This window comes from Catenuloplanes sp. NPDC051500, assembly GCF_044454585.1.
Lineage (GTDB): Bacteria > Actinomycetota > Actinomycetes > Mycobacteriales > Micromonosporaceae > Catenuloplanes.
Genome location: NZ_JBITDX010000020.1, coordinates 58,170 through 112,308, shown reverse-complemented (window position 1 = coordinate 112,308; position 54,139 = coordinate 58,170). Strand labels below are relative to the sequence as shown.

Sequence of the window (54,139 nt, the reverse complement as noted above, 5' to 3'; positions counted from 1 at the left end):
AACAACATCGAGAGCATCGAGGGTACGACCGCCGCCTGCTGCACCCGATGCTCCTCCGCCAGCCGCAACCAGGTCGGCGCGTCGAAGAAGCGCAGCAGCGCGGTCGATTCCGGCTCCGGGATCTGCTGCGTCCCGACCGTCACAAGCATCCCGTAGGAGTGGGACAGCGGCAGCGCGGTGACCGACCGCGAGATGCCCGGCACGAAGCTGACCTGCCGGGACGCGCTCGACGCCGCGTCGATGTTCGCGTGGGTGAGCGCCACGCCCTTGCTGCGCCCGGTCGTCCCGCCGGTGTAGAGCAACGCGGCCAGCGCGTCCTCACCACGGTCGACGAGCGTGCCGGGCTCGATCTCCAGCGGCGCGAAGTCCACGATCACCGGGATGTTCAGCCCGGCCACCGCGGCCTGCACCTTCGGCACCAGCTCGGCCGTGGTGAGCACGGCGACCGCACCGGAGTCGTCGATCATGTGGCGCAGCTCGGCCGGCGTGACCAGGAAGACGATAGGCGTCACCACCGCCCCGGCGCGCCAGATCGCGTGATAGCTGATCACGACCTCGGGACAGTTCGCCATGAAGACCACGACTCGGTCGCCGGGCTTGACGCCTATCGACCGCAGCCCGGCGCTGAACCGCACGGCCCGGTCGAACAGCTCCCCGGACGAGTGCCAGACGCCCTCCGCACAGACGGCCGGGTAATCCCCGTGCTTCTCACGGGCGTTCTCGAAGAGGCGCGCGAGGTTCATCCTGTCTCCTTGGTTCGTGACCGCACTCACTGTGACCAACGGGCCAGTTCTCGGCGGGCCAGGCCGCGGCGATGGACCTCGTCGGGGCCGTCGGCGAGGCGCAGGGACCGCGCACCTACCCACAGCTGGGCCAGTGGCGTGTCCTGGCTGACGCCGCCCGCGCCGTGCGCCTGCACCGCCTTGTCCAGAATCCACTCCACGGTGGACGGTACGGCGATCTTGATGGCCTGGATCTCGGTGTGCGCGCCGCGGTTGCCGACCGTGTCCATCAGCCAGGCGGTCTTCAGCACCAGCAGGCGCAGTTGCTCGATCCGGATCCGCGACTCCGCGATCCAGTCCTGGACGACGCCCTGGTCCGCGAGCGGCCTGCCGAACGCGACGCGGGACGTGACCCTGCGGCACATCAGCTCGATCGCCCGCTCGGCCATCCCGATCAGCCGCATGCAGTGGTGGATCCGCCCCGGGCCGAGGCGCGCCTGCGAGATAGCGAAACCATCGCCTTCGGCGCCGATCAGATTCTCCGCGGGTACGCGTACCCCGTCGAAATTGATCTCCGCGTGCCCACCGTGGTCCGCGTCGTCGTAGCCGAACGTCCGCATGCCGCGCACGATCGTCACGCCGGGCGTGTCGCGGGGCACCAGGATCTGGCTCTGCTGGCGGTGCCGTTCCGCTGCGGGGTCGGTCTTGCCCATCACGATCAGGATCGCGCAGGCCGGGTTCATCGCGCCGGTGATGAACCACTTCCGCCCGTTGATCACGTAGTCGTCGCCGTCGCGCACGATGCTCGTGGTGATGTTCGTGGCGTCCGACGAGGCCACGTCCGGCTCGGTCATCGCGAACGCGGACCTGATCCGGCCGTCGAGCAGCGGTTCCAGCCACTCCTTCTGCTGCGCCGCGGTGCCGAACTCGGCGAGCAGCTCCATGTTTCCGGTGTCCGGGGCGGCGCAGTTCAGCGCGGCCGGCGCGAGCGCGGGACTTCGCCCGGTCAGCTCGGCCAGCGGTGCGTACTGCAGGTTCGTCAGGCCGGCGCCGCGTTCCCCGGGGAGGAACAGGTTCCACAGCCCGCGCGCCCGGGCCTCGGCCTGCAACCCGGCGAGCACCGCCGGCGGCCCCCAGTTCCCGGGCTCGTGGTGCGCGAGCGAGGCCTCGGCCGGGTAGACGTGCGAGTCCAGGAAGTCCGTCAGCCGGGCCTGGTAGTCCCGGGTCGTCTCGTCGTACGCGAAGTCCATGGTCAGCCCTTCTCCAGCGCGGCGAGCCCGGCGTCGACAAGCGGCAGGACGCGCGCGCCGATCGTGTCGAAGCCCGCCCCGACCGTCTTGCCCTGGGTGTAGCGGAAGTGGACGCCCTCGAGGATCACGGCGAGCTTGAACGCGGACATCGCCGTGTACCAGCGCAGATTCCCAACGTCCCGCCCGGATTTTTCGGCATATCTGTGGATCACTTCGTCCACAGCGGGGTGGCCGGGCACCGTGGTGATCACGTCGAGCGCGCCGTGCGCGGCCGGCATCGGCGTGGCCAGGTAGACCGCGAACAGGCCGACGTCCGCGAGCGGGTCGCCGAGCGTGGACATCTCCCAGTCGAGCACCGCAGCGATCCGGTCACCCCGGCCGGTATCCACGACCGTGTTGTCAAGCCGGAAGTCGCCGTGCACGACTGTCGCGGCGGACAGCCCGGGTGCGGCCGCGGCCAGTCGCTCGTGCAGCGCGTCGATGCCCGGCAGGTCGCGGCTGCGCGAGCCGTCGAGCTGCCGTTTCCACCGGGACACCTGCCGCGCGTTGAACCCGTCCGGCCGCCCGAAGTCGGCCAGCCCGGCCTGCTCCGGGTCGATGGCGTGCAGGTCCGCGAGCGTGTCGGCCAGGCGGAACGTCAGCGCCCGGACCCGGTCCGGCCCGAGCGCGGCAAGTGACGCCGGGTCCCGCAGCACCGCGCCCTCGACGTGCTCCATCAGGTAGAACGGCGCACCGATCACGTCCGGATCGGCACAGAAGTGAAGCATCGCGGGTACGGGCACGGCCGTCCCCCGCAGCGCCGCCATCACCCGGTGCTCGCGGCCCATGTCGTGCGCGGTGGCAAGCACGTGCCCGAGCGGCGGCCGCCGTACCACCCAGGTGGTCGCGCCGTCGGTGACCGTGTAGGTCAGGTTGGACCGCCCACCCGCGATCACCGCCCCGTCCAGCGGCCCGGTGACCAGCCCCGGCAGCGCCGCGTCGAGGTGTGTGCGAAGCGCCTCCAGATCGAGGCCCGGCGGACTCGGCACGGTGTCGCCGCCGCGTGCTCCCGCCCCGCCGGCTGGCCGCGGCGCCGTTTCGGCAGCGCTCACGAGGCCGCCTCCGCCTTCTGCTGCAGCCGGTTCATCGAGCCCAGCCAGCGTTCCGGCTCGGCCGCGCGGCGGGCGTAGAACTCCGCGACCTCCGGGTGCGGCAGGATCAGGAAGCGGTCGTCGGTGAGCGCCTCACACACCCGTTCCGCGACCTCGTCCGCGCCTATCGCGCCGGGACCGAGGAGCAGGTCGCCGACCGGCCCGGTGCCGGCAAGCATCGGCGTGCGCACCCCCTGCGGGCAGAGCGCCTGGACCACTATGCCGCGGTGTGCGTAGGTGGCGCGCATCCACTCCGCGAACCCGACCGCCGCATGCTTCGTCACCGAGTACGGCGCGGAGCCGAGCATGGTGAGCAGCCCGGCCGCGGACGCGGTCACCAGGAACCGCCCGCTCCCCCGTTCCAGCCAGCGCGGCAGCGCCGCCTTGGCCGCGTGCACGTGGGCCAGCACGTTCACCCGCCAGGCCAGGTCCCAGTCCTCGGCCGGCGCGGCCTCGGTGCCGGTCGTGGGCACACCCGCGTTCGCACAGAACAGGTCCAGCCCGCCGAGCGACGCCCAGGCGAACGCCACAAGCCGCTCCACGAACTCCGGATCTGCGGCGTCCCCGGCGAACGCGCGGCCGCCCACCTCGTGCGCGACGTGGTGCGCCGCGACCGGGTCCAGGTCGTTGACCACGACCACGGCGCCGCCGGCCGCGAACCGGCGGGCCATGGCCGCCCCGATCCCGGAGCCCCCGCCGGTCACCACGACCACGGCGCCGGTCAACTCCATCGCGGTCATGCCGGCCTCCCCACCCTGCTGCGACCCTGGCGCTCGGGGGCGTTCGCACGCCGGTGGATCGGCCGAGCTGTCGATTCGAAACCGCTCACGGCACGATCACCACCCGTCCGGTCGTGTCGCCTGCCGCAAGCGCGGTCAGCCCTTCCACCGCCCGGTCCAGCGGCAGCACCCGCGAGACGTAGGGGTCGATCGCGCCCTTCGCGGCAAGCTCCGCGAGCGCGGCAGCGGCCTCGTGCACCACCGCGGGGCGGCGGCTGCGGTAGAGCCCCCAGTGCAGGCCGACCACGCTGTAGTTCTTCACGAGCGCGTGGTTCGTGGCCGCCTTCGGGATGTCGCCGGACGCGAAACCGACGATCACGATCCGCCCCTCGAACGCGACGACCTTCGTGGACGCCGCGAACGCGCTGCCGCCGACCGGGTCGTAGATCACGTCAGCGCCGCCCGGGCCGCACGCCTCCTTGAGCGCGCCGACCAGGTCGTCCCCGGCCGCGACCCGGTCCACCACCTCGTCCGCGCCCAGCTCACGCGCGATGCGGGCCTTCTCCGCACCGCCGGCCACGCCGACCACGCGGGCGCCCGCGGCCTTGCCGAGCTGGATCGCGGCCGAGCCGACGCCGCCGGCCGCCGCGTGCACGAGCAGCGTCTCGCCGGGTCGCAGGTGGGCGCGGGTGTGCAGGCCGACCCAGCCGGTCTGGTAGCCGACGAAGAACGCGGCGGCCTTGGTGTCGTCAAGTTCCGGTGGGGCCGGGTAGAGGAAGCGGGCGTCCGCGAGTGCGTAGTCGGCGAGCGCGCCGTGTGGGAGCGCGGCGCCGCCGATCACCCGGTCCCCGGCGCGCAGGCCGGTGGTGCCGGGGTCCACGACCTCGCCGCACAGCTCGATGCCGGGCGTGAACGGCAGCGGCGGACGCTCCTGGTAGAGACCCTGGACGAGCAGCGCGTCCGGGAAGTTGAGCGCGCACGCGCGTACCCTCAGCAGGGTTTGATGGTCGTGGGGGATCGGCTTTTCCAGGTCTGTGCCGAGTTGCAGCGCCGTCTCCGGCGCGCCCGTCCGGTGCACCTGCCAGGCCCTCATGCGACGCTCCCGCCCATCAGCGACAGGCCGCCGTCGAGCACAAGCGTCTGGCCGGTCAGCCAGGCGGCGTCGTCGGAGGCGAGGAACGCGACCGCGCCGGCCACGTCCTCCGGCACACCAAGTCTCTTCAGCGGGTACGACGCCGCGACCGCCTCCTCGCGCCCCTGGTAGAGCGGCGTGGCGAAGCGCGTCTTGACCACCGCGGGGGCGACCGCGTTCACCCGGATGCCCGGCCCCAGCTCGACCGCGAGGCACGCGGTGAGGTGGCTGAGCGCGGCCTTGCTGACGCCGTAGAACGCGATGCCCGGCGACGGCGTGACGCCCGCGACCGAGCAAATGTTGATCACTGAGCCGGTGGTCAGGCCGCCGTCCTTGATCGCGCGCTGGGTCCAGCCGAGCGCGCCCAGCAGGTTGACCTCCAGGATCTTGCGGGCCGCGCCCAGGTCCAGGTCGGCGAGCGGCCCGGCGACCGGGTTGATGCCCGCGTTGTTGACCAGGATGTCGACGCCGCCGAACGCCGCCACGGCCGCGGCGATCGTCTCGGCGCGGTGCTCGTCGTCGTCCGCCTTGCCGGCCACGCCGCGTGCCTGCGGGCCGAGCTCCTCCACCGCCTCCCGCAGCGTCTCCGCCTTGCGGGCGGTGATCACCACGTTCGCGCCCTGGTCGATCAGGCGGCGGGCGATGCCGAGCCCGATGCCGCGGGACGCACCGGTCACGACCGCCGTCCGTCCACTGAGGCTTCGCTTGTCTCCGGTCACTGCGCCTCCAGATTTGTGCACCACGCCTCCAGATTTGTGCACCGCCGATGCAGATATTAGGCGATGGCTTTATACATTTCTAGTGCATAAACTTAACCGTCCTTAGGATGGATTCTGCCCCATCACGACGCCCCTCGGAGGTACCCGCGCAATGAGAGTCTTCGATGACCCGGCGAAGCTGGCGGCCGCCGCCGGCGAACATCTCGGCTACAGCGACTGGACCACAGTCGATCAGGCCCGGATCGACGCGTTCGCCACCGCGACCGGCGACGACCAGTGGATCCACGTGGACCCGGCGCGCGCGGCCGCCGGCCCGTTCGGCGCCACGATCGCGCACGGTTTCCTGACGCTTTCGCTGATCCCCGCGCTCTCCTGGCAGGTCTACAGGATCGAGGGGGTACGGATGGGCATCAACTACGGCCTCGACCGCGTCCGCTTCCCCGCGCCGCTGGTGTCCGGCTCCCGCGTCCGGGCCGGCGTGCTGCTGCTCTCCGTCACCCCGGCCGCCGGCGACGCGCTCCAGATCGCGGCCGAGGTCACGCTCGAACGCGAGGGCGGCGAGAAGCCTGTCTGCGTCGCCCAGACGCTGTCCAGGGTGTACCCCTGACTCACGGCCCGACGCGGACCCACGGGTTGCAGCGGCTGGTACTGAAGATCGCGTCGGACGCGTCGACAGTGACTGTCGGCGCGCCCTTGGCGATGCCGTTGGTGATGATCGTGTCGATGGCGCCGTCGGCCGAGCTGGACCGCTGCCAGTAACAGGCCGACGTGTTGCCGACGGTGCGGTAGGTGCCGGGCACGAAATCCGCCCCGACCAGGTAGACGCCGTCGCCGGGCAGCGTGGTGCGGGTGGAGACCCTCTGCAGCCCCGAGTCGAAGATGCGCCGCCACCGGCTGCACCCGCTGGTCCGGAACACCCGGTCGGACGGGCGGATGTAGACGATGCGCTGCCCGCTGCCGATGTCGTTCGCGAGGATGCTTGCCGGCCGGCCGCTCGCGTTCCGCGCCCGGTGCCAGTAGCAGGCGGTCGCGCCGGTCGCGCGGTAGACGCCGGGCTGGAAGTCGCGGCCCACCCGGTAGGTGCCGGCCCCGCCGAACGAGTTGGGCGGGGCGGCCCCGGCCGGCGAGGCCGCCGTCAGGATCAGCAGAGTCAGCGCCACACACCAGAGGAAACGCGCCATGACCTGCAGATTCTAACGGCGGACACACCGTGCCGAGGCCGGAACGTCAAGCCGCGGGAATCCCGTTCGCCGGTGGGGCCGGCGGGGCGACCTGATACTCGGTGACCGGGCCGCTCTCCGAGTCCGTCTCGTAGGCCGGGCCGAAGTAGTCCTGCGTCGTGCCGGTCACCCTGGTCATCCGCAGCCCGCCGTACCCGGAGTGGTCGTCCTTGGAGAAGCGCAGCGGGGCGAGCCCCGGTCCGGTGAATCCGCCCTTCTGCACCGCGTCCAGCAGCGACTCACGCGTCAGGTCCTTCCCTGCCGCCTGCAGCACCTGCACGAACAGGTACCCGACCGACATGCCGTAGATCGTGTTCCCGTCGAACGGCGCGCCCGCGTTGTACTGCGTATTGATCTTCTGGAACAGCTGCACCCACGGGTCGGACGCGGCCGACGCGGCGGGCAGGTAATTCGCCCCGACCAGGCCCTCCAGCAGCGGCTTCGCATCGCCGAGCGACTTGGCGAGCGTGTTGTAGTCGCCGCCGACGTTCGAGACCAGCCACTGCGGCCGGAAGCCCTGCCGCGCGGCCGCGCCGATGGTCAGCGCCGTGAAGCCCGGCACGGTGGCCAGCACCACGACCTCGCAGCCGCCGGCCTTGAACGCGTCCACCTGCGGGCCCACGTTTGTGACACTCGTCGTGTAGGTCTGTTTGACCGTCACGCCGGCATCCCCGACCACGCCGGTCACGCCGAGCAGGCTGTCCCGGCCGAAGTCGTCGTCCTGCCCGAGGAAGCAGAGCTTCTTACCCGCGAAGTTCTTCTGCGCGTAGGTAGCCAGGATCTTCCCCTCGACCGTGTAGTCCGGGTTGAAGCCGAACGTGCCCGGATACTTCGCCGGCTGGTCCCAGCTGCGGCTGCCGGACGCCACGAACAGGTCCGGGACACGCTGGCTGTTGAGGAAGTCGAGCACGCCGGTGTGGGTGGGCGTGCCGAGCCCGTTCAGGATCGCGAAGACCTTGTCCTGCAACACCAGCTCACGTACCACCTGCTGGGTGTTGGCGGGGTTGTAGCCGTCGTCCTTGACCTTGAGCGTGATCTTTCGCCCGTTCACCCCACCGGCCGCGTTGACATAGTCGAAGTAGGCCTTGGTGGCGGGCGCGATCTGCGAGTACCCGGCCGAGGCCGGTCCGGTGAGCGGCATGTGGGTGCCGACGACGATCTCGGAGTCGGACACCCCGGGCACCGAGGCGCCGGAACCCGAATCGGACCCGGAGGAGCAACCGGCGACGACCAGGAGCAGGGCGAGCGACAGCACGGCTTTGCGCATTATCGACCTCGATTCAAGAGAAGAGAATCATCAGCGGGTACGCCGCGGCGCCACCCGTCGTGCCAATCCTTGAATGCCGCCCGGTGCCGCGATCATCACCACGATGAGCGTGATGCCGAAGATCGCGAGCGGCAGATTTCCCTCAAGCCGCTGCGCCAGACCGGGCGACAGCGGCACCACCTCGGTGATCCGGGCGGTCAGGTCCGGAAGCGCGACAAGCAGGATCGCGCCCCAGACCGCGCCGGCCAGGCTGCCGAGCCCGCCGACCACGATCGCCATCACCAGGAACAGCGACAGCGTCAGCGAGAACGCGCCCGGCGACACGCTCAACGCGAGCACCGCGAGCACGCCACCACCGAGTCCGGCCCCGGCCGCGCTGACCACGAACGCCAGGATCTGGGTGCGGGCCACGTGGAGACCGGAGAGCTGGGCCGCGATCTCGTCGTCGCGGACCGCGCGGAACGCCCGGCCGTACCGGCTGGCGGCCAGGTTCCCGAGCAGCAGCATGGTGAGAAGCGCCGCGGCCAGCGCGATCCACGCCTGCCAGCGCTCGAACGGGAAGTCGTAGCCGAACGGCGGCGGCGCCAGATAGAACGTGAGCCCCTGATCGCCACCGAGCACGTCGTGGAACATGGTGGCGATGCCGGGCACCACCACCGCGACCGCGAGCGTGACCCCGGCCAGGTAGGGACCGCGCAACCGGGCCGCCGCAAGCCCGATGACCGCGCCGGCGAGCGTGGTGGTCAACACCCCCGCGGCAAGCGACAACGGCAGACTGCCAAAAGCCTCCTGCATGAGCGCCACGGTGTACGCCCCGGTCGCCATCAGCGCGCCGTGGCCGAGCGACAGCTGCCCGCACAGTCCGGTGAGGACGGTCAGGCCCGCGGTCGCGCACAGGTAGGCCGCGACCGTGGCAAGTTGATAATTCTGAAAGCTCGGCAGCAGATAGGTGAGACCGAGCAGCGCCACCGCGGACACGATCGTCCAGATATATCGCTTCATATCCGCCTCGCCGCCTGCTTCGCGAACAAACCGTCCGGGCGGATCAGCAGCACCGCGAGCAACAACACGATGATCGCCAGCGGCGTGACCTGATCGCCCAGATATCCGCCCACGAACGACAGCACCAGCCCGACCGCGAGCCCGCCGATCACCGCGCCGGCCGGGCTATCCAGGCCGCCGACCACGGCCGCGGTGAACGCGACCACGAACGACCGGTCCATCGCGTTCGGGTGCAGGCCGAACTCGGTCGGGATGATCAACATCCCGGCCAGCGCGCCGACGCCGGCCGCGAGCACCCAGCCGAGCAGCAGCATGCCGCTCACGTTCACGCCCAGCAGCCGGGACACCTCAGGCGCGAACGCGGACGCCCGCAACCGCAGCCCCGCCTTCGTCCGGGTGAACAACAACGCCAGCGCACCGACCGTGACCCCGACCGCCGCGAAGACGAAGACGTCATAGGGCGAGAGCCCCGCGAACCCCGCCGTCCTGTCGAACGCGGGCGGCGCCGGCCGGAACTCGTTGCCGTACACGATGCCCAGCACCGCCGTGATCAGCAGCACCAGGCCGAGCGCCACAATCACCGCGTTCAGCGGCCGGTCATGCCCGACGTGCCGCATGACCAGCCGCTCCACCAGCCAGCCCAGCGCCAGCCCACCGGCCAGCGCGGCCACGAACCCGAGCCAGAACGAGCCGGTCGCGGCCGTGACGCTGTGCCCGGCATAGGCCGCCGCGACCGCCATCGCGCCCTGCGCAAAGTTGACGATCCGGGCGCCGCGCCAGATCAGCACCAGCGCGAGCGCCATCGCGGCGTAGACCGCGCCCCGGGACAGCCCGTCCACAGTGAGGAATGCGATTCGATCCATCAGAACCCCAGGTAGGCGTGCCGGAGAGCGTCGTCGTCCCGGAGCAGCGCGGCCTCCGCCTCACGCACCACCCGGCCCAGCGACATGACCACGCCCCGGTCCGCGACCGAGAGCGCACTGCGCACGTTCTGCTCGACAAGCAGCACGGCCAGGCCGGTGTCGTCACGCAACCGCGCCAGCAGGCCCATCAGCTGCGCGGTGACCCGGGGCGCGAGCCCGAGCGACGGCTCGTCGAGAAGCAGCAGACGCGGGCGGCCGACAAGCGCGCGGCCGATCGCAAGCATCTGCCGCTCACCGCCGGACAACTGGTGGCCGGCGTGCCCACGACGTCTTGCCAGCGGTGCGAAGAGCTCGTACACCTCGTTCAGCGCGCGCCGCGCGTCCCGCCGGTCGGTGCGGAACAGGCCGCCCAGCCGCAGATTCTCGTCCACGGTCAGCTCCGCGACCACGCCCCGCCCCTCCGGAACGTGCGCCATACCGCGGCGCACCCGATGCTCGACCGGAACCCGCGCGAGCTCCTCACCCGCAAGCAGCACCCCGCCACCGGACGGCCGGAGCAGGCCGGAAACGGTACGCAGCAACGTGGTCTTGCCGGCGCCGTTCGCGCCGAGGACCGCCACGATGGTCCGCTCCAGCACGCTGAACGTGACCTCGTGCAGGACCGGCGCGGCCCCGTACCCCGCGGTGATGCTGTTGATCGCCAGCAACGGCACGCTCACCGGGCCACCGTCCCCACCCCGCCCGGCGGCAACTCCGACGCCGGTCCGCGGGTCACATCCGGGTCCGCCGCCGGGTGGGCGGTCACATCCGCGTCCGCCGCCGGGCCGCCGGTACCGTCGGCTTCCTCTGGGCCGCGGCGCACATCCGCGTCGGCCGCCGGGTGGGCGGCCACATCGGCGTCCGCCGCCGGGCCGCGGGGCACGCCCGGGTCCGCCGCCGAACCGCCGGTACCGTCGGCTTCCGCCGGGCCGCGGCGCACATCCGCATCCGCCGCCGGGCGGGCGGCCACATCGGCGTCCGCCGCCGGCCTGCGGGGCACGCCCGGGTCCGCCGCCGGGTGGGCGTCGGTGATCGCGTCCGTGCCCAGGTAGGCGGCTGCGACCGCGGGGTCGCCGCGCACCTGGTCCGGCGTGCCGGTGGCGACGACCTTTCCGAAGTCCAGCACCACGATCTCGTCGCAGACCGACATCACCAGGTCCATGTGGTGCTCGACAAGCAGCACCGCCGTGCCCGCGGTCTCCGGCAGCTCCCGGATCAGCACCGCCAGCTCCTCGATCTCCTCGGCGCCCAGCCCGCCCGCCGGCTCGTCGAGCAGCAGCAGCCGGGGCCCGGCCGCGAGCGCGCGGGCAAGCCCCGCCTTCTTCTGGATCGCGTAGGGCAACGTGGCCGGCAGCGCATCCGCATGCTTCCCGATGCCGAGCGCGTCCAGCTGCCGGACCGCCTCGTCCCGCAACCGCGTCTCCTCCCGGGTGGACCTCGGCAGCGCGAGCAGCGAGGAGAGAAACCCCGCCCTGGCGGTCACTGTTGCGCCGGCCATCACGTTCTCCGCGAGCGTGAGCCCGGCGAACAGCCCGACCCCCTGCAACGTCCGGGCGATCCCCCTCCGCACCAGGCGATGCGGCTTCGGCCGCAGTGGCTCGCCGTCAAGCGCGATCGTGCCGGTATGCGGCGCCACAAACCCGCAGACCACGTTGAAGACCGTGGTCTTACCGGCCCCGTTCGGCCCGATCACGCCGACGATCCGCCCCGGCGGCACCCGCAGCGACACGTCGTCAAGCGCGGTCAGCCCGCCGAACCGCACGCCGATCCCGTCCAGCGTGAGGCCTTTGTCGTTTGATTCTCCGTGCGGTAGTGGTGCGCCCATGGTCACCTCGCCCATCACCCGGCGGCTGCGCGATCGCCCCGTCTCAGGTAATTACACTGGGAGTGTATATTCAAGAAACGCCACGTCAATACCAACGACATAACGACGAATCATCGATATCTTCCCATCTCACCCGCACCCCGCCCAGACATTCCACCCTGGACACCCCGCGGCCTTCCCCCCAGCCGGCCACAAAGACCAGCCCTCCCACCGCCGCGCCACAGCCCTCACACCCCATGCCGCAGCCCTCCACACCCCGCGCCGCTGCCCTCCGAACCGCCGCAGCCCTCCGCGCCGCCGCAACCCGCGCACACCGCCTTGGGCTTCCTAGGAGGCTAGCTCTATTCGCTCCCGAGGTGACCTGCGAGCCTGTGTGATCAATCAGTGGAGCAAAAGATAGGTCATCTTCGCTATTTGATCTACTTTTCGCTCCACTGATTGATCACACAGGCCCAGCTCAGACCGACGATGCGGGGCAAGGTGGTGCGGAAGGCGAGTTGGAGCGAACCGCCGCCGAAAGCAGCCTAGGAGGCTGATCCATATCCTCTTTACGCGACTCGGGACGGCTCGCAGCGCGTCCCCTCATGCCGGCACAGCTCACCGCTAACGCAGCCACACACACCGCAGCACACACGCGAGCACAGCACGGGCCGCCGCCGCAGCACGGGCCGCAGCCGCAGCACGGGCGGCGGCGCAGCACGGGCGGCGGCGCCGGAGGGCGGGGGTCAGGGGAGGGCGGGGCCGACTACTGAGGTGACGAGGCGGGTGACGTCTTGGGGGGCGGTGTCGCGGCGGCCGGCGGCGAGGAGGTGGCTGGAGCCGAGGAGGGTGAGGGCCAGCATCTGCGGGTCGGCGTCGGGAAGCAGGCGGCCGGCGTCGCGTTCCAGCGTGAGGTAGTCGGCGACCATCGCGGCTGCGTCGGACAGCAGCGGTACGCCGCCGGGGTAGGCGGTGCGAAGGCGTACCCGCAGATCGTCCCTGAAGATCATGAGCCCGATCAGGGCGGTCGCGACCGAGCCGAAGAGGTCGAGGAGCACGTCGGTCAGGTTGCCGATGACGGTGCCGGAACCGGCGTCGGCGCGGAGAACTGCGGCGCGGTCCGCGAGCCGGGCGATGCGGTCGTCGATCAGCGCGGCGAGGAAACCGTCGAAGTCGGCGAAGTGCCGGTGCAGCACGCCCTTGGCCACGCCCGCCTCGGTGGTGACGGCGCGGCTTGTCAACCCCTGTGCGCCGTCGCGGAGCAGGACCCGCTCGGCGGCGCCGAACAGGTGCTCGCGGACGTCGCGGATGGCCACCCCGGTCGGCACGTGTGCGCTCCTCTGCTCGGTGCGAACTCTAGCCGGTCGCTAAGTGGGCACGCGCCCACTAGAGTGGGCACATGCCCACTAACCCGGAAACGCACACGTATCGTCAAGTTGCCGAGTCGTTCGGCGTGGACGCGGCACGCTACGACCGGACCCGCCCGCGCTATCCGGACGAGATGATCCGGACCATCCTGGCGGCCACCACTCCGCACCGCGACGTGCTCGACGTCGGTTGCGGCACCGGCATCTCGTCCCAGCCGTTCCTGGACGCCGGCTGCGCCGTGCTGGGCGTCGAGCCCGACCCGCGGATGGCCGGCGTCGCCCGCCTGAGGGGCGTCGAGGTGGAGGAGTCAACGTTCGAGGCGTGGGATCCGGGCGGACGCACGTTCGACCTGGTCGTGGCCGGTCAGACCTGGCACTGGGTGGACCCGGTCGTGGGCGCCCGCCGCGCCGCCGAGGTCCTGCGCCCGCACGGCCGCCTCGCCGTGTTCTGGAACGGGATGCAGCCCGAGCCCGCGCTCGCCGAGGCGTTCGCGGCGATCACCGCGCGCCTGCTACCGGAGGCGCCGGTCCTGTCGAGCGCGGCCGGCGCCTACGAGACCATGAGCGGCACCGCGGCCTCCGGCATGATCACAGCAGGTGGCTTCGACGAGCCCGAGACGTGGCAGTTCGCGTGGGAGCGCCGCTACACGCGCGACGAGTGGCTGGACCAGCTGCCTACGTTCGGCTTTCACACGCGCCTCCCGGCCGAGCGCCTGCAGCCGATCCTGGAGGCGAACGGCGCGGCGGTCGACGAGGCCGGCGGCGCGTTCACCATGCAGTTCACCGCCATCGCGGTCAGCGCCCGGCGGCGTTGACACCCGGTGCTCGACGCCGGAGGTTCAGTAGGCCGCGTCGAGGTCGAGCAGCGACGCCAGCTCCCGCCGATGCGCTGGCGCCGCTCCCAGCGCGATCGACGTCGTCTTCGCCCGCTTCAGGTAGAGGTGGGCCGGATGCTCCCAGGTGAAGCCGATGCCGCCGTGCAGCTGGACGCACTCCTCCGCCGCCCGCACCGCCGCCGGCCCGCAGTGCGCCTGCGCAAGCGCCGCCGCCAGCCGTGGTTCCGTACCCCCGAGATCGTCCTCGTCGGAGACCGTGCCGGCGGCGTAGCGCGCCACCGCCCGGGACTGTGTGACCGACACCCACACGTCCGCCAGCCGGTGCTTGACCGCCTGGAACGAGCCGATCGGGCGTCCGAACTGCAGTCGCGTCTTCGCGTACTCCACAGTGGTGTCGAGGCACCACTCGGCCACGCCGAGCTGCTCGGAGGCGAGCACCGCCGCACCGGCCGTGAACGCGGCCGCGACCGCCGGTCCCGCCGGCCCGATCAACCGCCCGGGCGCGCCGGTCAGCTCCAGGTCCACAAGCGGCCGGGTCACATCCAAGGACACCACGGGGGTACGGCTGACGCCGGGCCCGTCCGCCGCCACCTCGTACAGCCCACCGTCGGCCGGCACCAGCAGCACGTCCGCGACCAGCGCGTCCGCCACCGACTCCACCCGGCCGGTCAGCTCACCGCCGGCCACCGTGATCGACGGCAGCGGACCGGCGAACGGCACCGCAAGCGCCACACACGCGGAGCCGTCCGCGATCCGGGGCAGGACCGACGTGTCACCCGCGACCCGGAGCGCGACAGGAGCCAGGACCGCGCACCCGAGGTACGGCACCGGGACCAGGAAGCGGCCCAGCTCCTCCAGGACCAGCGCCGTCTCCCGCAGTGACGCGCCCGCGCCGCCAAGCTTCTCCGGCACGACAAGCCCTGTCACGCCCACCTCCGTGGTCAGCAGCCGCCACACGTCCGCGTCGAAGCCGTCGTCCGCCGACCAGGATCGGGAACGGAGCAGGCCGCGCAGCGAGTCCCGAAGCGATTCCTCGTCCGCGCTGTAGAGCAGGTTCATCGGGGCAGCTCCCGCCAGGGGACGGTGGTGTCGGTGCGCGGCTCGGCGGGCAGGCCGAGCACGCGTTCGGCGATGATGTTGTGCAGGATCTCGGAGGTGCCGCCCTCGATCGAGGTGCCCTTGGCGCGCAGCCACCGGTACGTCGGCGACCGCCCCTCGAAGTCGACGAGCTCGCCGCGCCGCATGGTCCAGTCGTCGTGCCGCAGCCCGTCGGCGCCGCGCAGCTCCAGCTCCAGCCCGGTGATCCGCTGGGCGAGTTCCGCGAACGCCAGCTTGACCGCGGACCCCTCCGGACCCGGTTCCCCGGCGGCGAGCTGCTGCCGGACGCGCGCGCCGGTGAGCCGTGCCGCCTCGGCCGCCACCCACAGCCGGATCATCTCGTCCTGCGCGGCTGCGGACCGTACCCCCGGATCGCTCTTCCAGAGGTCTGTCAGGATGCCGATCAGGCCACCGCCGCGCGGCAGGGCGCCGCCGCCGATCGAGACGCGCTCGTTCATCAGCGTGGTGCGCGCGACCGACCAGCCCTCGCCGACCTCGCCGAGCCTCAGGTCGTCCGGGAGGAACACATCGGTCAGGAAGACCTCGTTGAACTCGGCCTCGCCGGTGAGCTGGCGCAGCGGCCGCACCTCGACGCCGGGCGCGGTCATGTCGCAGACGAAGTACGTCAGGCCCCGGTGTTTCGGCAGGCCGGGGTCGGTACGGGCGAGCAGGATCGCCCAGCGTGCCCGGTGTGCCAGCGAGGTCCAGACCTTCTGCCCGGTGATCCGCCAGCCGTCGCCGTCGCGGACCGCGCGGGTGGCGAGCCCGGCCAGGTCGGAGCCGGCGCCGGGCTCGCTGAACAGCTGGCACCACAGCTCCTCGCCGGTCCACAGCGGGCGCAGGAACCGCTCTCGCTGCGCGGGCGTGCCGTGCTTGAGGAGGGTGGGCGCGGCCATGCCGAGGCCGATGCCGATCCGGCGCGGATCGTTCGACGGCGTGCCGGCCAGTTCCTCGTCGACGATCGCCTGCTGGTCGCGGGGCGCGCCGAGCCCGCCGAGCCCTTCCGGGTAGTGCACCCAGGCCAGGCCCGCGTCGAACCGGGCGCGCAGGAACGCCTGGGGGTCGTCGGTCGCCGTCGAGGATCGGAATGCCCGTGCCAACGCCCGGACATCAGGCACGCGGCCCACCTGCCACGTAGATGACCTGCCCGGAGACGAATCCGGCGCCCTCGGAGACGAGGAACGAGATGGTGTGCGCGACGTCGTCCGGGCGGCCGACCCGGCGTACCGGGATCTGCTCCGCGGCCTTCTCCTGGTAGACGTCGAACGGCACGTTGACGCGCGCGGCGGTCGCGGCCGTCATGTCGGTGACGATGAAGCCGGGCGCGACCGCGTTCGCCGTCACGCCGAACGGGCCGAGCTCGAACGCAAGCGTCTTGGTGAGGCCCTGCATGCCGGCCTTCGCGGCCGCGTAGTTCGCCTGGCCCCGGTTGCCGAGCGCGGACGTGCTCGACAGGTTGACGATCCGGCCCCACTTCGCGGCCGTCATGTGTGCCTGCGCGGCCCGGCTCATCAGGAACGCGCCGCGCAGGTGGACGGTGAGCACGGTGTCCCAGTCGCTCTCGGTCATCTTGAAGAGCAGGTTGTCGCGGATGACGCCGGCGTTGTTGACGAGCACCACCGGCGGGCCAAGCTCCGCAGCGATCCGGTCCACCGCGGCGGTGACCTGTGCGGCGTCCGCGACGTCCGCGCCGACCGCGAGCGAGCGCCCGCCGGCGGCCGCGATCGCGTCCGCGGTGATCTTCGCATCCGTCTCGGCCAGGTCCAGGACCGCGACGGCGAACCCGTCCGCGGCCAGGCGCACGGCCGTGGCCGCCCCGATCCCGCGTGCTGCCCCGGTCACGATCGCCACGCGCTGCTGCTCCGCCATTCGGCCCACTCCTCCGCAGTTTTTGCACCTTCAGTGCACAATAAACCAGCGTTCAGGACCCACGCTAGTACGTACGCGGAGGAATGGACCGTCGTCTTTCTACGCCGAGACCCTCTCCCGGATCGCCCCGACCTTCGACCGGCCCCACTCCACGCTGCGATCGAGGAACGCGCGGCTCATCACCCACAGGCAGACACCCGCGTTGATGAACGAGCCGACCACGTCGCTCGGGTGGTGCATGCCGCGGTACATCCGGGTCAGCGCGACGCCGAGCGGGATCGAGATCAGCAGCGCCAGCCACGCCCACTTCGTCCGCCTGCGCACCGCGTGGAACGCCAGCACCAAGCCGAGCGCGACGTAGAGCGCGGTCGCTGCGGAGGTGTGCCCGGACGGGAAGCTCGACGTCGGCGGCGACGCGTCCATGTGCACGACCGCCGGGCGCGACCTGTCGATCGCAAGCGTGGTCAGCACGAAGATGATCGACTGGGCCAGCACGGCGCCGATCACGAACGCCGGCTCCCGCCAACTGCGCAGCCACAGGTACAGCCCCAGCGCGACCACGGCGGTCACACCGATGACCACAGACGTGCTGGCGATCGTGCTGTAGACAAGCGAGATCACGTCCGGCGTGCCGCCGCGCTCCCGCTCCAGCTGACGGTTGACCTCGTCCTCAAGCGTGAGCGGCCAGACGTCATTGAGCACGCGCGTGATGAGCAGGCCGAGCCCGACCATGAAGGCGTACAGGAGAACAAGTGGCAGCACCAGACGTATGGCGGCCTGCCGTATCACGGCCCAGGTTCCGGCGAGAGACATGGCGAAGTCCATACCCTGCCGTTGCGCGCGACCAAACCCCACGTGACAGTTCCTCACCTCTAAACCTTGGTAGAGGTGTAGGTAGGATGCCGGCCATGCCGAGAGCACGCACCACATTCCACGAGATGACGGTCGGGCAGGTGGCCGAGCGCAGCGGGGTCGCGGTGTCGGCGCTGCACTTCTACGAGCGCAGCGGGCTGATCCGCAGCACCCGGACGTCGAGCAACCAGCGCCGGTTCAGCCGGGACACGCTGCGCCGGGTCGCGTTCATCAGGGCGTCGCAGTACGTCGGCATCCCGCTCGCCACCATCCGGGCCGCGCTTGACCGGCTGCCCAGCGAGCGCACGCCGACCCGGGACGACTGGGCCGAGCTCTCCGCCACCTGGCGTACCGATCTGGACGCGCGGATCACCCAGCTCCAGGCGCTGCGCGACGACCTCACCGACTGCATCGGCTGCGGCTGCCTGTCGCTCAAGTCCTGCCACCTGACCAACCCACGCGACGTGCTCGGCGGCCAGGGCCCGGGCGCACACCGGCTCCCGCCGGTGCGCTGAGCGTTCGGTGCGCTGAGCGTCAGGCCTCGTCGAGGCCCTCGGTGACCGGCCGGTGCGAGGCGCCGCGCCAGGTCTCGAACGCGGCAGTGGTCGCCGCCACCACCGCGATGCCGATGATCCAGCCGCCAAGCACGTCGCTCATCCAGTGCACGCCGAGCGCGATCCGGCTCAGCCCGGTACCGACCGCGATCGCGAGCGCAAGCGCCCACATCAGGCCACGGAACACGCCACGGTACGGCAGCCCGTCCGTCAGCGGCAGCAGCATGAGCAGCAGCACCGCGGCGGCAACGATCGCGGTCATCGAGTGCCCGGACGGGAACGAGTAGCCCGGGGCGGACGACACCGGGTCCAGGAAGTCCGGCCGGTCGCGCCCGAACAGCAGCTTGAGCAGGAAGCCGAGCAGGCCGCCCGCGGTGATCGTGGTGACCGCCCAGAGCGCCACCCGCCGTGAGCCGCGCAGGAACAGCAGCACGGCGGCCACCACGACCGCGATGCGCAGCGGGCCGGGGCCGAACACGTCGGTCCACGTCTGCACCGCGTCCACCCAGCCGGGACGGCTCACCGCGAACGAGTGAAGCGAGTGCGCGAGGCGCTCGTCGACGCTTCGCAGCGGCCACCAGGCGGAGATCACCAGCATGGCGATCACCGAGAACGGGATGAGGATCAGGGCCGCCGCCGAGGCCGCGAGCGTGAGCCGGAGGCCCAGCGAGCTCTGCGGGTCGAGCCGCCGCGCCCACCAGGTCCGAGGTGCTTCGGTGAGGAGAGGCATCCACCTCTCTTACCCCGGTTGCCTGGGAAGAATCTGCCGGTCCGCGGACCGATACCTCAAGCGGTGTTCACCCGACGGCGTCGCGGAGGTCGGTGAGCGCGCGCTCCATGAAGCCGGCCAGGTCCGCGGCCGGGGTGGCGATCCAGTCCGCGGCGGCGAGCGCGAAGACGGCAAGCGCGGCCTCGGCGGCGAACCCGGCGGTGCGCTCCGAGGCGCCGCGCCGGACCAGCTCGCCTGCCATCGCGCGGGCCAGCCGGTCCGACTTGACCAGGTCGCGTTCGCGCAGCTCGGGGGTTACCGCGAGGACCGCGTTCCGCGCCTTGGCGTATTCGTAGTAGGGCGCCAGCTTGAGCCCGGCCCGGGTGACCGCACGTACGGCCGCGTCGATCGGCCTCAGCGCCGGGTCCGCGCCGGCCAGCTCGGCGAGCACGTCCTCCTCGAACATCTGCGCGTTCGCGAAGAACACCTCGCGCTTGTCCGCGAAGTGGTTGAAGAACGTCCGTTTGGTCAGCCCGGCCCGCTCGGCTATCTCGGCCACCGTCACGTCGGCGTACCCCCGGTCGCGGAACAGCTCCATGGCCGCCTGCTGCAGACGCCCGCGCGCGTCCGGTTCCCACCGTGCCATGCGCAGATCCTACCCGCGATTGCACTCGGTGCATTCACGTGCCATGCTTCGGACTGCACCGAGTGCAATCACGAGGAGAGTGTGCCGCAATGCCCACGAACACCGCCGCCTGGATCCCCGCCCGCAACCGCCCGCTGGAGGTCGGCCCCGCGCCGTACACCGCCCCCGGCCCGGACGAGATCGTCGTCCGCACCCACGCCGTCGCCATCAACCCGCTGGACTGGGTGATCCAGGTTGCCGGCCGGGTCGCCTACTCCTGGCTCGCCTACCCTTTCGTGCTCGGTGCGGACCTGGCCGGCGAGGTGGTCGAGGTCGGCACGGCAGTGACCCGCTTCAGGCCCGGCGACCGGGTGCTCGCCCTGTCCGCCGGCACCGACCGGGACGCGAACAGCGCCGCCCAGGGCGCGTTCCAGCAGTACACGGTCGCGCTTGAGCGGCTGGCCAGCCCGATTCCGGCGGACCTGCCGTACACGGACGCGGCAGTGCTTCCGCTCGGCCTCTCCACCGCCGCGTGCGCGCTGTTCCAGACCGGCCATCTCGGGCTGCGGCATCCGGCCGCCGACAGCGCGCCGACCGGCGAGACCGTGCTGGTCTGGGGCGGCGCCACGAGCGTCGGCAGCAACGCGGTGCAGCTCGCCGTGGCCGCCGGCTACGAGGTGGTCACCACCGCGTCGCCGCACAACGCCGGCTGGCTCACCGAGCTCGGCGCGTCCCACGTGCTCGACTACCGCAGCCCCACAGCGGAGAAGGACATGATCGAGATCCTCCGCGGCCGTACGCTCGCCGGCGCGCTCGCGATCGGTCCCGGCTCGGCGCGGGCGTGCATCCGGATCGCCGGCGCGTCACGTGGCAACCGTGTCGTCTCGGCCGCCACCGCGCCCGTCACGTTCGAGAACGGCTTCTCCCTGCCACGCACCGTGGCCGGGATGCTCGGCGGCGGCGCCGGGATGGTCGCGGCCGCGCTGCGCCACGGCGTGCGCGTCAAGTTCGTCATCGGGTCGGACCTGAAGAAGAACGAGGTCGGCCCCGCGATCTTCCGCGACTTCCTGCCGGCCGCGCTTGCCGAGGGCCGCTACCGCGCACTGCCGGCCGCGTCAGTCGTCGGCAGCTCCCTCTCGGACATCCAGCACGCGATGGACCTGCAGCGCAAGGGCGTCTCGGCCGCCAAGCTGGTGGTCACGCTCTGAACCGCGTCGATGAACAGCTGTGAACACCTGGTGAACTGGGAGGCGGACCACCGGCGGACCTACGCTCGCGGCGGCCCGGCACGCGACGAGCATGCCGGGGCGTACCCACACGGCGTATGGGAACGTTCACACAGAGCGGCACAACCGGAGGCACAACGACGTGGCCGGGATTTCAGCGGAGCACGGGACGACACCGGCCGGCGATGCCGAGCGCGCCGATTACGCGGCGGACCGGGCGCATGCGCTGCGCACGATGTTCCCCCGGCGGGTGGCCGCGGTCGAGGAGCCGCCGCTGAGCCCGGAAACGCCGCCGGCCCCGGCTGAGGACACGGCAGCGGCCGGGGAAGCACCTTTCGTACCCCCGCCGCGTTTGTCAAGGAAGCGGGCGTGGGTGATCGTCGGGGCCGGTGTGGCGCTGATTCTGGCCGCGTCAGCGGCGGTTCTCCTCACCGCGACGGCGGCGCCGGAGCCGGCCGACCGGGAGGAGCAGCAGGCCGGCGTGGTGGTGCCGGCGTTGACCCCGCCCGCCGAGCCGACCCCCACGCCGTCTCGTTCGCCGTCTCCCTCGCCGTCTCCTTCCGCGAGCCCCGCCCCGCCGGCCCTCAGCGCGAGCGCGCCGGAGCCGGCACCACCGCAGGCCCAGCCGAACCCGGGCGGGACGAACCTGGCGCTCGGCCGCCGGGTAAGCGTGTCCGGCGTGGAGGGCGACCCGTGGAAGGCGTCGAACGCGGTCGACGGCGACGTGACCACCCGCTGGAGCAGCGCGTTCACCGACACGGGTTGGCTGATCGTGGACCTCGGCGAGAGCCGGGCGATCAGCGAGATCGACATCGTGTGGGAGCACGCGTTCGCCCTCACCTACCGCGTCGAGACGTCCACCGACGCGAAGAAATGGTCACCGATCTTCAGCACGACCGCGGGCGCCGGCGGGACCGTCACCGTCCGCAAACCCGCGACGGCCCGCTACGTGCGGCTGTTCTGCACCAAGCGCAACGGCCAGTACGGCTACTCGGTGCTGGAATTCCGGGTGCGCTGACCGTCCTCGATCAACTCGCGCACGATGTCCAGGTGCCCCGCGTGCCGCGCGTACTCCTGCAGCACGTGGAAGAGCACCGCCACCACGCTCGGCGGCTCCTCCCTGCCCTTCGGAAAACGCCCGCCCGCCGCCGACGCCGCATCGAGCGCCCGCGCCCCGACGATCCGCCGCGTGGCCGCCCCGCTCCCCCGCAACGCCGCAAGCAGCTCCGCCACCGACTCGTCCGGCCCGACGGTCCAGCGCTCGTCCACGCTGTCCCCCCACGGTTCGGTCACCGCCGCGCCCGCGATGCCCCAGACCACCCACCGGCGCTCCATGAAGGTCAGATGCTTGACCAGTTCGATCGGCGCCCAGCCGGACGGCAGCCGGAACTCCCGCGCCCGCTCCTCCCCCAACGCCTCCACGGTGTCCGCGACGGACTCCCGGTAGTGGTCGAGGTAGGTGAGGAACAGTTCGCGCACATCTGTGGTCGGCCCGGGTTCCGGCAGGAGCGTCGTCATCCCGTCCGTCTTACCCCGCGAGCAACGCCGCTACCAACGTCTCCGCCGAGATCTCCGCTGGCCGATCGCTGACCTGCCCGTCGCCCAGCTCGACCACGCGCCACTCCCCGTCCTCCCGCAACGCGAGATCGACAGTGACGAACGGCAGCCCCAACGCCGCGACAAGCGGGGTCACCGCGGTCAGATCGGGCACGCAGACAGCTCCAGGCGTGTCCGGATGCGCCCCGGTCAGCCGGCACTCGCCCGCCACCCACCAGGTCCGCACCTCGGTCCCGGTCAGCCGCTCGAACCGGCGCACCACGAACCCACCCGCGAAGTCCCCGCCGCGCAGCTCCCGCAGTCGGCTCGCGACCCGCCAGGCCGCCTCACCGTCGGTCAGATCCGGCACATACGCCGCCTCGTGCCAGTGGTGTTTCGCGCTCTTCGTGTAATCACGCAGTACCGCCGCGCCGCCGCCGAGCCGTTCGCACGCCCGGTCGAAGTCCTCCCGCGCGTCGCCGGCCGTCCACACCGTCTCCGGCGTGACGCTCTCCAACGCCGCGTACCACCCGGGAAGCTCATGCGCGGTCCGATAGTCGTCCGCGCCGGTGCGCAGGCTGACCTCGCGCCGGCCCAGCGCGGCCGCCATCGCCCCGTACCCGGCAGCCGGCAACATCCACCCCCGGTAGACCGCGTCAGTGCTCGCCGGAACCCGCGCCACCGCCTGATCCGGATCCCCACCACCCGCCAGCGCATCGTGGTCGATCACCGCGACCTCCACGCCGGCCTCCCGCGCGGCCGCCGCCTCCGCCGCAAAGTGCTCATCGGCCCGCCGGGGCCGCATCGGATCCGCCGGCACAATCAACAGCATCCCCCGAGGGTACGGTGACCGCACGCCCGGTGCTTTCGGGTTGCCCCGCTCCCTCGGAGACCCGCCACGACCTCAGGCCAGAAGCGCCTTCTGCACCTTCCCCATATGGTTCCGTGGCAGCCCCTCCACGAACCGGACCTCCCTCGGCCTCTTGTGCACCGACAGCACCCGCGCAACGAAGTCGATCAGCTCCGCGGCCGACACTCCCTCCGCGACCACATACGCCACCACCCGCTCCCCCAGATCCGCATCCGGTGCCCCGATCACGGCCGCCTCGGAAACGCCCGGATGGTCGAGCAGTGCCGCTTCGACCTCTCCGGCCCCGATCCGGTACCCGCCGGATTTGATCAGATCCGTCGACTTCCGGCCGACGATCTTGAACCATCCGTCCCGGTCCACCACCGCGACGTCTCCCGTGTCGAACCAGCCGTCGTCAGTGAAGCCGGCGCCCGCGCGCCCCAGATACCCCGTGAACACCGTCTCCCCGCGAACCTGCAGGTCACCGGGGGTCTCGCCGTCCGCGTCCGCGTTCACCCGCGCCGAGACCCCAGCGATCGGGGTTCCCACCCAGCCGACCCGCCGCTCCGCACGGGCGTCGGCCGCGATCGTGATAAGCGTTTCCGTCATGCCGTACCGCTCCACCGGCACCAGGCCGGTCAGGGCGGCCAGGTCGCGTGCCACTCCGCCGGGCAGCGCGGCGCTCCCGGAGACGAGGAGCCGCGCCGACCGCAGCGCCTTCGCCGAGTCCGGATCGCCGGCCACCCGCGACCACACGGTCGGGACGCCGAAGTAGAGCGTTCCCGCCGCGGCGGCGTATAGCGCGGGTTGTGGCCGGACCGTGTGGATCAGGCGCCCGCCGACCCGCAGCGGGCCGAGCACGCCCAGCACCAGGCCGTGCACGTGATACAGCGGCAGCCCGTGGACAAGCACATCGTCCGGGTCCCAGGCCCACCGCTCGGCCAGCCCGTCCAGGCAGGTGGCGATCGCCCGGCGGCTGACCGGCACCCCTTTCGGGAGACCTGTCGTGCCTGACGTGTAGAGGATCAGGGCGGTCTCGTCCGGGCCCGGCTCCGGGCCGGTCCAGGCACCACGAGAGGCAAGGTCGACGTGTTCCAGCAGCGTGGCCCCGGAGTCTCCCAGCACGTGCGACAACTCCTTCGGGCCCGAGTCCGGCGCCAGTGGCACGACCGGGACTCCGGCGAGCAGGCAGCCGACCACTGCGACCACCGTCTCGGCGGTGGCCTCCGCCCGGACCGCGATCGCGGGCGCGCCCTGCACCCGCGCGGCCACGGCGGACGCCGCCCCGTGCAGCGCGTCGAACGGCAGCGTCCGGTCCCCGACCGTCACCTCGGCCGTGGCCAGTGGAAACAGCTGCATCCGTACCCCCTCTAAAGGTTTGTGAAGATCGTGCGGAAGGCGCGGACCGCGGCGGTCTCAGGTGATCGCCACACCAGGGCGAGCACCACCGCCTCCGGAACTCCGGTGATGATCACGCCGTCGGCCATGGATTCGCTGAGCACGCCGACGCCGAGTCCGCGCGCGGCCAAGTCGAGGATCGCGCCGGGCGCGGTGGCCTGCATCGGCTGCGGTGGTGCATCTCCGGCGGCACGGTCGAGCACCGTGCGGATGCCGGTGCCGGGCGGAAGGCAGATCAGGGGGTACGTCAGCAGCTCGGCGAGCGTCACCTCGGCGCGGCCGGCGAGCGCGTGGCCCGGCGGCGGGATCGCTATCAGCCGCTCGCGCACCAGCTCGTGGCGGCCGAGGTCGGCTGGCGGCGGACCTGCGGTGCCGACAAGCGCCCGCGTTCGAGGAGCCGCTGCCCACGCTGATCGCCGGCGATCTGGCGTTGACCGCGACCGCGGCGAAGGACGGGAAGGGGGCGCGTGCCCAGGTGGCCCGCCGGCAGCCGGACGGATCCTGGCTGCGCGTGCTCGACCACCCGGAGCTCACCCCAGCTTCTGCGTCGTGAGCGGATCCGCCGCGCCGTCGAAGTAGGCGGCCAGGACGTCCGCGAAGAGCGTCTCGTCCGGTCCGGCCGCGCGGGCGAAGAGCGTCATCGAGGAGCGGAGCTTGACCGCGTCGATGCCGCCGAAGATCTGCTCGGCGGAGCGCGGCGCGGCGTCGAGCACCGCGCGTGTGCACTCGCGCAGCCGGGCGCCGAGGACCGGGTGGTCCAGGTAGGCGCGCGCCTCGTCCAGCGAGGAGATCGCGTACCGCTGCGCCATCTCGCTCCGGCCCAGGCCGGCGAGCTGCGGGAAGACGAACCACATCCAGTGGCTGCGCTTCTCGCCGGCCCGGAGCTCCGCGAGCGCGCGGTCGTGGACGTCCTCCTGGGCGTCCACGAACCGCTGCAGATCGGCCATGCTCAGAAGCCCGGGAAGACGCGGCGAAGATCGTCCAGGCTCAGCGGGCCGGTGATCTCGACCGCGTCCACGCCGTAGGGCGGCTTGAGCCGGCCGAAGATCAGCCGGATCAGCGACTCGGACGTCAGCGTGAGGGTGCCGTCCGGCGTCTCCGGCGCGTCGGTCTTGGCGATCTGCTCGCCCAGCTGCAGGCCGAGCGTGCGGTCCAGGTCGGTGAGTCGCACGGCAAGCGTGTACTCCTTGCCGTTCAGCGACTCGGGCTTGCTGAGCCAGGACGCCATCCCGCCGACCTGGTCGATCAGTTCCGGCACGGCGGGGGCCATGATCTGCGCGCCGGTGTCGAACGTGGCCTCGACGTCCCAGCGGTGGAAGGCGAACTCGCTCAGCCGCAGGCGGGCGGCGGTGGCCACGTCGACCGGCGCGGGCATCCAGCCGAGCTCGACCCGCAGGCCGGCACGCTGCGACGCGTCCAGCGCCTCGAGCGCGGAGACGAGCCGCTCGTTCGCCTCGGGGAACGCGGCCGCCTGCTCCTGCGGCGTCATCGCGTCCCACCGCGCCCAGATGCCCGGGTTGGCGTCCGAGCCCGGCTCCGGCGTGCTGTCCCGCGCCGCCGCCAGCTGGCCCAGCGCGATCTCGGCGCCGCTGCCCAGGTGGCTCAGCACCTGCGCGACGGTCCACTCGTCGGCCGCGGACGTCCTGGTCAGGTCGTCAGGGCCAAGCTTTCCCACGAACGCTGTCAGCTCATCGTGCCCGGTCCGCAGCACGGCGATCACATTGTCTGCGTCTGTGCTCATCCTGCATCCTGCCCATCGGAGTCGTCGACTTGTCAGACCATTGGTCCGGCAAACCACATCATGCCCCACCATCTGATGCAGCGGTGTGTGGGAATGGTTTGTGGAGGCCGGCCTACCCGCTGACCGGCGCGGCCCGCGATCGCGGAGGTCAGGGACGCGGGCCGAGCAGGTCCCAGCGGTTTCCGGCGAGATCCCTGAAGACGACCACCGTGCCGTACTCCTCGGTCCGCGGTGCCCCGACGATCTCCGCGCCGTAGGCCTGCAGACGCGCGAATACGGCCTCGAAGTCGTCGACCCGCAGGAAGAACCCGACCCGCCCGCCGGTCTGGTTGCCGACCACGGCCGCCTGGGTGTCGCCGTCCGCCTTCGCGAGCAGCAGCCCGGTGCCGCCGGTGGGCGGGCGCACCACGACCCACCGCTTCGGCCGCCCGTCGTTGGTCGTCGACGGCGAGTCCTCGGTCAGCGCGAAGCCCAGCACCTCGACGAAGAAGCGGATCGCCTCGTCATAGTCGTCCACCACGATCGCCACAAGATCAAGATTCACGATCAGGAGCTTACGGGGGTACGGTCCGGCGCGGGCGAACCGTACCACCGCGGCTGGCCCTGGATTATGTTCCTTTGTCGACCCCGCCCCCAGCAAATCATGATTTACCGGCATGATGGCGCGATGATCGAGGCCATAGAGCTGACGAAGTGGTACGGGGGGTCAGCAGCCGTCAACGGCGCGACCTTCACGGCCGCACCCGGCAGGGTGACCGGCTTTCTCGGGTTGAACGGGTCCGGCAAGACCACCACGCTGCGCATGCTGCTCGGGCTGGCCCGGCCGTCGAGCGGGCAGGCGCTGATCAACGGCGTGCCGTACCGGAGGTTGACCCGCCCCGCGCAGACCGTCGGCGCGGTCGTCGAGCAGGGCATCGCGAACCCGGGTCAGACCGCCCGCGCGCACCTGCGCACCCAGGCGCTCCTGTCCGGCGGCTCCACCCGCCGCATCGACGAGGTGCTGGAGACGGTGGGCCTCGCGGACGACGCGTCGCAGCACACGGCCGGGTTCTCGCTCGGTATGCGGCAGCGCCTGGCGATCGCCACCGCGCTGCTCACCGAGCCGCCGATCCTGATCCTGGACGAGCCGGCGAACGGTCTCGATCCCGAGGGCATCGCCTGGATGCGCGGGCTGCTGCGCAAGCACGCGAACAACGGCGGCACGGTGCTGATCTCCAGTCACCTGCTTGCCGAGCTGGCTCAGCTGGTCGACGACGTAGTGGTGATCGCGGCCGGGAAGATCGTCAGCGCCGGGCCGCTCGCGGAGTTCACGGCCGGTGCGGAGGCGCACGTGCGCGTCCGGAGCCGCGACCCGCAGACACTGTGGGAGGCGCTGGCGGCGGCCGGGGCCGCGCTGGAGTCGAGGGACGGCGAGGCGCTCGACGTGTACGGGCTGGGCGCCGAGCAGATCGGCGAGTTGGCGTTCGAGGCGGCGGTCCCGCTCTGGGAGCTGACACCGCACGTGCCCGACCTGGAGGAGGTCTTCCTCGGCCTGGTCTCGTCCCCGCAGGCAGATGTGTCCCCGCAGGCAGATGCGGCACCGGACACCGCGGTCACCGCAGCAGAGATCGAGGAGACAGCGTCGTGATCGCCGTCGTCACATCGGAGTTGTACCGGTTCGCCACCATCCGTTCCGTCTGGGTGTCGGTCATCGTGGTGATGGTCGCCGCCTACGCGGTCTCCTTCTTCGGCGCGCCGTTCTGGGGCCTGGTGGTCGGCATGGGCACGTTCGCGATCACCGCGAACGTGGTCGGTTCGCAGTTCTCGCACCGCACGGTGGTGCTCACCTACCTGGCCCGGCCGAACCGGCTCGTCGTGCTGGCCGGCCAGATCGTCGCGTCCGCGCTTGTCGGCGCGTTCATCGCGCTTGCCAGCGCGATCGGCGTCCGGAACGAGCCGGACCTGATCGTGGACGGCCTGGTCGCGGTGCCGCTGATCGCGATCTTCGCGGCCGCGCTCGCCACAGTGGTCCGGCGTCCGCTGTGGCTGATCCTCGGCTTCGTCGGCTGGCTGATCATCGGCGAGGGCGTGATCGGCCAGCTTGACTATCCGTTGCCGCTCACCACGTTCCTCAGGGCGATCACCGGCGACTCGGAGCAGCTCGGCTGGTTCTGCGCCTGGACCGCCGGCGCGCTCGCGGTCGCGGTCCTGCTCTCCCGCCGGGACGTGACCGACTGACATCTGTCATGCCCGACCGGTGAGAGCACCCGGGTAACAGGTGACCGGGCGTACTGAAACCGGGCCCCGGCCGCCGGAACACTCATTCCCATGACACAGGCGATCGAGGTACGGGACCTGCGCCGCCGCTACGGCGGGCCCGGCGGGTTCGAGGCGGTGAAGGGCATCTCCTTCGACGTCGCGCGCGGCGAGCTGTTCGCGCTGCTCGGCACGAACGGCGCCGGCAAGACATCCACAATGGAACTCGTCGAGGGGCTGGACCGGCCCAGCGGAGGCACGGTCCGGCTCCTCGACCAGGACCCCTACCGGCATCGCGCCACGGTACGCCCGCGGATCGGCGTGATGCTGCAGGACGCGGGCTTCCCGGCCGACCTGACAGTGGCCGAGACCGCCAGGATGTGGGCCGGGACGCTGCCGTCTCCGCGCCCGGTCCCGGAGGCGCTGGAGCTGGCCGGGATCGGCCACCGGCCGAAGGTCCGGGTGAAGCAGCTCTCCGGTGGCGAGCGCCGCCGGCTCGACCTGGCGTTGGCCGTGCTGGGCCGGCCCGAGGTGCTGTTCCTGGACGAGCCGACGACCGGCCTCGACCCGGAGAGCCGGCAGAACACCTGGCGGGTGATCCGGGACCTGCTGGTGGTCGGCACCACCGTGCTGCTGACCACGCACTACCTGGACGAGGCGCAGACGCTGGCGGACCGGTTGGCGATCATGCACGACGGGACGATCGTGCGGTCCGGCACCGTGGCGCAGGTGGTCGGCGCGTACCCGGCGCGGATCAGCTTCGGCCTGAGCACCCGGGCGGAGATCCCGGACCTGCCGGGTGGGCCGACCGTCGCACGCGACGGCGACGACGTGGTCATCAAGACGGACGCGCTCCAGGCCACGCTCAGCACGCTGCTCCGCTGGGCCGACGACCAGCACGTCATGCTGCACCGCCTCGACGCCCGCTCCGCCTCGCTCGAAGAGGCGTTCCTGACCATCGCCTCCGGAGGGACCCGTTGAACCGCGTGGCCGCGATCGGCGGCGCCGAGCTGCTGCTGCTCTGGCGGAACCGCCTCGCCCTGTTCAACGCGCTGGCGCTCCCGCCCGCGTTCGGGCTGCTGGTCGGCCCGCAGCTGGCCGGGTCCGGGGTCGACGCGGCAGGTGGCGCCGCGATCGCCGCCGGCCTGGTCGGCTTCATCCTGGCGGTCGTCGTCTACTACAACCTGGTCAGCGCGTACGTGGCCCGCCGCGAGGAGCTGTCGCTCAAGCGCCTGCGCGCCGGCACCGCCAACGCCGCGGAGATCCTGGCCGGGACCGCGAGCCCGGCCGTCTCGATCGCGCTCGCCCAGTCCGTGCTCACCGTCGCGGTCGTGGCCGTCGCGCTGGACCTGCCGCTGCCGGCCAACCCGCTGCTGCTGGCCGTGGGCCTGTTCGGCGGCGTCGCGATGTTCGTGGCGCTGGCCGCCGCGTCCGCGATCATCACCCGCACCGTCGAGCTCGCCCAGATCACCACGATGCCGATGCTCGTCGCCTGCTTCCTCGGCGCCGGGCCGATCTTCCCGCTGGACAGCATGCCCGAGCCGGTCCAGGCCGTGTTCGCGCTGCTCCCGCTCGCGCCGGTGATCGACCTGATCACGATGGGATGGACCGGCACGGAACCGCTCGTCGACGCGGGCCGGCCGCTGCTGCTGCTCGCCGCGTGGCTGACCGCGGGCCTACTCATCACCCAGCGGTGGTTCCGCTGGGAACCGCGGCGGTAGGGTCGGCGCGATGAACCCGATCACGTGGTGGGAAGCCCGCAGCCAGGCAGAACGGTTCGACATCTCGTTCCGCGGCTCGTTCTACGTGGCGCTGGTGTTCGTGCCGCTGCTGATCGGCTCGTCGGTGGCCGTGGAGGCCGGCGAGGGCGCCGCGATCACCGCCGGGGTGCTGTCCGTGGCGTACCTGGCGCTGATCGTGCTGCTCATGCACGCGGGCATCGAGCACTACCTGGGCCGGCGCGGCCGCCCGGACCGGCTGCTGATCACCGTCGGCGTGGTCACGGTGCTCGGTGCGGCCGCGGCGGTGTTCGCGTTCCCCGACTCCGGCGATCCGGCCATCGGCGTCATCATCGCGCTCACCTGCGCGTACGTGGTGGGCCTCGCCTCGCTGCGCAGCATCCTGCCGTCGCTGGCCGCGACCGCCGCCGGGTGTGCCGCACTGGTCGCGATCGCGGTGGCCCGGGGCGTGGCCACACCGGCCGTACCCGTGATCACAGTGGTGTTCACCGCGCTGTCCCTGCTGCTCGCGTACCGGTCGTCGCTCTGGATGCTCAACATCGTCTGGGAGCTGGACCGGGCGCGGGCCGTCCAGGCCGGTCTCGCGGTCGCGGAGGAACGCCTGCGCTTCGCCCGCGACATGCACGACGTCCTCGGCCGCAACCTGTCCGTGATCGCGCTCAAGGCCGAGCTGGCCGCGCAGCTCGCCAAGCGCGGCCGGGAGCAGGCAGTCGACGAGATGCTCGAGGTACGCCGCATCGCTCAGGACGCGCTCGCCGACGTCCGCGCGGTCGTGTCCGGCTACCGCAGCGCCGACCTCGCGGACGAGCTGGCCGGCGCGCGCTCGCTGCTCGCCTCCGCAGGCATCGAGTGCCGGGTGATCGGCGACGCCGCCGGTCTGCCGGAGACGATCCAGGGCACGCTCGGCTGGGTGGTGCGCGAGGGCGTCACAAACGTGCTCAGGCACAGCGACGCCCGCGCCTGCACAGTCACGCTGCGGTCCGGCACGCCCGGTACGGTTACCCTCACCATGGACAACGACGGCGCCCGCGACCCCGGAAAGATCCGTTACGGCGGCGGCCTGCTCGGCCTCACCGAACGCGTCGCCGCGCTCGGCGGCACGCTCACCGCGGAGTCCACGGCACCGGCCCGTTTCCTGCTCACCGCCACGGTCCCGCTCGCATGATCAGCGTGCTGCTCGCGGACGACGAGCACCTGATCAGGGGCGCCATGGCCGCGCTCCTCGCGCTCGAGGACGACCTGATCATCGCCGGCCAGGCCGCCACCGGTGGTGAGGCGGTGCAGATGGCCCGCGCGCTCACACCTGATGTCGCCCTGCTCGACCTGCAGCTTCCCGACATCGACGGCATCGCGGTCGCCGAACAGATCAATCCCATCTGCCGCACCGTGATCGTCACCAGCCACGGCCTGCCCGGCCATCTCAAGCGCGCGCTCTCCGCGGGCGTCCGCGGCTTCCTGTCGAAGACCGTCTCCGCCGACATCCTTGCCACAGTCGTCCGCACCGTCCACGGCGGCGGCCGCTACGTCGACCCGCAGCTCGCCGCCGAGGCGATCAGCATCGGCGACAGCCCGCTGACCCCGCGCGAGGCCACGGTTCTCGCCCTGGCCGCCACCGGCGCCCCGATCGACGACATCGCCCGCCGCGCCTCCCTGTCCCCCGGCACCGTCCGCAACTACCTCTCCTCCGCGGCCGGCAAACTCAACGCCGTCAACCGCCACGAGGCCGCCCGCACCGCCCAGGCCTTCGGCTGGATCTGAGCCGACGCACAGCCCGCACCGACATGCGGCAGACCCTTCCGGACCCAGCCCACATGCGGTCTTTCCCGGCCCCGCGCGGGGCTGGAGCCCGCGGGAGCGTGCGGGCCGCGACCCACCACGGAGTGGGAAAGATCGTGAAGGGTTTCAGTTGCTGGAGAGGGCGAGGCGGAGGCCGAAGGCGGCGATCACCGTGCCGGTGACGCGGTCCAGGATGCGTGTCGCGACCGGGCGGCGCAGCAGCACCCGGATCCGGGCGGCGAAGGCGATGAGCAGCCCGGACCAGACCGTGCCGAGCACGATGTGGATGACTGCGAGCATGACGCCCCACGCGAAGTGCGGCGCGGACGCGGGGATGAACTGGGGCAGCAGCGCCACGTAGAAGACGCCGACCTTGGGGTTGAGCAGGTTGGTGAGCATCCCCTGGCGGACGCCGGACAGGAATCCCCCGGGGACGACCTCGGCCTCCGGAGCCGGTCCGCGGCGCGCGGTCCAGATCATGCGCAGGCCCATCCACAGCAGGTACGCCGCTCCCGCCCACCGCAGCACGTCGTAGGCCAACTGGGACGCGGTGAGCAGCGCGGTCACGCCGGCGGAGGTGAGCACGCCCCAGGTGAGCGTGCCCAGCTGGATGCCGGCGGCGGTGCCCCAGGCGCGGCGGACGTGCCCCACCGCGGCGGTACGCAGAATGAGCGCGGTGTCCAGGCCGGGCGTGATCGTGAGCAGGCCGACGACAAGCACGAACGACCAGATCAGTTCCGGGTGCACCAGGACAGCCTAGGCGCTACGCCAGGCGGGCGACGAGCGGCGCGAACGATTCCAGCGCGGGTGCCCGGAGGACGAACCTGTCGATGCCCCAGCGCTCCCGGTGCCGGGCGATCGCGGCGGCGATCTCGTCAAGCGTGCCGGCCAGCACGAACGGGGTGTCGAGCAGCTGCGCGGCGGTGAGGCCCGACGACGCGGTGAACTCGGCGAGCGCGCACTCCGCGTCATCGGTCACGATCGCGGCCTGCACAAGCGCCTCGGTCACGGCGCCGCCGGTGAGCGACACCTGTGTGTCGATCTCGTCGAGCGCCCAGCGGGCCGTGTGCCGGTGCCCGTCCGGGAGCGTCCTGCCGAGGCCGCTCAGCCCGACGATGTCCGCGTTCTCCCCGGCCCAGCGCAGCAGCTCCGTGTTCCCGCCGCCGAAGGTGAGCGGGATCCGGTCCTGCACCGGCAGTGGATGCTCCAGCCGGGCGCCGGTCATGGTGAGCGAAGGGGTGGAGACCGTCACCTCCTCGCCGTCGAGCAGCCGGCGCACGGCGGACGCGACGTCGATGCAGCGGCTGACCCGCCCCGCGACGCCGGGCCGGGTGCGGCCGATGGCGGCCCACTCGGCGGGCGTGTGACCCGCGCCGATGCCGAACCGGGCGCGCCCGGCGGAGAGCATGTCGAGCGTGGCGACCGCGGTGGCCAGCAGCATCGGGTCGCGCACGCCCGCGTTGGAGACGTAGACGCCGAGCCGGATGCGCGAGGTGACTGCCGCGGCCGCGGCGAGCACGGGGTACGGGTCCGCGCACACGCCCGGATGATCAGCGGTCAGCAGCGTGTCGAACCCGGCCTCCTCGGCGCGGCGGGCCAGCGCGAGCCAGGCCTCCGCGCCGTCCCGGGGCGTGGCCTGAAGCGAGAACGTCGTCACCTGTCAAGCGTTCCCGAGCGGCACCCGCACGCACGACACTTTCTGCGGATAGCAGAGGATGGTGTCGTGAACGAGGACGAGATTCTGGACATCGTCGACGAAAACGACGAGGTAGTCGGGCAGGCACCGCGCGGCGAAGTCTATGCGAAGCGGCTGCGGCACCGCGCGGCCTTCATCCTGGCGCGGGACGCCGAGGACCGGATCTTCGTGCACCGGCGGACCGCGGAGAAGCTCGTGTTCCCGTCGCACTACGACATGTTCGTGGGCGGCGTGGTCGGCGCCGGCGAGTCGTACGACCTGGCCGCGCACCGGGAGGCGTCCGAGGAGTTGGGCGTCACTGACCTGCCGCAGCCGACGCCGCTGTTCAGGTTCCTCTACGAGACGCCGCAGCACACCTGGTGGTCCGCGGTCTACGAGGTGCGCTGCACGTCGCCGGTCGCGCCGCAGCCGGAGGAGGTGGCCTGGCACGCGTTCCTGACCCAGGACGAGCTGGACGCGCGCCTGCCCGAGTGGCAGTGGGTGCCGGACGGATTCGCCGCCTACCAGCGCCTTCGCAAGTTGGCATAGCGTTCATTCCGGCGGTGCGGGTACCGTCGGTCCCGGATCGTCCACAAAGACCTGTCACTCAACCGCCGCACAGTCCGCCGGCGTCCGGTGTCCGCACCGGGCGCCGGCGGTGCGGCGGTCAGGACGCGGGCGGCGCGTAGAAGTCCGTGGTGTTCTGCGCGGCCGTCGCGGCCTCGGCCTCCGGCGTTCCGGCGGCCACGCTGGCCCGCCGCCAGTCCTGGCTTGCCAGCGTGATGAAGGTGCGTCCCTCGTCTGAACCGGACCAGGCCTCGATCGCGGCCGGGTCGATGACGTCGGACGGCGCCGCGAGGTGCATGGCCAGGCCCATCAGCGACAGATCCCAGCCGAGCCCGACCGCGCCGGGGCCGAACTGCGCCCACCGCTCGTCGTCGACGTGCGCGATGTGGTCAAGCGTGAAGCGGGTGCGCTCCGGCGTCTCCGGCGTGAGCCGGACCTCGATCCAGGAGACCTCCCCGCCGAACTCCCAGGTGGCGTCGAAGGCCTTCGGCGGGTCGCACGCGGTGACCGTGCCGGACGCGTTGCCCTGCAGCTCGTACCGCCCGTGCAGGGTCAGGTCGCCGGTCACCGGCGTGAACCAGCGGGCGAGCCGCTCCGCCGTGGTGCACGCGTCCCAGACGTCCTCAAGCGGCGCGTCGTAGACCTGCGTGGCCGTGACCACGCGCGCCTCCCCCGCCTCAAGCGTGCGCACACCGACCTGCCGCCGGACCGCGTTCACCTGTGCCACAACATCGATCATGACCTGCTCCCCTCGTTCGGCAGGCCTAAATATAAGTCACGGCTGAAACTGTGTCGCTAGCGCGGTGAGCGTGTCGCCGAGCGGCGCGTCCAGGCGCAGGCTGGCATAGGAGTCCCCCCGTGTCACACCGCGGTTGACGATCGCCACCGGGAGGCCGAGCTTCGCGGCGCGCAGCACGAACCGGCGACCCGACATCACGGTAAGCGACGATCCGAGCACCAACAGCGCCCGCGACGACTCGACGAGCCCGAAGCACTCCTGCACCCGCTCCCGCGGCACGGTCTCGCCGAAGAACACCACGTCCGGTTTCAGAAGACCATCACCACACGACCCACACGGTACGACCCGGAACTCCTCCTCCAGGGCCGTGTCAATAGCCACGTCCCCGTCCGGATTGACGGTCTTCACCTCGGCCGCGAACGCCGGATTCGCCGCGCGCAGCCGCTCGTCAAGCGCCTCCCGCGCACTGCGCTCGCCACAGTCCAGGCAGATCACCCGGTCCAGGCCGCCGTGCAGCTCGACCACCCGCTTCGCGCCGGCGGCCTGGTGCAGCCCGTCCACGTTCTGTGTGATGACGCCGCTCAGCAGCCCGGCCTGCTCAAGCGCGGCGACCGCGGCATGCCCGGGGTTCGGCGCGGCGCGCGCGATCGTCCGCCAGCCGACGTGACTCCGTGCCCAGTACCGGCGGCGCGCGTCCGGCTCACGAGTGAACGCCTGGTAGGTCATCGGCGTCTGCACCCGGGCCAGCCCGCTCGGCCCGCGGTAGTCCGGAATGCCCGACTCGGTGGAGAGCCCGGCACCGCTCAGCACCGCCACATTCCCGTCCGCGACCAGCGCGGACAACCGCCCTATCCCGTCTTCCACGGATCAAGGCTACGTCGCGGCCGTGACCTCACGCTCGAACCGCTCCTTCAGCGTGCGCATCTGATCAACAGTGGTGAACCCCTTCCTGGCCTGCACCCGATACTGCTCCGGCATCATGCCCTGCAGCTGGGTGTCGAGGTCCTGCTCGAGCGTGGTGGTCTGCAGCCGGTCCCCCGCCCGCGCCGCGTCCAGGTGCAGCACGACCGGCCCCGCGTTCATCAGCGCGGCCAGGAACGGCGTGCCCGGCCTGCCACTGGCGCACAGGTAGTAGCCGTACGCGGTGTGCACATTCCGCTCACGGCCCTCGCCGGGCGGGTCGATGCCGAACACCTCGGCCGTACAGAGCATCCGGTCGTCCGGGCCGAGCTGGTGGCCGTGCTTCGCGTGCTCGTCCGCACTGGCCTGCTCCATCTCGGTGGCGAGCTGCGCGGTGGCCCGTGCCCGCAGCTCGGGCTCGGCAAGCCGGGGCGCGACCGCGTTCCAGTACAGACCGGCCGCGACAAGCACGACCGCGGCCATCACCTCGGGCGCGGCCCACCAGGCGTTGCGGCGCAGCACCCGCCACAGGCCCGACACATCGACGATTGACGACACGGTGGCCATTCTGGCAGGTGGCGGCCCGCCCGCGGAAGGGCCCGGGTAACCTCGCAGGGCCTATACGTCACAAGGAGAACCACAGGTGCAGATCCTGCTGCCCCCGTCCGAGGGGAAGGCCCATCCGGCCCGGGGCGCCGCCCTGGACCTGGCGTCGCTGGCGTTCCCCGAGCTGACCGCGGCCCGCGAGGCGGCGCTCGACGCGCTGATCACCCTGTCCGCAGGTGACGAGGACACGGCCGTGGCCACGCTCGGGCTCTCCACCGGGCAGCGCGACGAGGTCCGGCGGAACGCGCTGCTGCGAACCGCGCCCACCACCACCGCCGCGAAGCTCTACACCGGCGTGCTCTACGACGCGCTCGACCTGGCCACGCTGCCGCCGGCCGCGAAGCGCAGGGCGAACGCGCAGATCCTGATCTTCTCCGGGCTGTTCGGCGTGTCCCGGCTCGGCGACCGCCTCCCGGCGTACCGCTGCGGCATGGATGTGACGTTGTCGCCCCTCGGCGCGGTGGCGGGCCACTGGCGGCGCGCGCTCCCGGCGACCATGGCCGGGCTCGGCGGCCCGATCCTCGATCTGCGGTCCTCGTCCTACGCCGCGGCGTGGCGCCCCGCGGGCGGCCGGATCAACGACCTCGCCACGGTACGGGTGCTGCACGAACGGGTCGTCGGCGGCGAGACGAAACGGTCCGTGGTGAGCCACTTCAACAAGGCCACGAAGGGCCGCCTGGTCCGTGACCTGCTGCTGGCCGGCGCCGCGCCGCGGTCGGTGCGCGCGCTCACCGCCGCGCTCCGGGACTTGAAGTACACAGTGGAGGAACCGTCGCCGGGCGCGCTGGACGTGGTGGTCCGCGACCTGTAGAACGGCGGCCGGGTGCAAGAGAGCGGTGGTGGCCGGGAGTACCGGTCACCACCGCTCTCTCTATGTCCCCGCGGCCGCGAACCGCGGGAGGGTCAGGCCGTCCGGGACTGCGGAAGGACGATCTTCTTGTCCAGCATCGGGTCGATCTCTGAGCGGGCCTGCATGTAGCGGGCGGTGAGCGTGTCCACGCCGGTTCCCCGGGAGCTGCTCGGGCGGTAGGTCACGGTGGCCGCGTCGCGCGATGCGACCTCGACGATCCCGGCCCGCCAGGCGCCACCGCGGTAGACCCACACGCGGTCCGCGGGGTGGTAGGTGTCGGTCGAGGCCACCTGGGCGGGGTCGCGCCGATCGGGATCAACACTGGGGGCGGACATGTTCATGACCCTCCTGCCTTGGAACGCGCCAGTTCGGTCGGCTGCCTGGGAATCGCCGGATTCATCGGGGTGTCCGGCGGTCTAGGGGCCGGCGCGGCCTGGGGCTCGCGGCAGCGGAGGCTCTTCGCCACGTACATCTCCGTGTCCGCCCGGCCGAGCGCCTCGGCGAGGGACATGCCCGGCGTTACCGGGACCAGTCCCACCGAGGCGGTGACGGTGACGGCCTCCACTGTTCCCCTGATGGGGATCGGTGTGGCAAGCACGGCGGAGATGCGGTCGGCAGGGCTTCCGTTGGCAACGTCGATCGCGGCTCCGGTCAGCAGCGCGGCGAACTCGTCGCCGCCCAGCCGGGCCACCAGGTCGTCGCCGGCGTAGTCGGCCAGCCGCCGGGCCACAGTGCTCAGCACCGTGTCTCCCGCGGCATGGCCGTACTCATCGTTGATGCGTTTGAAGTCGTCGAGGTCGATCACAGCCGCGACGAGAGTCGAGCGACTGCCGCCACCGGTGGCGACCCGCTGGGCGCCGAGCCGGTAGAAGGCCCGCCGGTTCGGCAGGCCGGTAAGAAGGTCGTGGAGCGCGGTGTGGCGCTCGGCATCGAGGGCGACGCGCAGCCCGGCCGCCTCGGCCTCGGCACGTCGTGCCCGGCGGTGCGACCGCCAGGCGAGCCCGGCCGAGCCCGCGGCGAGCAGGCAGGCGAGCGGCAGCGTCACATCCATCCGCCGGACCCCCGCACAAGAGCCGGAGCGGTGGCGAAGCAGTCCCGTACGCGTCCGCCCGACCCGCACGCGGGCGGCCGGCAGCCGGCGGAGCCACTGACTGACCGGTCACTCAGTGTGCCAGTCACGGCTACGCCAACGTGGGAAAATGTCTGATTCGCCACCAGAAATCCGATTTCCGATCACAGAGAGTGAACGAGTATGTGCTCATGCACATGAGCTATCATCCTCGGTATGCGGTGCAGGCGCAAGAGCGGATGCACGTGCATCCACGGCGTGCACAAGCACGCTGCGGAGGTTTGGTTGAGCCGCGTCCACGCCGGCGCATTGGGGGCGGTCGGCGGCAGCGGTCACGTCCCCCAACCCAACCAGTAGAGAGAAACCTCGATGCAGCAGACGACATACAACGGCGTACCCGCCGCACAGCTGCCGGTCACCTGGCAGAAGAGCAGCTTCAGCAACCCGAGCGGCAACTGTGTCGAGCTCGCGCCGCTTCCCGGCGGCGGCGTGGCGATGCGGAACAGCCGGGACCCCGAAGGCCCCGCACTCATCTACACCCCCGCGGAGATCGAGGCGTTCATCCTCGGCGCCCGGGACGGCGAGTTCGACCACCTCGCTCTGTAAAAGCTGGAAAGTCTGAAAAAACCGGTGTGCGCCTGAATCCACCGGGCGCACACCGGCCGGCCCATGTCCAGCCGAAAGTCCGACCCCAGGGCCTGGAAGAGAATGGTCTTCGAGGCGCTAGGCTGAGCGGCGGCTCATGGGGTGCGCCGCTTGACTCAGCGCGCCCAGCGGCTATTTTCCAACGAGACTCGGCGGGGACTCGGTTCAGCAGGCGGAGGCTGACGACGGTGAGCACAGCAGACAAAGACGGCGGTACGGCGGGCAGCCCGACCGTCCTCCGGATGCTGCTCGGTTCCCAACTCCGGAAGCTCCGCGAGGCCAAGGGCGTCACGCGCGAGAAGGCCGGCTGGGAGATCCGCTCCTCCGAGTCCAAGATCAGCCGGATGGAGCTCGGCCGGGTCGGCTTCAAGGAACGCGACGTCGCCGATCTGCTGACGCTCTACGGCGTCGACGACGAGCAGGAGCGGGCCAGCCTGCTGGCCCTGGCACGGGAGGCGAACACGCCCGGCTGGTGGCACAAGCACACCGACGTCCTGCCGAACTGGTTCCAGGCGTACCTGGGGCTGGAGACGACCGCCACGATCATCCGCAACTACGAGGTGCAGTACGTCCCCGGCCTGCTGCAGAGCGCGGAGTACGCACGCGGCGTGATCCTGCTCGGCCACACCATGGCCCCCAGCGACGAGATCGAAAGCCGGGTCAACCTCCGCATGTCGCGGCGGCTCGTGCTCAAGCGCCCGGACGCGCCCCGCTTCTGGGGCCTGCTCGACGAGGCCGCGCTACGCCGCCCGATCGGCGGCCCCGGCGTGATGCGCGCCCAGATCCTGGAGCTGCTCGACCTCGCCAAACTGCCGAACATCACGCTCCAGGTCATCCCGTTCGAGGCCGGTGGCCACGCCGCGGCCGGCGGCGCGTTCAGCATCCTGCGCTTCCAGGACCAGGAGTTGCCGGACGTGGTCTACATGGAGCAGCTGACAAGCGCGCTCTACCTGGACAAGCGCGAGGACGTGGACCACTACGCAGCGGCGATGGAGCGCCTCTGTGTGGAGGCGCTCCAACCCGCTGACACCATCACGTTCCTCGAGCGGATCCTCGAGGAGCTCTACCCCGAGTAGTGATCCGTCACTTCTCGTTGACGTCCTTGAGCCGGACGGCCTCCAGCTCGTTCGCGAGCGCGTTCCACTTCTGCAGCGTGGAGCCGTCGCACGGGCCGACGAAGATCTTCATGACCCGGTTCGTCGTGTTGAAGAAGTCCGGCTTTGCCGCGTTCTGGTCCTGCGGCTGCAGGCAGTACCCGTAGCCGTCCTTGATCTGATAGCTGGTGCCGTAGTCGTCAGTCTTCCCGTACAGCGTCCACTGCTGGTTCTTCGGGATGGCCACGCCGAGGGCCGGGCAGGTCAGGTTGTAGCGGACGTACGCGCCGGCCGTTGTCGCGCCCGGGCTGCTCATGCAGTTGTTGTTGCCGGAGCCGCTGCGGATCACGCCCACCGCGGACAAGTTGTCCTTCGTCTCGAACTTGCCGCCGTTCGGCACGGTCGGGAGCGTGAACTTCTGGTTCCAGCTGAGGTCGGTCGCGTTCGCCGAGGTCTTGCACGGCCAGGCGATCAGGGATGCACTGCTGACGTCGTGGTTGGTGATGTCCAGGCAGCGGCCGAACTGGCGGTAGTTGACCAGCTGGCCGGTCGAGGTGCCCGCGGAACCCGCGCCGACGCCGGAGTCCTGCTTCCACACCCGCTGCGTCTCGTCGCCCGTGCACTTGCTGAGCTGGATCGTGGCACCGACCGTCCGCGCCGCGTTCGCCCACATGCACAGGCTGCTGCTGTTCCATGTGCCGTTGGAGTACGTGGCCCGGAACTGCGAACTGTCGTCGAAGCTCCACCGCTGTGACTGCTCGGTCGGCGACGCGCACGGCTTGAGGACCACAGGGGTGCCGGTCGTCCACGCCTCGATGTCCGCGCACATGCCGAGCGGCTCGGTGCCGGTCCGCGACGAGACCAGGCTGATCGTCAGGTTGCTGTTGTACGCCCACGACTGCGAGGCCAGACCGGGCTCACACCGCTGCAGGCTGAGCTGCGTCCAGGGGTACTCCTTCAGCAGCGCAGCAGAGCCGGCGTCGAGGCACAGGTCGGTGCCACCGTCGTTCTTCACATGCACCAGGCCGCCGGTCACGTTCGTGTTGTCGATCTTGAACGTGTAGGTGCCGTTCACGACGCGCGACGGCACGTCCGTGAACGTCGTGGTCGGCTGGTCCGCACCGGAGGAGAGCAGGTACGCGTAGGACGGCACCGCACCCACGCCGCTGCCGGCATTGCACCGCAGCTTGTTCGTGTTCATCCAGGTCTCGGACTGGCCCTGCGGGTCGCTCAGGTAATAGCGCACCGTGACCTTGTAGACCGCAGTGCTGCCGTTGCCCAGCGCGCCGGTGAGCGGGCCGCACGGCAGCTTGGTCCGGTCCGAGCCGGACGAGTTCGCGATCGCGCGGATGTGCCCGACCGCCACGTCGAGACCGGCCTGCGCCGCGTGCAATGCGTGGATGCGTCGCAGATCGACCCGGGTGGTGAGCAACTGGGACAGCACGAGCGAGCCGACCAGCGCGCCGATCATGGTGCCGATCACCACGATCATCATCGCCAGCGGGAGCGAGCCCCGGTCGTCGCGCGGCGACGGGAGGCGCCACAGTCGGGTCACAGTCCGGTCCTTCCCTCGACGCAGAGGTTGTCGCTGTTGAGGCTGCCGGACGTGTTCAACGCCGTGAACGTGATGTCCGTAAGCCGGGTGGTCGACGCGGCCGCACCACCACCCTTGGTGGTGAAGTAGAGACGCAGACGCTGGTAGTCCTGAGCCTCGGTCGGTGCCAGCCGGGTCAGCGGCGGGGCCGCGGTGGCGCCGCCGGTAAGCGTCGGCGTCGCGGACGCGGCCGGCACCAGGCCGATGCCGGAGAGCAGCGTGGTCCAGGTGGTCGGCACGGTGCCGCCCTTCGCCGCCCAGCTTCGGCGCTCGAGCGTGCCGGTGTCGGTGCGGACGCGCAACTGCACGCAGTTCTTCGCGCCCTCCAGCACAAGCTGGTACTCGATCACGCTGCTGGCGCCGTTGTTCAGCCCTGCGGTGATGCCGGTGGCGTACCGGATCTCCTTGTCCAGGCGCAGGAACACGGTGTTCACCTGCTGCTGCGCCTGGTTGGTGGCGTCCACCTTGTTGTAAGTCTTGTAGATCTGCGTGACCGCGGTGGTGACCAGCACCATCAGCACCGACATGATCGACAGGCCGATGACCATCTCCAGCATCGTGATGCCGGCGTCCCGCTCGTCGCTGTCCCTCATTGGACCTTCCAGGTGACGGTGTTGGTGATGGCGGAGTTCTGCGGGCTCTGCGAGTCCTTGGCGGTCACGTTGACCGTGTAGGTGCCCTTGAGGGTCGGCTTACCGCTGATCACACCGGTGGCGGCGTTGATCGAGATGCCGAGCGGCAGCCCGCTCGCGGTCCAGCCGTACTGCTTGCTGCTGTTCTGCACACCGCCGGTCGCTGCCACGGTCACGTTCGCCATGGTCGTGTTGTTGGTCAGCGTCAGGTTGACGAGCGTGGTGGTGATGGTCAGCGGCGGCACGGTCCAGGCGAACGTCACCGACGACTTGTTGCCGTTTTTGTCCGTCACGGTCGCGACCACGTTGCCGGCGCCCACCTTGTTCGGCGTGCCGGAGATGATGCCGGTCGACGCGGCCAGCGTGAGGCCGGACGGCAGGCCGGTGGCGGTCCAGGTGAACGGCCCGGTACCGGCGGTCGCCTTGAGCGTCACCGGCGAGATCGCCACGCCGCCCTGGGTGACCGGGTCGCCCGGGTCCTGTGCGACCGGCAGCGCGTTCATGGTCCAGTCGAACGTGGCGGTGTTGATCAGGTCGTAGTCGTCCTGCACCGTGACGGTGACCGTGTAGATGCCCGTGGTGGCCGGCGCCTTGCCGCTGATCAGGCCGGACGAGTTCATGCTCATCGTGGCCGGGAGTCCGGTCGCCGAGACCCAGTTCAGCGGCGCGGTGCCGCCGTTCGCGAGCAACTGCAGGCTGACCGTGCTGTTGATGTCGTCGGCCTGGTCGCCCGGCGGCGCGATCTGCGGCGGGATCGCCTGGTCGTTGGAGTCGAACTTCGGCTCCAGTTCGGCGTCACTGAACAGCGACGCGGTAACGTAGGAACAGGTTCCGGTCGCGCATCCACTGTCCGGCCAAGTAACAGCCACTACCACGCGGTAGAACTCGACCGCACCTGACGGATTGCTCGTCGTGCAGTTGCCGCCATTGCCCTGGCCGACCTGCCAGCACCGGCCGAGATAGAAGTGCTGCTTGTACGGCACACCGGACAGCGTGACCGTGAGCGGGGAGGTCGGCATCGGCGCGTTCGCGCCGTCCCCGACCGCGGCCTTGGCGTCGTAGGCCATCGTCATACCGGTCAGCCACTGCGAGGCGCCGGCGACCGGGCTCACCCACTGGTCGGTGGAGCTAGCCTGGTCCCGCCCGTCCCCGAGCTTGGAGGCGCGCAGCGAGCGCACCCGCTCCATCGCGTCGTCCGCGACCTGGACCGCGGCCTGCGTTCCGGTCTGTTTGGTCGTGGTGCGCATGGCGCTCACGAAGAACGTGCCGAGCGCGGTCATCACGACGCCGATGAGGCCGATCGCGACCATCGTCTCGACGAGCGTGAAGCCCGCGTCCGGTGCGTGCGGTGTGGTGCGTCGGTGCATGACAGCGCGCATCGCGCATCTCCTCTCGTACCCCGGGGAAGGTCCTGGTCCTGATCGGCGGCGCCGGCGGGGTCATGAGACCCCGCCGGCGATGGAAACCAAACTGCTAGCTGACGACCTGCTGGCCCTCGACGACCGGCGCGGCGCCGGAGACGAACACGTGCAGCGCGAGCGAGATGGTGACGCCCTGTGTGGCATCGATGTTGTCGCCGTTGCTGGTGACGTTGACGGAGTCGATCAGCACCGCGCGGCTCTCGTGCTGCTGCAGGTCGTCGAGGAACGCCTGCAGGTCGTTGAGCGCGCCCTGGACGGTCATGCTGAGCGGCATGTCGTAGATGCTGGTGCCGACGCCCTCGACCTTGGCGGCGTTCGAGGCGGTGAGCGCGGTCACCTGCACGTCGTACTTCGCCGCGGTCGCTCGGAGCGTGCGGAGCAGGTCCGGGTACTCGTCCTTGGCCGGGAGCGCGTTGGCGTACGTGTCCAGCTCCGCCTTGTACGACGGCAGGTTCGCGTTGTCCTCCGCCAGCCGCTTCAGCGCCTGACGCTGGATGTCCAGCTTGTCGGCCGCCTCAGTGGCGGCCAGCCGGGTGGCCTCGGTCTGCTCGTGCTTCGGTGCCACCAGCAACGTCCAGGTGAGCAGGAACAGCAGCGCCGCGGCGATCGCGCCGCCGGCGATCCACAGCTTGTCCGCGTGTTGGCCGCGCATCATTTGCCTCCCGTGGTGGCGCCGGGCGCCGGCGTCTCCGACTGCTCGGGGGTGAACCGGCCGCCGAGCGCGGCCTGGGTGATGTCGAGCTGGATGGTGAACGACTCGGTGCCGGCCGTGGTGGTGATGCTGGTCGGGAGCGGATTGGCCAGGCCGGTCACTGCGCGCAGGTTGTCGACGAATGCCGCGACCTGGTCCTTGTCCCCCGACGAGCCGGTGATCGTCATGGTGCCCATGAGCTGGTCGGTGACCTGCGACGGCAGCCGGCTGCCCCCGACGACGGCCTCGGCGCCGATACTGCTGCTGATCTGCGTCAGCTCGACCTTGTCGGGTGCGGCGCCGCGGACATCCACGAGCAGCTTCTGCCACTGCGAGTCCTCGGCCATCAGCGTGCTGAGCTGCTCCTTGACCGCGCTCAGCTTCTGCTTCGTCTCGGTCAGCTCGCTGTACTGCCGCTGCTCCTGCTGAGCGGCCACCACCTGCGCCTCGGCGCGCGACTTCTCCTCGTCCGCACCGCCTGCCTGCACGAACGTGCTGCCGTACCAGCCGGCCAGCAGCAGCACCACTGCGCCGAGGCCGCTGACGACTCCGGTCCGGGTACGCCGGACACGGCGCCCGTCGGTGATCTCGTCCGGCAGCAGGTTGGCCGAGATGCGCACCAGGCGCAACGGGTCGAGCTGCTGCGCCGGCATCTGCGCGGTGAACCCGGACTCCGGGGGGAACATGTCGGTGCTCATCAGGCCGCTCCGAGGGTGAGGCCGATGGACACGGCCGCGGAGGAGCGGAACCGCTCCAGGTTGTCGGTCTGGCCGCGGCCGAGCGCGCGCAGCCGGCTCATCGGGTCCGCGATCACGGTGGGCACGTGCAGCTCGTTCGCGAGCGTCTCGGCCAGGCCGGGCAGCAGCGAGCCGCCGCCGGACAGCGACAGCCGCTGCACCTGGGAGGGCCGCTCGCTGGAGCTGAGGTAGGTGAACGAGCTGCGGATCTCGCTGATCAGCGGCCGGAGCGCTTCGCGCAGGATGTCGGCCACCTCCGGACCCTCCTCGCGGCGCAGGCCGACCCAGCACTTCACGGCCTCGGCCTCGGTGGCGCCGATGCCGAGCCGGCTGGCCAGCACCTCGGTGAGCTCCTGGCCGCCGCGCGGGACGGTACGCACGATCAGCGGCTCGCCGTCCGCGTGCACGACCACGCTTGAGGCCTGCGCGCCGATGTCGACGATCGCCTCCACTGTCGAGTCCAGCCAGGCCGTGGAGCGCAGCAGCGCGAACGTGGCCAGGTCGACGCGCTCGACGTGCAGGCCGGCCCGCTCGACCGCGCGTACGGCGGTGAGCACCGCATCCTTCGGCGCCGCGATGAGCAGGCCGCGGATGGTGTCTCCGGACGCCTCCTCGAGCGGGTAGAAGTCGAGCAGAGCGCGCTCCACGGCCAGCGGGAGCATGTCCCGGACCTGGAACGGCAGCGACTTCTTCAGCTGGTTCTTGGGCAGCTTCGCGACCGACATCTCACGCACGACCGCCTGCGGGTTGGTGATCCCGAGCGCCACGTGTCGGCTCCGGAACTTCGTGGTGGCCCACAGCTCCTTGATCGCGGCGGTGACCGCGGCATCGTCCCGGATCACGCCGCTGACGACCGCGCCGGCGGGCAGCGGGACCTGCGCGTAGTTCAGGATGCCGAGCCCCTCCTTCCCGCGTGAGGTCTCGACGGCGCGCACAGACATCGATCCGATGTCCAGGCCGATGAGGTTTGTGGCAGCCATCGGGCGTCCTTTCCTTACCGCGGGCGGGGTGGGTTGGGTTTCAGGCAGAAGGCAGAAGGGCGAGGTACCAGCCGGCGAGCGGGCCGGCCGCGAAGATCGCGAGGAAGGCGCCGATCAGCATGTACGGCCCGAACGGCACCGCGGTCTTGCCGGTGGCGCGGCGCGAGGCGAGCAGCGCGCCACCGGCCAGGCCGCCGATCAGGAACGCGGCGAACGCGCCGACCAGCAGGGCGTCCCAGCCGAGCCAGCCGAGGTAGAGGCCGAGCACGCCGGCCAGCTTCACGTCACCGCGGCCCATGCCGCGCGGGTGCACAAGCGTGAGCAGCTTGTAGAAGAGCCAGAGCGCGGCCATCGCGGCCACCGCCCGGAGCGCCTGTCCCCAGTCGCCGCTCGCGAGGACCGCGGGCGCCAGAAGAACGAGGCCGACAAGGTACGAGGGGAGGACGATCGCGTCCGGGAGGCGCTGCACGTCCAGGTCGATAAGCGCGAGCGCGACCGCGATCGAGGCCAGGTAGAGGTAGGCGGGCAGCTCCGGCGACCAGCCGAACCGGGCGGTGATCGCGACGAAGAGCAGCGCGGTGCCGGCCTCGACCAGCGGGTAGCGGGCGCTGATCCGTTCCTTGCAGGTGGCGCACTTCCCGCGCAGCGCGAGCCAGCCGAGCACCGGCACGTTGTGCCGGGGGCGGACCGCGTCGCCGCAGCTGGGGCAGTGCGAGCCGGGGCGGACCAGCGATTCGCCGCGCGGCACCCGGTAGATCACGACGTTCAGGAAGGAGCCGACGGCGAGGCCGAGAACGGCGGTGAGCACGAGCAGCGGGGCAAGCACGTCTGCACTCCTTTCGCGTTATAGGACGAAATTTCGGTGAAAGGCCGGCGGGTCGGATGACCCGCCGGCCGTCAAAGCGTGGTGCAGGTGATCAGTTGCCGTTGGTGTCGCAGGCGGCCAGCGTGGTCTGGGTCGACTCCTTGACCGAGCCGCCGTTCTTGCTGTTGTAGACGTAGATCTTCAGGCCGTCCGCGTTCTGGCCGCAGAGGACGTAGAACGCGGCTGCCGTGGCGGTCGCGGCGGTCAGCGTGTAGTGCAGGACGTTGCCGGCCGAGACGGTCGCGGTCTGCGGCGTGCCGGTCGTGGTCGTGGTGCCACCGGTCGTGGTGGTCGCCGCGAACGTCAGCGAGGTACCGGCCGTGCTGGCCGCGTTGGTCGCCGGGTAGGTGTTGCCGTTCTCGGTGTAGTACTGCTCCACCGCGCTGACGGCGCCACGCACGTCGGACTGGGCCGACTTGTTCGAGGCACCCTTGCGGTAGTTCAGGTAGACCGGGACCGCGATGGCGACCAGGATGCCGATGATCACGACGACCACCAGCAGCTCGATCAGGGTGAAGCCCTTGTCGCTCTCCGCGCGCTTCTGCTGCGACTTGGCGATGAGGTGCTGCATGAGTGCCTCCTGTGGCGCTCGTGGGGAGGGGGAACCGGTCGTCCCTGACCGGGGTGAAGCGGGCGGTGCGGGCAATCGGTACTGCAGGGGTGTGTCTCAGGAAGTCCCGCCGATGTTCTGGTAGACCGTGAACATCGGCAGGTACAGGCAGACGACCATCGAGCCGACCGAGAGGCCCATGAAGACCACCATCAACGGTTCGATCGAGGCGGTCAGAGCTTCTGCGGCGTCATCAACCTCGCGGTCATAGAAGTCGGCAATCTTGGCGAGCATCTGACTGATTTGGCCGCTCTCTTCTCCGACCTCGATCATCTGTGTGACCATCTGCGGGAAGATCTTGTGCTTGGACAGCGGCCCGGACATGGGCTGCCCGTCACGGATCGCGGCCTGAAGGTCTTTCATGGCCTCGGTCACGACGGTGTTGCCGGTGGTGGCACCGACGACATCTAGCGCCTGGAGCACGGGCACGCCGGCGGCGAGCAATGTGCCCAGGTTGCGGGAGAACCGGCTCACGGCCATCTTCCGCAGCAGGCTGCCGAAGACGGGCAGCCTCAATTTCATCCGGTCCCACCACAGCCGGAACCCGGGGCTGGTGCGCAACGCGTACTTGATGCCGAGCACGATCGCGACGATCAGGCCGATCGTCAGCGGCCCGGACCAGACCAGGCTGTGACTTGCGGTGACGATGATCTGCGTCGGCAACGGCAACGCGCCGCCGAGCTGGGCGAACATGTTCTCGAAGACCGGCACGATGAAAAGCAGCACGCCGCCGATCAGGATGAAGCTGAAGGAAAGGACGATCACGGGGTACGTGAGCGCGCTCTTGATCTTCCCGCGGAGTGCCGCATCCTTCTCAAAGTTGACGGCAATGCGTTCCAGCGCGTCGTCCATGAAGCCGCCGGCCTCGCCCGCCCTGATCATCGCGATCATGAGAGTGGGGAAGATCCGGTCGTGCTTGCCCATCGCCGTGGAGAGGGCGATGCCGGATGAGATGTCCGACCGGATCTCGCCCAGCGCCTTACGCAGCGGCGCCTTCGCGGTCTGGTCCTCCAGCACCGCCAATGAGCGCAGCAACGACATGCCGGACGCGGTGAGCGTCGCGAACTGGCGGGAGAAGACCGAAAGGTCCTTCAGCGTCACCCGCGAGCCCATCCCCGGGATGCTGATCTCCTTCTGCATGCCCTGTCCGGCCTGCTCGATGGAGAGTGGGACGATGCCGCGCTGGCGCAGCGCCTGGGCCGCCGCCGCCTCGTTCGAGGCGTCGATCTTGCCCTTGCTGCGCTTGCCGGTGGCGTCGACGCTGCTGTAGTCGAAGGTCTTGGTGGATGCCACGTGTCACACCCGTCCGGTCAGGCGGCGCAGTTCCTCCGGCGAATGGCAGAGGTCGAGCGCCTGGTCGATGGTGATGATCTGGTGCCTGACCCGATCGGCCAGGTGCTGGTCGAACGAGAGCATTCCGTCGTTGCCGCCGGCCTGCATGAACGACGGGATCTGGTGGGTCTTGCCCTCCCGGATCAGCGACCGGATGGCCGGCGTGGCCGTCATGATCTCGGTGATGATGGTCCGGCCGGTGCCGTCCGCCCGGGCGCACAACGCCTGGGTGACGACGCCCTGCAGCGCCATCGACAGCTGCGCGCGGATCTGCTGCTGCTGGTGCGGCGGGAAGATGTCGATGACCCGGTCGATGGTCTGGGTGGCGGACTGCGTGTGAAGCGTCGCCAGCACCAGGTGACCGGTCTCGGCCGCGGTCAGCGCGGTCTGCGTGGTCTCCAGGTCGCGGAGCTCGCCGACCAGGATGATGTCCGGATCCTGCCGCAGCGCGTGCTTCAGCGCGGTCGAGAAGTCCTTCGTGTCCGCACCTACCTCGCGCTGGTTGACCAGGCTCTTCTTGTGCGGGTGCAGGAACTCGATCGGATCCTCGATCGTGACGATGTGCGCGGACCGGGTCCGGTTGGCCAGGTCCAGCAGCGCCGCAAGCGTGGTCGTCTTCCCGGAGCCGGTGGGCCCGGTGACAAGCACCAGCCCGCGGTGCAGCGAGGCGAACCGGCCGACTGACTCCGGCACGCCCAGCTCGTCGAGCGGCCGGATCCGCTCGGAGATCGCCCGGAACGCCGCGCCGACGGAGCCGCGCTGCTGGTAGAGGTTGACCCGGTAGCGGGACACGTGCGGCACGCTGTACGCGAAGTCCAGCTCGCTGCTGTCCCGGAACCGCGTCCACTGATCGTCCGAGGTGGCGGCGCGGGCAAGCATCGCCACATCGATCTGGCTCATCCGCTCGTAGTCCGGGAGGTAGCTAAGCTCGCCGTGCACCCGGATCGTCGGTGGGGCGCCGACCGTGAGATGCAGGTCGGAGCCGCCCGCGTTGATCAGCGCGACGAGCATGGCGTCCAGCGATGCCCGGTTGTCGTTCCGGTCACCACCTTGCACCAGGTCGTCGAGCGTCTGCTCTACGATCACCACGGCTCCTTCGAGATCACACGGGGGGTTCCGCTCTACTCAGCGGGCACCGGTAATTTCGGCAGAAGCCCAGCGGACCTTAGAACCGCCCCCTACTCTGCTGCTGGTCGTCGCTTCGCTCCTCCAGGCTCGACGCCACGGCCTGCGGACGGCGGTGTCAGGCAGACGAAAAGCGTGTCTGACTGACACCGACGTTCCTCGGTCGTCCGCGCCTCACGACGTGGTCACGCAAGCGACGGGTCCGGAGAAACTGCAGACTAAAAGCGAGCGGGTCGAGTAAGCGGCGGGTCTGACGACGCAGGTGTTCCTCGGTCGTCGGGGCCGAGCGTGGGGGGAGCCTGCGGAATGCGCGGGGCGTTGGAAACCCGCTATACGCCGAAATTTCGGGCGAAAGTATCCGGCCTGAGTTGACCCAAGATCAAGCCATCGATCTTCCCGCTCTCGCTGTGCCCCGGCCCGCACGCTCCCGCGGGCACCGGTCGGCCCCGAGGGGCCTCCCTTCCGGCCCCGCGCCCGGTCACCCTCACCCCAACCCCAACCCCGTGTCGCCACCCCGCCTCACCACCCCGTGCCGCCAGTCCGTGTCGCCACCCCCTGCCCCCAGCCCGTGCCGCCAGCCCGTGCCGCCGGCCCGCGTCGCCACCCCCTGCCCCCAGCCCGTGCCGCCAGCCCGTGCCGCCGGCGCGTCGCCACCCCCTGCCGCCAGCCCCAGCCGCCAGCCGTGCTGCCAGCCGTGCCGCCGCCCCCTGCCGCACTCCCTCGCCCGAAATATCGTCACAAATAGCCCAGAACTTGATCATGAGGTTGACCACGTATGCGCCAGCAACGTTATGGCTGCCCCATAACGTTGCTGGCGCATACGTGGTCAGTCGATCAACAAGATGGGGTCTGGTGATCGTCTAGCCGCCTCCGGGTCGGGCGCGAGCAGGTATTGGCCCGGGCCGCGCGGGGCCGGTGCCCGCGGGAGCATGCGGGCTGGACCACCGCGGGAGCGGGAAGAGCAAGGTTTGGGTTTTGATTGGGGGTCAGATGGCGACGCGGAGGACTTCGGCGATTGAGGTCTGGCCGTTTGCGGCCTTGAGGAGGCCGTCGATGCGCAGGTCGAACATGCCCTGGGCCTGGGCTACGGCGTGGATGTCGCTGGCCGGCGCGCGCTTGACCGCCAGCTTCTCGATCTCCTCGGTGACCGGCATGACCTCGTGCACCGCGAGCCGGCCCTTGTAGCCGGTGCCGGCGCAGGTGCGGCAGCCGACCGGCTTCCACAGGCTGGCCGGCGGGTCCCACTGGTCGAACGGCCAGCGGGCGGCCTCGAGTTCGGCGTCCGGTGGCTCATATTCGGTCTTGCACCAGTCGCAGAGGCGGCGGGCGAGGCGCTGGGCGAGGACGCAGTCAACGGAGCTGCCGACGAGGAACGGCTCGATGCCCATCTCGGTGAGGCGGACGATTGCGCTGGGGGCGTCGTTGGTGTGCAGCGTGGTGAGCACGAGGTGGCCGGTGAGCGCGGCCTCGACCGCGAACTGGGCGGTGATGGGGTCCCGGATCTCGCCGATCAGGACCACGTCGGGGTCGGATCGGAGGATTGCGGGCAGCACGGCGGCGAAGGTGAGTCCGGCCTTGACGTTCACCTGGACCTGGTTGATGCCGGCCAGCCGGTACTCGACCGGGTCCTCGACGGTGATGATGTTGACGGTCGGCTTGCTGATCTTCGCCAGTGTGGCGTAGAGCGTGGTCGACTTGCCGGAGCCCGTCGGGCCGGTGACCAGCAGCATGCCGTGCGGTTTGCCGAACGAGGCGGAGAAGCGCTCGTAGTTGTCCTCGGTGAAGCCGAACCCGGCCAGGTCGAGGTTGATGCCGCCGGTGTCGAGCACGCGGAGCACGATCTTCTCGCCCCAGACCGTGGGCAGCGTGGCGGCGCGCAGGTCGACCTTGCGGTTGTTGAGCTGCATCGTGATCCGGCCGTTCTGCGGGATCCGGCGCTCGGTGATGTCGACGTTCGACATGATCTTCAGGCGGGAGATGAGCGCGCTCTGCACGGCCTGCGGCACGGTGTCGACCTCGTGCAGCACGCCGTCGATCCGGTAGCGGACGCGCAGGTCCGTCTCGGAGGGCTCCAGGTGCAGGTCGGAGGCGCGGTTCTGGATCGCCTGCTCGATCAGCGAGTTGACGTACCTGACGATCGGCGCGTCGTCGTCGCCCTGGGCGAACGACGACATCGAGGGCGCCTGCTCGACGCGCAGGCTCTCGGCCATGTCGCCGAGGTCGTTCTCCTCGCGCTGCAACTTCTCGATGATCTTGCGGACCTCGGTGCGCGCGACCACCACCGGGCGGACCACCATGCCGGTGGAGGCGCGTACGTCGTCAAGCGCGACCACGTCGGCCGGGTCGGTGACGCCGACGATCAGCTCGTTGCCGTCGATCGCGATGCCGATCACCCGGTGCCGCACCACGAGCGGCAGCGGGATCTTGCCGAGCGCGGCCTGCTCGATCGGGTAGCCGACCAGATCCACGGTCTGGACACCGTACGCCTCGGCAGCGGCGGCGGTGAGCTCCTGCTCGGTGACGATCTGATCGTTGATCAGCACCGCGCGGATCGAGCGCCCGCTGCGTTCCGCCTCCTCTGCAGCGTAGTCGACCATCTGCGGGTCGACTCCACGCTCCTTCAGGGCGTCCATCAGCGGGCGGAAGGTCTGGTCCATCGGGTCCCCCATCGGCCGCTGACGGCCCGACCTGAGGCGTTATTCCGTTATGGGGTCAGGGCGTCCCAGTGAGGTTGGCGCGGATTAGTGGCACGATCTCCGCCGCCGCCACCGGGCGGGCGAACAGGTAGCCCTGGCCGTACTCGCAGCCGAGCGCGCGGAGCGTGGACCACTGGTCGGCGGTCTCGATGCCCTCGGCCACGGTCTGCAGGCGCAGCGTGCGGCCCAGCTGCACGACCGCCTCCGCGAGCGTGGCGTCGCCGGAGTCCGCGGTGATCCCCTCCACGAACGAGCGGTCGATCTTGAGGATGTCGACCGGGAACCGCTTGAGGTAGCTGAGCGAGGAGTAGCCGGTGCCGAAATCGTCGACCGCGATCCGTACCCCCAGAGCTTTAAGGGCTTCGAGGGTACGGACGGTGACCTCGGTGTCCTTCATCAGCAGCGACTCGGTGATCTCCAGGACCAGCTTGCCGGCCGGCACGCCGGTGCGCTCGATGATGGCCGCGACCTCGGAGACCAGCGCGCTGTGCTGGAACTGGCGCGGCGACAGGTTCACGCTCATCCGCAGCTTCGCGGCCTCGGGGTGGTCCGCGATCCACTCCGCGAGCTGGCGGCAGGCCTGGTCCAGCACCCAGCGGCCGAGCGGCACGATCAGCCCGGTCGCCTCCGCAAGCGGGATGAACGTGAGCGGGCCGACCATGCCCTTCTCCGGATGGTTCCACCGGACCAGCGCCTCGAAGCCGATCAGTTCCCGGTCCGGCAGCTCCACGATCGGCTGGTAGTGCACCACGAACTGGCCCTCGAGCAGCGCGCGCTCAAGGGCGGCCCGGTGCTCCGCCTCGGCAAGCACGTCCGAGTGCCGGGCCGGGTCGAAGACCGCGTAGCCGTCCCGGCCGGCCGCCTTCGCCGCGTACATCGCCAGGTCCGCGTCGCGCAGCAGCTCGTCGGCCTCGCCGAGGTCGTGCACGCCCGCCTTGATCACCGAGATGCCGATGCTTGCCGTGCAGATCACGTCCCGGATGCCGAGCGTGACCGGCTCGCGGACCGCGCGGACCAGCCGGTCGGCCAGCTC

60 protein-coding genes and 1 pseudogene (2 of these 61 only partly in view) are annotated in these 54,139 nt (G+C 70.9%); 16 read left to right on the top strand and 45 right to left on the bottom strand.

The window, feature by feature from the left end:
* From ACIA8K_RS31835 to ACIA8K_RS31810, 6 genes are all read right to left on the bottom strand, one after another.
* On the bottom strand, positions 1-743 hold the 5' portion of the coding sequence (locus tag ACIA8K_RS31835) for a class I adenylate-forming enzyme family protein (protein WP_396065948.1). 715 nt of this gene lie to the left of the window's left edge; the window shows 743 of its 1,458 coding nt (coding positions 1-743); it begins with the start codon at positions 741-743; the stop codon falls past the left edge of the window.
* A gap of 26 nt (positions 744-769) precedes the next feature.
* The gene (locus ACIA8K_RS31830) at positions 770-1,972 is read right to left on the bottom strand and encodes an acyl-CoA dehydrogenase family protein (RefSeq protein ID WP_396065946.1); all 1,203 of its coding nucleotides are present in this window, start codon (positions 1,970-1,972) and stop codon (positions 770-772) included.
* A gap of 2 nt (positions 1,973-1,974) precedes the next feature.
* Positions 1,975-3,000: a phosphotransferase family protein gene (locus tag ACIA8K_RS31825; protein ID WP_396066042.1), complete on the bottom strand. Its 1,026-nt coding sequence runs from the start codon at positions 2,998-3,000 to the stop codon at positions 1,975-1,977.
* 59 nt (positions 3,001-3,059) lie between these two features.
* Positions 3,060-3,842: an SDR family oxidoreductase gene (locus ACIA8K_RS31820; RefSeq protein WP_396065944.1), complete on the bottom strand. Its 783-nt coding sequence runs from the start codon at positions 3,840-3,842 to the stop codon at positions 3,060-3,062.
* An 85-nt stretch (positions 3,843-3,927) separates the two neighbouring features.
* A complete protein-coding gene (locus tag ACIA8K_RS31815; protein WP_396065942.1) occupies positions 3,928-4,914 on the bottom strand; it encodes an NADPH:quinone oxidoreductase family protein in 987 nt (328 codons plus the stop codon).
* Complete coding sequence (locus ACIA8K_RS31810) at positions 4,911-5,672, bottom strand: SDR family oxidoreductase (protein ID WP_396065940.1); 762 nt, start codon at positions 5,670-5,672, stop codon at positions 4,911-4,913. The genes ACIA8K_RS31815 and ACIA8K_RS31810 overlap by 4 nt, the downstream gene beginning before the upstream one ends.
* 151 nt (positions 5,673-5,823) lie before the next feature.
* Here ACIA8K_RS31810 and ACIA8K_RS31805 point away from each other — a divergent pair, with 151 nt between their 5' ends.
* On the top strand, positions 5,824-6,279 hold the full coding sequence (locus ACIA8K_RS31805) for a MaoC family dehydratase (RefSeq protein ID WP_396065938.1): 456 nt from the start codon (positions 5,824-5,826) through the stop codon (positions 6,277-6,279).
* A 1-nt stretch (position 6,280) separates the two neighbouring features.
* Here ACIA8K_RS31805 and ACIA8K_RS31800 read toward each other — a convergent pair whose 3' ends face one another.
* From ACIA8K_RS31800 to ACIA8K_RS31770, 7 genes are all read right to left on the bottom strand, one after another.
* Complete coding sequence (locus ACIA8K_RS31800; protein WP_396065936.1) at positions 6,281-6,853, bottom strand: hypothetical protein; 573 nt, start codon at positions 6,851-6,853, stop codon at positions 6,281-6,283.
* Positions 6,854-6,899: 46 nt separating this feature from the next.
* The gene (locus tag ACIA8K_RS31795) at positions 6,900-8,159 is read right to left on the bottom strand and encodes an ABC transporter substrate-binding protein (protein WP_396065934.1); all 1,260 of its coding nucleotides are present in this window, start codon (positions 8,157-8,159) and stop codon (positions 6,900-6,902) included.
* Positions 8,160-8,189: 30 nt separating this feature from the next.
* Entirely contained in the window at positions 8,190-9,161 is a 972-nt protein-coding gene (locus ACIA8K_RS31790; RefSeq protein WP_396065932.1) for a branched-chain amino acid ABC transporter permease, read from the bottom strand.
* A complete protein-coding gene (locus ACIA8K_RS31785) occupies positions 9,158-10,024 on the bottom strand; it encodes a branched-chain amino acid ABC transporter permease (protein ID WP_396065930.1) in 867 nt (288 codons plus the stop codon). Before ACIA8K_RS31785 ends, ACIA8K_RS31790 begins: the two co-directional genes overlap by 4 nt.
* Positions 10,024-10,743 carry an ABC transporter ATP-binding protein gene (locus tag ACIA8K_RS31780; protein WP_396065928.1) on the bottom strand — a complete coding sequence of 240 codons (720 nt, stop codon included), beginning with the start codon at positions 10,741-10,743 and terminating at the stop codon, positions 10,024-10,026. Before ACIA8K_RS31780 ends, ACIA8K_RS31785 begins: the two co-directional genes overlap by 1 nt.
* Positions 10,740-11,903, bottom strand: coding sequence for an ATP-binding cassette domain-containing protein (locus tag ACIA8K_RS31775; RefSeq protein ID WP_396065926.1), 1,164 nt, complete (start codon positions 11,901-11,903; stop codon positions 10,740-10,742). Before ACIA8K_RS31775 ends, ACIA8K_RS31780 begins: the two co-directional genes overlap by 4 nt.
* A 710-nt stretch (positions 11,904-12,613) precedes the next feature.
* On the bottom strand, positions 12,614-13,195 hold the full coding sequence (locus ACIA8K_RS31770) for a TetR/AcrR family transcriptional regulator (protein WP_396065924.1): 582 nt from the start codon (positions 13,193-13,195) through the stop codon (positions 12,614-12,616).
* A 71-nt stretch (positions 13,196-13,266) separates the two neighbouring features.
* On the opposite strand from ACIA8K_RS31770, the gene ACIA8K_RS31765 reads away from it, so the two are divergent.
* Positions 13,267-14,049: a class I SAM-dependent methyltransferase gene (locus ACIA8K_RS31765; RefSeq protein ID WP_396065922.1), complete on the top strand. Its 783-nt coding sequence runs from the start codon at positions 13,267-13,269 to the stop codon at positions 14,047-14,049.
* 24 nt (positions 14,050-14,073) lie between these two features.
* Here the strand turns inward: ACIA8K_RS31765 and ACIA8K_RS31760 are convergent, their stop codons facing one another.
* The 4 genes from ACIA8K_RS31760 to ACIA8K_RS31745 all read right to left on the bottom strand — a co-directional run bounded on the left by ACIA8K_RS31760 (position 14,074) and on the right by ACIA8K_RS31745 (position 17,850).
* Complete coding sequence (locus tag ACIA8K_RS31760; protein WP_396065920.1) at positions 14,074-15,129, bottom strand: acyl-CoA dehydrogenase family protein; 1,056 nt, start codon at positions 15,127-15,129, stop codon at positions 14,074-14,076.
* Positions 15,126-16,286 (bottom strand): acyl-CoA dehydrogenase family protein, encoded by a 1,161-nt coding sequence (locus tag ACIA8K_RS31755; protein ID WP_396065918.1) that lies wholly within the window; start codon positions 16,284-16,286, stop codon positions 15,126-15,128. Before ACIA8K_RS31755 ends, ACIA8K_RS31760 begins: the two co-directional genes overlap by 4 nt.
* A complete protein-coding gene (locus ACIA8K_RS31750) occupies positions 16,279-17,037 on the bottom strand; it encodes an SDR family oxidoreductase (RefSeq protein WP_396065916.1) in 759 nt (252 codons plus the stop codon). The genes ACIA8K_RS31755 and ACIA8K_RS31750 overlap by 8 nt, the downstream gene beginning before the upstream one ends.
* A gap of 99 nt (positions 17,038-17,136) precedes the next feature.
* On the bottom strand, positions 17,137-17,850 hold the full coding sequence (locus ACIA8K_RS31745; RefSeq protein WP_396065914.1) for a phosphatase PAP2 family protein: 714 nt from the start codon (positions 17,848-17,850) through the stop codon (positions 17,137-17,139).
* A gap of 95 nt (positions 17,851-17,945) precedes the next feature.
* On the opposite strand from ACIA8K_RS31745, the gene soxR reads away from it, so the two are divergent.
* Positions 17,946-18,404, top strand: a complete 459-nt coding sequence (gene soxR / locus ACIA8K_RS31740; protein WP_396065912.1) for a redox-sensitive transcriptional activator SoxR — start codon at positions 17,946-17,948, stop codon at positions 18,402-18,404.
* 19 nt (positions 18,405-18,423) lie between these two features.
* Here soxR and ACIA8K_RS31735 read toward each other — a convergent pair whose 3' ends face one another.
* Positions 18,424-19,173: a phosphatase PAP2 family protein gene (locus ACIA8K_RS31735; RefSeq protein ID WP_396065910.1), complete on the bottom strand. Its 750-nt coding sequence runs from the start codon at positions 19,171-19,173 to the stop codon at positions 18,424-18,426.
* A gap of 67 nt (positions 19,174-19,240) precedes the next feature.
* Positions 19,241-19,798 (bottom strand): TetR/AcrR family transcriptional regulator, encoded by a 558-nt coding sequence (locus ACIA8K_RS31730; protein ID WP_396065908.1) that lies wholly within the window; start codon positions 19,796-19,798, stop codon positions 19,241-19,243.
* 89 nt (positions 19,799-19,887) lie between these two features.
* On the opposite strand from ACIA8K_RS31730, the gene ACIA8K_RS31725 reads away from it, so the two are divergent.
* Positions 19,888-20,985 carry a zinc-binding alcohol dehydrogenase family protein gene (locus ACIA8K_RS31725; protein ID WP_396065906.1) on the top strand — a complete coding sequence of 366 codons (1,098 nt, stop codon included), beginning with the start codon at positions 19,888-19,890 and terminating at the stop codon, positions 20,983-20,985.
* A 160-nt stretch (positions 20,986-21,145) separates the two neighbouring features.
* Positions 21,146-22,021 (top strand): discoidin domain-containing protein, encoded by an 876-nt coding sequence (locus tag ACIA8K_RS31720; protein ID WP_396065904.1) that lies wholly within the window; start codon positions 21,146-21,148, stop codon positions 22,019-22,021.
* On the opposite strand, the gene ACIA8K_RS31715 is transcribed toward ACIA8K_RS31720, so the two are convergent.
* The 4 genes from ACIA8K_RS31715 to ACIA8K_RS31700 form a co-directional block, all read right to left on the bottom strand.
* A complete protein-coding gene (locus ACIA8K_RS31715; RefSeq protein ID WP_396065902.1) occupies positions 21,991-22,521 on the bottom strand; it encodes a DUF664 domain-containing protein in 531 nt (176 codons plus the stop codon). The two genes, ACIA8K_RS31720 and ACIA8K_RS31715, sit on opposite strands and share 31 nt — an antisense overlap.
* A 10-nt stretch (positions 22,522-22,531) precedes the next feature.
* Complete coding sequence (locus ACIA8K_RS31710; protein WP_396065900.1) at positions 22,532-23,371, bottom strand: ATP-grasp domain-containing protein; 840 nt, start codon at positions 23,369-23,371, stop codon at positions 22,532-22,534.
* Positions 23,372-23,443: 72 nt separating this feature from the next.
* On the bottom strand, positions 23,444-24,748 hold the full coding sequence (locus tag ACIA8K_RS31705; RefSeq protein WP_396065898.1) for an acyl-CoA synthetase: 1,305 nt from the start codon (positions 24,746-24,748) through the stop codon (positions 23,444-23,446).
* 11 nt (positions 24,749-24,759) lie between these two features.
* Positions 24,760-25,116, bottom strand: a complete 357-nt coding sequence (locus ACIA8K_RS31700) for a LysR substrate-binding domain-containing protein (protein WP_396065896.1) — start codon at positions 25,114-25,116, stop codon at positions 24,760-24,762.
* Positions 25,117-25,178: 62 nt separating this feature from the next.
* Here ACIA8K_RS31700 and ACIA8K_RS31695 point away from each other — a divergent pair.
* Positions 25,179-25,340: pseudogene (locus ACIA8K_RS31695) on the top strand (DUF4440 domain-containing protein); the annotation flags it as partial.
* On the opposite strand, the gene ACIA8K_RS31690 reads toward ACIA8K_RS31695, so the two are convergent.
* From ACIA8K_RS31690 to ACIA8K_RS31680, 3 genes are all read right to left on the bottom strand, one after another.
* Complete coding sequence (locus tag ACIA8K_RS31690) at positions 25,318-25,734, bottom strand: DUF1810 domain-containing protein (protein WP_396065894.1); 417 nt, start codon at positions 25,732-25,734, stop codon at positions 25,318-25,320. The pseudogene ACIA8K_RS31695 and the gene ACIA8K_RS31690 overlap by 23 nt on opposite strands.
* A gap of 2 nt (positions 25,735-25,736) precedes the next feature.
* Positions 25,737-26,528 (bottom strand): maleylpyruvate isomerase N-terminal domain-containing protein, encoded by a 792-nt coding sequence (locus tag ACIA8K_RS31685; RefSeq protein WP_396065892.1) that lies wholly within the window; start codon positions 26,526-26,528, stop codon positions 25,737-25,739.
* Positions 26,529-26,676: 148 nt separating this feature from the next.
* Positions 26,677-27,072, bottom strand: coding sequence for a VOC family protein (locus ACIA8K_RS31680; RefSeq protein ID WP_396065890.1), 396 nt, complete (start codon positions 27,070-27,072; stop codon positions 26,677-26,679).
* A 123-nt stretch (positions 27,073-27,195) separates the two neighbouring features.
* On the opposite strand from ACIA8K_RS31680, the gene ACIA8K_RS31675 reads away from it, so the two are divergent.
* From ACIA8K_RS31675 to ACIA8K_RS31650, 6 genes are all read left to right on the top strand, one after another.
* A complete protein-coding gene (locus ACIA8K_RS31675) occupies positions 27,196-28,155 on the top strand; it encodes an ATP-binding cassette domain-containing protein (RefSeq protein ID WP_396065888.1) in 960 nt (319 codons plus the stop codon).
* Positions 28,152-28,745, top strand: a complete 594-nt coding sequence (locus ACIA8K_RS31670; RefSeq protein WP_396065886.1) for a hypothetical protein — start codon at positions 28,152-28,154, stop codon at positions 28,743-28,745. Before ACIA8K_RS31675 ends, ACIA8K_RS31670 begins: the two co-directional genes overlap by 4 nt.
* Before the next feature lie 90 nt (positions 28,746-28,835).
* Positions 28,836-29,744, top strand: a complete 909-nt coding sequence (locus ACIA8K_RS31665) for an ABC transporter ATP-binding protein (RefSeq protein ID WP_396065884.1) — start codon at positions 28,836-28,838, stop codon at positions 29,742-29,744.
* 5 nt (positions 29,745-29,749) lie between these two features.
* Entirely contained in the window at positions 29,750-30,484 is a 735-nt protein-coding gene (locus tag ACIA8K_RS31660; protein WP_396066040.1) for an ABC transporter permease, read from the top strand.
* Positions 30,485-30,494: 10 nt separating this feature from the next.
* On the top strand, positions 30,495-31,667 hold the full coding sequence (locus ACIA8K_RS31655; protein WP_396065882.1) for a sensor histidine kinase: 1,173 nt from the start codon (positions 30,495-30,497) through the stop codon (positions 31,665-31,667).
* A complete protein-coding gene (locus ACIA8K_RS31650; RefSeq protein ID WP_396065880.1) occupies positions 31,664-32,260 on the top strand; it encodes a DNA-binding response regulator in 597 nt (198 codons plus the stop codon). Before ACIA8K_RS31655 ends, ACIA8K_RS31650 begins: the two co-directional genes overlap by 4 nt.
* Before the next feature lie 144 nt (positions 32,261-32,404).
* On the opposite strand, the gene ACIA8K_RS31645 is transcribed toward ACIA8K_RS31650, so the two are convergent.
* A complete protein-coding gene (locus ACIA8K_RS31645) occupies positions 32,405-33,025 on the bottom strand; it encodes a LysE family translocator (RefSeq protein ID WP_396065878.1) in 621 nt (206 codons plus the stop codon).
* A 16-nt stretch (positions 33,026-33,041) separates the two neighbouring features.
* Complete coding sequence (locus ACIA8K_RS31640) at positions 33,042-33,935, bottom strand: LLM class flavin-dependent oxidoreductase (RefSeq protein WP_396065876.1); 894 nt, start codon at positions 33,933-33,935, stop codon at positions 33,042-33,044.
* A gap of 66 nt (positions 33,936-34,001) precedes the next feature.
* Here ACIA8K_RS31640 and ACIA8K_RS31635 point away from each other — a divergent pair, with 66 nt between their 5' ends.
* Positions 34,002-34,502: an NUDIX hydrolase gene (locus ACIA8K_RS31635; protein ID WP_396065874.1), complete on the top strand. Its 501-nt coding sequence runs from the start codon at positions 34,002-34,004 to the stop codon at positions 34,500-34,502.
* 118 nt (positions 34,503-34,620) lie between these two features.
* Here ACIA8K_RS31635 and ACIA8K_RS31630 read toward each other — a convergent pair whose 3' ends face one another.
* From ACIA8K_RS31630 to ACIA8K_RS31620, 3 genes are read right to left on the bottom strand one after another with little or no spacing between them, the layout of a single operon-like run.
* Positions 34,621-35,259 (bottom strand): SRPBCC family protein, encoded by a 639-nt coding sequence (locus ACIA8K_RS31630; protein WP_396065872.1) that lies wholly within the window; start codon positions 35,257-35,259, stop codon positions 34,621-34,623.
* 36 nt (positions 35,260-35,295) lie between these two features.
* Entirely contained in the window at positions 35,296-36,123 is an 828-nt protein-coding gene (locus ACIA8K_RS31625; RefSeq protein ID WP_396065870.1) for an NAD-dependent protein deacetylase, read from the bottom strand.
* Positions 36,124-36,132: 9 nt separating this feature from the next.
* The gene (locus ACIA8K_RS31620; protein ID WP_396065868.1) at positions 36,133-36,717 is read right to left on the bottom strand and encodes a hypothetical protein; all 585 of its coding nucleotides are present in this window, start codon (positions 36,715-36,717) and stop codon (positions 36,133-36,135) included.
* 85 nt (positions 36,718-36,802) lie between these two features.
* Between ACIA8K_RS31620 and yaaA the strand changes: the two genes are divergently transcribed.
* A complete protein-coding gene (gene yaaA, locus ACIA8K_RS31615; RefSeq protein ID WP_396065866.1) occupies positions 36,803-37,576 on the top strand; it encodes a peroxide stress protein YaaA in 774 nt (257 codons plus the stop codon).
* A 92-nt stretch (positions 37,577-37,668) separates the two neighbouring features.
* On the opposite strand, the gene ACIA8K_RS31610 is transcribed toward yaaA, so the two are convergent.
* On the bottom strand, positions 37,669-37,950 hold the full coding sequence (locus ACIA8K_RS31610) for a hypothetical protein (RefSeq protein ID WP_396065864.1): 282 nt from the start codon (positions 37,948-37,950) through the stop codon (positions 37,669-37,671).
* A gap of 2 nt (positions 37,951-37,952) precedes the next feature.
* Positions 37,953-38,666 carry a GGDEF domain-containing protein gene (locus tag ACIA8K_RS31605; protein WP_396065862.1) on the bottom strand — a complete coding sequence of 238 codons (714 nt, stop codon included), beginning with the start codon at positions 38,664-38,666 and terminating at the stop codon, positions 37,953-37,955.
* A 387-nt stretch (positions 38,667-39,053) separates the two neighbouring features.
* Here ACIA8K_RS31605 and ACIA8K_RS31600 point away from each other — a divergent pair, with 387 nt between their 5' ends.
* A complete protein-coding gene (locus tag ACIA8K_RS31600) occupies positions 39,054-39,290 on the top strand; it encodes a DUF397 domain-containing protein (RefSeq protein WP_033341370.1) in 237 nt (78 codons plus the stop codon).
* A 281-nt stretch (positions 39,291-39,571) separates the two neighbouring features.
* A complete protein-coding gene (locus tag ACIA8K_RS31595) occupies positions 39,572-40,405 on the top strand; it encodes a helix-turn-helix domain-containing protein (protein WP_396066038.1) in 834 nt (277 codons plus the stop codon).
* 7 nt (positions 40,406-40,412) lie between these two features.
* On the opposite strand, the gene ACIA8K_RS31590 is transcribed toward ACIA8K_RS31595, so the two are convergent.
* The 12 genes from ACIA8K_RS31590 to ACIA8K_RS31535 all read right to left on the bottom strand — a co-directional run.
* A complete protein-coding gene (locus ACIA8K_RS31590) occupies positions 40,413-41,978 on the bottom strand; it encodes a ricin-type beta-trefoil lectin domain protein (RefSeq protein ID WP_396065860.1) in 1,566 nt (521 codons plus the stop codon).
* Positions 41,975-42,610 carry a type II secretion system protein J gene (locus tag ACIA8K_RS31585; protein WP_396065858.1) on the bottom strand — a complete coding sequence of 212 codons (636 nt, stop codon included), beginning with the start codon at positions 42,608-42,610 and terminating at the stop codon, positions 41,975-41,977. The genes ACIA8K_RS31590 and ACIA8K_RS31585 overlap by 4 nt, the downstream gene beginning before the upstream one ends.
* Complete coding sequence (locus ACIA8K_RS31580; RefSeq protein WP_396065856.1) at positions 42,607-44,028, bottom strand: putative Ig domain-containing protein; 1,422 nt, start codon at positions 44,026-44,028, stop codon at positions 42,607-42,609. Before ACIA8K_RS31580 ends, ACIA8K_RS31585 begins: the two co-directional genes overlap by 4 nt.
* Before the next feature lie 94 nt (positions 44,029-44,122).
* Complete coding sequence (gene pilO / locus ACIA8K_RS31575) at positions 44,123-44,722, bottom strand: type 4a pilus biogenesis protein PilO (RefSeq protein WP_396065854.1); 600 nt, start codon at positions 44,720-44,722, stop codon at positions 44,123-44,125.
* Positions 44,722-45,459, bottom strand: coding sequence for a PilN domain-containing protein (locus ACIA8K_RS31570; RefSeq protein WP_396065852.1), 738 nt, complete (start codon positions 45,457-45,459; stop codon positions 44,722-44,724). Before ACIA8K_RS31570 ends, pilO begins: the two co-directional genes overlap by 1 nt.
* Complete coding sequence (pilM, locus tag ACIA8K_RS31565) at positions 45,459-46,478, bottom strand: type IV pilus assembly protein PilM (RefSeq protein WP_396065850.1); 1,020 nt, start codon at positions 46,476-46,478, stop codon at positions 45,459-45,461. Before pilM ends, ACIA8K_RS31570 begins: the two co-directional genes overlap by 1 nt.
* A gap of 40 nt (positions 46,479-46,518) precedes the next feature.
* Positions 46,519-47,304, bottom strand: coding sequence for a prepilin peptidase (locus ACIA8K_RS31560; RefSeq protein ID WP_396065848.1), 786 nt, complete (start codon positions 47,302-47,304; stop codon positions 46,519-46,521).
* A 91-nt stretch (positions 47,305-47,395) separates the two neighbouring features.
* Positions 47,396-47,914 (bottom strand): type II secretion system protein, encoded by a 519-nt coding sequence (locus ACIA8K_RS31555; protein WP_396065846.1) that lies wholly within the window; start codon positions 47,912-47,914, stop codon positions 47,396-47,398.
* Positions 47,915-48,010: 96 nt separating this feature from the next.
* Entirely contained in the window at positions 48,011-49,246 is a 1,236-nt protein-coding gene (locus ACIA8K_RS31550) for a type II secretion system F family protein (RefSeq protein ID WP_396065844.1), read from the bottom strand.
* Between the two features lie 3 nt (positions 49,247-49,249).
* Positions 49,250-50,296 (bottom strand): type IV pilus twitching motility protein PilT, encoded by a 1,047-nt coding sequence (locus ACIA8K_RS31545; RefSeq protein ID WP_396066036.1) that lies wholly within the window; start codon positions 50,294-50,296, stop codon positions 49,250-49,252.
* Between the two features lie 1,100 nt (positions 50,297-51,396).
* Positions 51,397-53,067, bottom strand: coding sequence for a GspE/PulE family protein (locus tag ACIA8K_RS31540; RefSeq protein WP_396065842.1), 1,671 nt, complete (start codon positions 53,065-53,067; stop codon positions 51,397-51,399).
* Between the two features lie 55 nt (positions 53,068-53,122).
* Positions 53,123-54,139, bottom strand: partial view of a putative bifunctional diguanylate cyclase/phosphodiesterase gene (locus ACIA8K_RS31535; protein ID WP_396065840.1) — the final stretch only. 1,218 nt of this gene lie beyond the right edge of the window; the window shows 1,017 of its 2,235 coding nt (coding positions 1,219-2,235); its start codon lies off the right edge, out of view; the stop codon is at positions 53,123-53,125.

What these genes read in the sequence shown, in the direction of transcription:
- ACIA8K_RS31710 (WP_396065900.1), bottom strand. Translation starts at nt 23,371, where the DNA reads ATGCTGTTGATTGTGCCGGCGGATCCGATGCGGCCCCGGCGGGCCGAT.
- ACIA8K_RS31750 (WP_396065916.1), bottom strand. Translation starts at nt 17,037, where the DNA reads ATGGCGGAGCAGCAGCGCGTGGCGATCGTGACCGGGGCAGCACGCGGG.
- ACIA8K_RS31595 (WP_396066038.1), top strand. Translation starts at nt 39,572, where the DNA reads ATGCTGCTCGGTTCCCAACTCCGGAAGCTCCGCGAGGCCAAGGGCGTC.
- ACIA8K_RS31540 (WP_396065842.1), bottom strand. Translation starts at nt 53,067, where the DNA reads ATGGACCAGACCTTCCGCCCGCTGATGGACGCCCTGAAGGAGCGTGGA.
- pilO (WP_396065854.1), bottom strand. Translation starts at nt 44,722, where the DNA reads ATGCGCGGCCAACACGCGGACAAGCTGTGGATCGCCGGCGGCGCGATC.
- ACIA8K_RS31570 (WP_396065852.1), bottom strand. Translation starts at nt 45,459, where the DNA reads ATGAGCACCGACATGTTCCCCCCGGAGTCCGGGTTCACCGCGCAGATG.
- ACIA8K_RS31585 (WP_396065858.1), bottom strand. Translation starts at nt 42,610, where the DNA reads ATGAGGGACAGCGACGAGCGGGACGCCGGCATCACGATGCTGGAGATG.
- ACIA8K_RS31715 (WP_396065902.1), bottom strand. Translation starts at nt 22,521, where the DNA reads ATGACGACGCTCCTGCCGGAACCCGGGCCGACCACAGATGTGCGCGAA.
- ACIA8K_RS31685 (WP_396065892.1), bottom strand. Translation starts at nt 26,528, where the DNA reads ATGAGCACAGACGCAGACAATGTGATCGCCGTGCTGCGGACCGGGCAC.
- ACIA8K_RS31760 (WP_396065920.1), bottom strand. Translation starts at nt 15,129, where the DNA reads ATGAACCTGCTCTACAGCGCGGACGAGGAATCGCTTCGGGACTCGCTG.
- ACIA8K_RS31790 (WP_396065932.1), bottom strand. Translation starts at nt 9,161, where the DNA reads ATGAAGCGATATATCTGGACGATCGTGTCCGCGGTGGCGCTGCTCGGT.
- ACIA8K_RS31745 (WP_396065914.1), bottom strand. Translation starts at nt 17,850, where the DNA reads ATGTCTCTCGCCGGAACCTGGGCCGTGATACGGCAGGCCGCCATACGT.
- ACIA8K_RS31655 (WP_396065882.1), top strand. Translation starts at nt 30,495, where the DNA reads ATGAACCCGATCACGTGGTGGGAAGCCCGCAGCCAGGCAGAACGGTTC.
- ACIA8K_RS31730 (WP_396065908.1), bottom strand. Translation starts at nt 19,798, where the DNA reads ATGGCACGGTGGGAACCGGACGCGCGCGGGCGTCTGCAGCAGGCGGCC.
- ACIA8K_RS31600 (WP_033341370.1), top strand. Translation starts at nt 39,054, where the DNA reads ATGCAGCAGACGACATACAACGGCGTACCCGCCGCACAGCTGCCGGTC.
- ACIA8K_RS31735 (WP_396065910.1), bottom strand. Translation starts at nt 19,173, where the DNA reads ATGCCTCTCCTCACCGAAGCACCTCGGACCTGGTGGGCGCGGCGGCTC.
- ACIA8K_RS31725 (WP_396065906.1), top strand. Translation starts at nt 19,888, where the DNA reads ATGCCCACGAACACCGCCGCCTGGATCCCCGCCCGCAACCGCCCGCTG.
- ACIA8K_RS31555 (WP_396065846.1), bottom strand. Translation starts at nt 47,914, where the DNA reads ATGCAGCACCTCATCGCCAAGTCGCAGCAGAAGCGCGCGGAGAGCGAC.
- ACIA8K_RS31795 (WP_396065934.1), bottom strand. Translation starts at nt 8,159, where the DNA reads ATGCGCAAAGCCGTGCTGTCGCTCGCCCTGCTCCTGGTCGTCGCCGGT.
- ACIA8K_RS31690 (WP_396065894.1), bottom strand. Translation starts at nt 25,734, where the DNA reads ATGGCCGATCTGCAGCGGTTCGTGGACGCCCAGGAGGACGTCCACGAC.
- pilM (WP_396065850.1), bottom strand. Translation starts at nt 46,478, where the DNA reads ATGGCTGCCACAAACCTCATCGGCCTGGACATCGGATCGATGTCTGTG.
- ACIA8K_RS31765 (WP_396065922.1), top strand. Translation starts at nt 13,267, where the DNA reads ATGCCCACTAACCCGGAAACGCACACGTATCGTCAAGTTGCCGAGTCG.
- ACIA8K_RS31630 (WP_396065872.1), bottom strand. Translation starts at nt 35,259, where the DNA reads ATGATCGATGTTGTGGCACAGGTGAACGCGGTCCGGCGGCAGGTCGGT.
- ACIA8K_RS31675 (WP_396065888.1), top strand. Translation starts at nt 27,196, where the DNA reads ATGATCGAGGCCATAGAGCTGACGAAGTGGTACGGGGGGTCAGCAGCC.
- ACIA8K_RS31610 (WP_396065864.1), bottom strand. Translation starts at nt 37,950, where the DNA reads ATGTCCGCCCCCAGTGTTGATCCCGATCGGCGCGACCCCGCCCAGGTG.
- ACIA8K_RS31545 (WP_396066036.1), bottom strand. Translation starts at nt 50,296, where the DNA reads ATGCTCGTCGCGCTGATCAACGCGGGCGGCTCCGACCTGCATCTCACG.
- ACIA8K_RS31705 (WP_396065898.1), bottom strand. Translation starts at nt 24,748, where the DNA reads ATGCAGCTGTTTCCACTGGCCACGGCCGAGGTGACGGTCGGGGACCGG.
- ACIA8K_RS31805 (WP_396065938.1), top strand. Translation starts at nt 5,824, where the DNA reads ATGAGAGTCTTCGATGACCCGGCGAAGCTGGCGGCCGCCGCCGGCGAA.
- ACIA8K_RS31775 (WP_396065926.1), bottom strand. Translation starts at nt 11,903, where the DNA reads ATGGGCGAGGTGACCATGGGCGCACCACTACCGCACGGAGAATCAAAC.
- ACIA8K_RS31580 (WP_396065856.1), bottom strand. Translation starts at nt 44,028, where the DNA reads ATGCGCGCTGTCATGCACCGACGCACCACACCGCACGCACCGGACGCG.
- ACIA8K_RS31665 (WP_396065884.1), top strand. Translation starts at nt 28,836, where the DNA reads ATGACACAGGCGATCGAGGTACGGGACCTGCGCCGCCGCTACGGCGGG.
- ACIA8K_RS31785 (WP_396065930.1), bottom strand. Translation starts at nt 10,024, where the DNA reads ATGGATCGAATCGCATTCCTCACTGTGGACGGGCTGTCCCGGGGCGCG.
- ACIA8K_RS31815 (WP_396065942.1), bottom strand. Translation starts at nt 4,914, where the DNA reads ATGAGGGCCTGGCAGGTGCACCGGACGGGCGCGCCGGAGACGGCGCTG.
- ACIA8K_RS31605 (WP_396065862.1), bottom strand. Translation starts at nt 38,666, where the DNA reads ATGGATGTGACGCTGCCGCTCGCCTGCCTGCTCGCCGCGGGCTCGGCC.
- soxR (WP_396065912.1), top strand. Translation starts at nt 17,946, where the DNA reads ATGCCGAGAGCACGCACCACATTCCACGAGATGACGGTCGGGCAGGTG.
- ACIA8K_RS31800 (WP_396065936.1), bottom strand. Translation starts at nt 6,853, where the DNA reads ATGGCGCGTTTCCTCTGGTGTGTGGCGCTGACTCTGCTGATCCTGACG.
- ACIA8K_RS31820 (WP_396065944.1), bottom strand. Translation starts at nt 3,842, where the DNA reads ATGACCGCGATGGAGTTGACCGGCGCCGTGGTCGTGGTGACCGGCGGG.
- ACIA8K_RS31830 (WP_396065946.1), bottom strand. Translation starts at nt 1,972, where the DNA reads ATGGACTTCGCGTACGACGAGACGACCCGGGACTACCAGGCCCGGCTG.
- ACIA8K_RS31650 (WP_396065880.1), top strand. Translation starts at nt 31,664, where the DNA reads ATGATCAGCGTGCTGCTCGCGGACGACGAGCACCTGATCAGGGGCGCC.